The organism is Helcococcus sueciensis DSM 17243 (genome assembly GCF_000423145.1).
GTDB lineage: Bacteria > Bacillota > Clostridia > Tissierellales > Peptoniphilaceae > Helcococcus > Helcococcus sueciensis.
The window spans coordinates 1-57,671 of sequence record NZ_AUHK01000010.1 but is presented as its reverse complement, the minus strand read 5'-3'; the positions used below and the strand labels follow the sequence as shown (position 1 = coordinate 57,671).

General features: G+C 28.8%; 53 protein-coding genes, 1 tRNA gene, 1 rRNA gene and 1 other RNA gene (1 of these 56 running past the window's edge). 48 read left to right on the top strand and 8 right to left on the bottom strand.

Features of this window, described 5'->3' with window-relative positions; translation table 11 throughout:
- From G534_RS0104195 to yihA, 7 genes are all read left to right on the top strand, one after another.
- Nucleotides 1-791 carry the 3' portion of a DegV family protein gene (locus tag G534_RS0104195; RefSeq protein ID WP_027348016.1) on the top strand. It extends 43 nt beyond the left edge of the window, so only the last 791 of its 834 coding nucleotides appear in the window; the start codon falls outside the window, past its left edge; it ends in the stop codon at nucleotides 789-791.
- A gap of 1 nt (nucleotide 792) precedes the next feature.
- Nucleotides 793-2,448, top strand: coding sequence for an ABC transporter substrate-binding protein (locus G534_RS0104190; RefSeq protein ID WP_027348015.1), 1,656 nt, complete (start codon nucleotides 793-795; stop codon nucleotides 2,446-2,448).
- A gap of 49 nt (nucleotides 2,449-2,497) precedes the next feature.
- Nucleotides 2,498-3,829: a trigger factor gene (gene tig, locus G534_RS0104185; RefSeq protein WP_027348014.1), complete on the top strand. Its 1,332-nt coding sequence runs from the start codon at nucleotides 2,498-2,500 to the stop codon at nucleotides 3,827-3,829.
- Nucleotides 3,830-3,962: 133 nt separating this feature from the next.
- Nucleotides 3,963-4,553 carry an ATP-dependent Clp endopeptidase proteolytic subunit ClpP gene (clpP, locus tag G534_RS0104180; protein ID WP_027348013.1) on the top strand — a complete coding sequence of 197 codons (591 nt, stop codon included), beginning with the start codon at nucleotides 3,963-3,965 and terminating at the stop codon, nucleotides 4,551-4,553.
- Nucleotides 4,553-5,770 (top strand): ATP-dependent Clp protease ATP-binding subunit ClpX, encoded by a 1,218-nt coding sequence (clpX, locus tag G534_RS0104175; protein ID WP_027348012.1) that lies wholly within the window; start codon nucleotides 4,553-4,555, stop codon nucleotides 5,768-5,770. The genes clpP and clpX overlap by 1 nt, the downstream gene beginning before the upstream one ends.
- A 30-nt stretch (nucleotides 5,771-5,800) precedes the next feature.
- The gene (gene lon, locus G534_RS0104170) at nucleotides 5,801-8,152 is read left to right on the top strand and encodes an endopeptidase La (RefSeq protein ID WP_027348011.1); all 2,352 of its coding nucleotides are present in this window, start codon (nucleotides 5,801-5,803) and stop codon (nucleotides 8,150-8,152) included.
- The gene (gene yihA / locus G534_RS0104165; protein ID WP_027348010.1) at nucleotides 8,142-8,741 is read left to right on the top strand and encodes a ribosome biogenesis GTP-binding protein YihA/YsxC; all 600 of its coding nucleotides are present in this window, start codon (nucleotides 8,142-8,144) and stop codon (nucleotides 8,739-8,741) included. The genes lon and yihA overlap by 11 nt, the downstream gene beginning before the upstream one ends.
- A 99-nt stretch (nucleotides 8,742-8,840) precedes the next feature.
- Here the strand turns inward: yihA and rd are convergent, their stop codons facing one another.
- Nucleotides 8,841-8,999, bottom strand: coding sequence for a rubredoxin (gene rd, locus G534_RS08525; protein ID WP_084510067.1), 159 nt, complete (start codon nucleotides 8,997-8,999; stop codon nucleotides 8,841-8,843).
- A 178-nt stretch (nucleotides 9,000-9,177) separates the two neighbouring features.
- Here rd and G534_RS0104155 point away from each other — a divergent pair, with 178 nt between their 5' ends.
- From G534_RS0104155 to G534_RS0104055, 21 genes are all read left to right on the top strand, one after another.
- The gene (locus G534_RS0104155) at nucleotides 9,178-9,564 is read left to right on the top strand and encodes an ATP-binding protein (protein ID WP_027348009.1); all 387 of its coding nucleotides are present in this window, start codon (nucleotides 9,178-9,180) and stop codon (nucleotides 9,562-9,564) included.
- A 76-nt stretch (nucleotides 9,565-9,640) separates the two neighbouring features.
- Nucleotides 9,641-11,452 carry a translational GTPase TypA gene (gene typA / locus G534_RS0104150; RefSeq protein WP_034595967.1) on the top strand — a complete coding sequence of 604 codons (1,812 nt, stop codon included), beginning with the start codon at nucleotides 9,641-9,643 and terminating at the stop codon, nucleotides 11,450-11,452.
- A gap of 163 nt (nucleotides 11,453-11,615) precedes the next feature.
- On the top strand, nucleotides 11,616-12,563 hold the full coding sequence (locus tag G534_RS0104145; protein WP_027348007.1) for a substrate-binding domain-containing protein: 948 nt from the start codon (nucleotides 11,616-11,618) through the stop codon (nucleotides 12,561-12,563).
- Nucleotides 12,564-12,615: 52 nt separating this feature from the next.
- The gene (gene pstC / locus G534_RS0104140; RefSeq protein ID WP_027348006.1) at nucleotides 12,616-13,506 is read left to right on the top strand and encodes a phosphate ABC transporter permease subunit PstC; all 891 of its coding nucleotides are present in this window, start codon (nucleotides 12,616-12,618) and stop codon (nucleotides 13,504-13,506) included.
- Nucleotides 13,499-14,329, top strand: coding sequence for a phosphate ABC transporter permease PstA (gene pstA, locus G534_RS0104135; RefSeq protein WP_034595966.1), 831 nt, complete (start codon nucleotides 13,499-13,501; stop codon nucleotides 14,327-14,329). Before pstC ends, pstA begins: the two co-directional genes overlap by 8 nt.
- Nucleotides 14,322-15,074, top strand: coding sequence for a phosphate ABC transporter ATP-binding protein PstB (gene pstB, locus G534_RS0104130; RefSeq protein WP_027348004.1), 753 nt, complete (start codon nucleotides 14,322-14,324; stop codon nucleotides 15,072-15,074). Before pstA ends, pstB begins: the two co-directional genes overlap by 8 nt.
- Before the next feature lie 10 nt (nucleotides 15,075-15,084).
- The gene (phoU, locus tag G534_RS0104125) at nucleotides 15,085-15,732 is read left to right on the top strand and encodes a phosphate signaling complex protein PhoU (protein WP_027348003.1); all 648 of its coding nucleotides are present in this window, start codon (nucleotides 15,085-15,087) and stop codon (nucleotides 15,730-15,732) included.
- A gap of 18 nt (nucleotides 15,733-15,750) precedes the next feature.
- Complete coding sequence (locus G534_RS0104120; protein ID WP_027348002.1) at nucleotides 15,751-16,428, top strand: response regulator transcription factor; 678 nt, start codon at nucleotides 15,751-15,753, stop codon at nucleotides 16,426-16,428.
- 1 nt (nucleotide 16,429) lies between these two features.
- Nucleotides 16,430-17,488 (top strand): sensor histidine kinase, encoded by a 1,059-nt coding sequence (locus G534_RS08405; protein ID WP_051177417.1) that lies wholly within the window; start codon nucleotides 16,430-16,432, stop codon nucleotides 17,486-17,488.
- A gap of 56 nt (nucleotides 17,489-17,544) precedes the next feature.
- A complete protein-coding gene (locus G534_RS0104110; protein WP_027348001.1) occupies nucleotides 17,545-18,177 on the top strand; it encodes a redox-sensing transcriptional repressor Rex in 633 nt (210 codons plus the stop codon).
- A 77-nt stretch (nucleotides 18,178-18,254) separates the two neighbouring features.
- Complete coding sequence (gene abc-f, locus G534_RS0104105; RefSeq protein ID WP_027348000.1) at nucleotides 18,255-20,183, top strand: ribosomal protection-like ABC-F family protein; 1,929 nt, start codon at nucleotides 18,255-18,257, stop codon at nucleotides 20,181-20,183.
- Nucleotides 20,183-21,196 (top strand): BMP family lipoprotein, encoded by a 1,014-nt coding sequence (locus tag G534_RS0104100; protein WP_027347999.1) that lies wholly within the window; start codon nucleotides 20,183-20,185, stop codon nucleotides 21,194-21,196. Before abc-f ends, G534_RS0104100 begins: the two co-directional genes overlap by 1 nt.
- A 168-nt stretch (nucleotides 21,197-21,364) precedes the next feature.
- Entirely contained in the window at nucleotides 21,365-22,501 is a 1,137-nt protein-coding gene (locus G534_RS0104095) for a BMP family ABC transporter substrate-binding protein (RefSeq protein WP_027347998.1), read from the top strand.
- A 57-nt stretch (nucleotides 22,502-22,558) separates the two neighbouring features.
- Nucleotides 22,559-24,088, top strand: coding sequence for an ABC transporter ATP-binding protein (locus G534_RS0104090; protein ID WP_027347997.1), 1,530 nt, complete (start codon nucleotides 22,559-22,561; stop codon nucleotides 24,086-24,088).
- On the top strand, nucleotides 24,078-25,214 hold the full coding sequence (locus G534_RS0104085; RefSeq protein ID WP_051177416.1) for an ABC transporter permease: 1,137 nt from the start codon (nucleotides 24,078-24,080) through the stop codon (nucleotides 25,212-25,214). Before G534_RS0104090 ends, G534_RS0104085 begins: the two co-directional genes overlap by 11 nt.
- Nucleotides 25,211-26,083: an ABC transporter permease gene (locus tag G534_RS0104080; RefSeq protein WP_156896572.1), complete on the top strand. Its 873-nt coding sequence runs from the start codon at nucleotides 25,211-25,213 to the stop codon at nucleotides 26,081-26,083. The genes G534_RS0104085 and G534_RS0104080 overlap by 4 nt, the downstream gene beginning before the upstream one ends.
- The gene (gene deoC / locus G534_RS0104075) at nucleotides 26,083-26,748 is read left to right on the top strand and encodes a deoxyribose-phosphate aldolase (RefSeq protein WP_027347994.1); all 666 of its coding nucleotides are present in this window, start codon (nucleotides 26,083-26,085) and stop codon (nucleotides 26,746-26,748) included. The genes G534_RS0104080 and deoC overlap by 1 nt, the downstream gene beginning before the upstream one ends.
- Entirely contained in the window at nucleotides 26,748-27,158 is a 411-nt protein-coding gene (gene cdd / locus G534_RS0104070) for a cytidine deaminase (protein WP_027347993.1), read from the top strand. Before deoC ends, cdd begins: the two co-directional genes overlap by 1 nt.
- Before the next feature lie 4 nt (nucleotides 27,159-27,162).
- Nucleotides 27,163-28,485 carry a pyrimidine-nucleoside phosphorylase gene (locus tag G534_RS0104065; protein ID WP_027347992.1) on the top strand — a complete coding sequence of 441 codons (1,323 nt, stop codon included), beginning with the start codon at nucleotides 27,163-27,165 and terminating at the stop codon, nucleotides 28,483-28,485.
- Between the two features lie 527 nt (nucleotides 28,486-29,012).
- The gene (locus tag G534_RS0104060; protein WP_027347991.1) at nucleotides 29,013-29,510 is read left to right on the top strand and encodes a DUF2975 domain-containing protein; all 498 of its coding nucleotides are present in this window, start codon (nucleotides 29,013-29,015) and stop codon (nucleotides 29,508-29,510) included.
- A complete protein-coding gene (locus G534_RS0104055) occupies nucleotides 29,507-29,716 on the top strand; it encodes a helix-turn-helix domain-containing protein (protein ID WP_027347990.1) in 210 nt (69 codons plus the stop codon). Before G534_RS0104060 ends, G534_RS0104055 begins: the two co-directional genes overlap by 4 nt.
- A gap of 139 nt (nucleotides 29,717-29,855) precedes the next feature.
- On the opposite strand, the gene G534_RS0104050 is transcribed toward G534_RS0104055, so the two are convergent.
- Both G534_RS0104050 and G534_RS0104045 read right to left on the bottom strand, forming a co-directional pair.
- Entirely contained in the window at nucleotides 29,856-30,956 is a 1,101-nt protein-coding gene (locus tag G534_RS0104050) for a glycerol dehydrogenase (RefSeq protein WP_027347989.1), read from the bottom strand.
- 93 nt (nucleotides 30,957-31,049) lie between these two features.
- Nucleotides 31,050-32,639, bottom strand: a complete 1,590-nt coding sequence (locus G534_RS0104045; protein WP_027347988.1) for a glucosyltransferase domain-containing protein — start codon at nucleotides 32,637-32,639, stop codon at nucleotides 31,050-31,052.
- Nucleotides 32,640-32,804: 165 nt separating this feature from the next.
- On the opposite strand from G534_RS0104045, the gene G534_RS0104040 reads away from it, so the two are divergent.
- The 6 genes from G534_RS0104040 (at nucleotide 32,805) to G534_RS0104015 (ending at nucleotide 42,309) form a co-directional block, all read left to right on the top strand.
- Nucleotides 32,805-33,695, top strand: a complete 891-nt coding sequence (locus tag G534_RS0104040; protein ID WP_027347987.1) for a J domain-containing protein — start codon at nucleotides 32,805-32,807, stop codon at nucleotides 33,693-33,695.
- Nucleotide 33,696: 1 nt separating this feature from the next.
- The gene (gene clpB / locus G534_RS0104035) at nucleotides 33,697-36,264 is read left to right on the top strand and encodes an ATP-dependent chaperone ClpB (protein ID WP_027347986.1); all 2,568 of its coding nucleotides are present in this window, start codon (nucleotides 33,697-33,699) and stop codon (nucleotides 36,262-36,264) included.
- Between the two features lie 469 nt (nucleotides 36,265-36,733).
- Nucleotides 36,734-38,263, top strand: coding sequence for an ATP-binding cassette domain-containing protein (locus G534_RS0104030; protein ID WP_027347985.1), 1,530 nt, complete (start codon nucleotides 36,734-36,736; stop codon nucleotides 38,261-38,263).
- A gap of 61 nt (nucleotides 38,264-38,324) precedes the next feature.
- Nucleotides 38,325-39,266, top strand: coding sequence for a DNA-methyltransferase (locus tag G534_RS0104025; protein WP_027347984.1), 942 nt, complete (start codon nucleotides 38,325-38,327; stop codon nucleotides 39,264-39,266).
- Nucleotides 39,267-39,399: 133 nt separating this feature from the next.
- Nucleotides 39,400-39,723 (top strand): hypothetical protein, encoded by a 324-nt coding sequence (locus G534_RS0104020; protein ID WP_027347983.1) that lies wholly within the window; start codon nucleotides 39,400-39,402, stop codon nucleotides 39,721-39,723.
- A gap of 69 nt (nucleotides 39,724-39,792) precedes the next feature.
- Nucleotides 39,793-42,309 carry an ABC transporter permease subunit gene (locus G534_RS0104015; RefSeq protein WP_027347982.1) on the top strand — a complete coding sequence of 839 codons (2,517 nt, stop codon included), beginning with the start codon at nucleotides 39,793-39,795 and terminating at the stop codon, nucleotides 42,307-42,309.
- 314 nt (nucleotides 42,310-42,623) lie between these two features.
- Here the strand turns inward: G534_RS0104015 and ffs are convergent.
- The 4 genes from ffs to tyrS all read right to left on the bottom strand — a co-directional run bounded on the left by ffs (nucleotide 42,624) and on the right by tyrS (nucleotide 45,756).
- Nucleotides 42,624-42,889: signal recognition particle sRNA large type (ffs, locus tag G534_RS08520), an RNA gene on the bottom strand.
- Nucleotides 42,888-42,980: transfer RNA gene (locus G534_RS0104010), tRNA-Ser, on the bottom strand. Before G534_RS0104010 ends, ffs begins: the two co-directional genes overlap by 2 nt.
- 228 nt (nucleotides 42,981-43,208) lie before the next feature.
- Nucleotides 43,209-44,501 (bottom strand): AI-2E family transporter, encoded by a 1,293-nt coding sequence (locus G534_RS0104005; RefSeq protein ID WP_027347981.1) that lies wholly within the window; start codon nucleotides 44,499-44,501, stop codon nucleotides 43,209-43,211.
- Between the two features lie 13 nt (nucleotides 44,502-44,514).
- Nucleotides 44,515-45,756 (bottom strand): tyrosine--tRNA ligase, encoded by a 1,242-nt coding sequence (gene tyrS, locus G534_RS0104000; protein ID WP_205617658.1) that lies wholly within the window; start codon nucleotides 45,754-45,756, stop codon nucleotides 44,515-44,517.
- Between the two features lie 175 nt (nucleotides 45,757-45,931).
- Between tyrS and G534_RS0103995 the strand changes: the two genes are divergently transcribed.
- From G534_RS0103995 to G534_RS0103970, 6 genes are all read left to right on the top strand, one after another.
- Nucleotides 45,932-46,615, top strand: a complete 684-nt coding sequence (locus G534_RS0103995) for an acyl-[acyl-carrier-protein] thioesterase (RefSeq protein ID WP_027347979.1) — start codon at nucleotides 45,932-45,934, stop codon at nucleotides 46,613-46,615.
- Between the two features lie 78 nt (nucleotides 46,616-46,693).
- On the top strand, nucleotides 46,694-48,637 hold the full coding sequence (metG, locus tag G534_RS0103990; RefSeq protein ID WP_027347978.1) for a methionine--tRNA ligase: 1,944 nt from the start codon (nucleotides 46,694-46,696) through the stop codon (nucleotides 48,635-48,637).
- Nucleotides 48,637-49,440: a TatD family hydrolase gene (locus G534_RS0103985; RefSeq protein ID WP_084510059.1), complete on the top strand. Its 804-nt coding sequence runs from the start codon at nucleotides 48,637-48,639 to the stop codon at nucleotides 49,438-49,440. The genes metG and G534_RS0103985 overlap by 1 nt, the downstream gene beginning before the upstream one ends.
- Nucleotides 49,427-49,975 carry a ribonuclease M5 gene (gene rnmV, locus G534_RS0103980; RefSeq protein WP_027347976.1) on the top strand — a complete coding sequence of 183 codons (549 nt, stop codon included), beginning with the start codon at nucleotides 49,427-49,429 and terminating at the stop codon, nucleotides 49,973-49,975. The genes G534_RS0103985 and rnmV overlap by 14 nt, the downstream gene beginning before the upstream one ends.
- Nucleotides 49,976-50,836, top strand: coding sequence for a 16S rRNA (adenine(1518)-N(6)/adenine(1519)-N(6))-dimethyltransferase RsmA (gene rsmA / locus G534_RS0103975; RefSeq protein WP_027347975.1), 861 nt, complete (start codon nucleotides 49,976-49,978; stop codon nucleotides 50,834-50,836). It abuts the gene before it with no gap.
- A 99-nt stretch (nucleotides 50,837-50,935) separates the two neighbouring features.
- Nucleotides 50,936-51,166 (top strand): glutaredoxin family protein, encoded by a 231-nt coding sequence (locus tag G534_RS0103970; RefSeq protein WP_027347974.1) that lies wholly within the window; start codon nucleotides 50,936-50,938, stop codon nucleotides 51,164-51,166.
- Between the two features lie 134 nt (nucleotides 51,167-51,300).
- Here the strand turns inward: G534_RS0103970 and G534_RS0103965 are convergent, their stop codons facing one another.
- The gene (locus G534_RS0103965) at nucleotides 51,301-51,507 is read right to left on the bottom strand and encodes a DUF1858 domain-containing protein (RefSeq protein WP_027347973.1); all 207 of its coding nucleotides are present in this window, start codon (nucleotides 51,505-51,507) and stop codon (nucleotides 51,301-51,303) included.
- 209 nt (nucleotides 51,508-51,716) lie between these two features.
- On the opposite strand from G534_RS0103965, the gene G534_RS0103960 reads away from it, so the two are divergent.
- From G534_RS0103960 to G534_RS0103925, 8 genes are all read left to right on the top strand, one after another.
- A complete protein-coding gene (locus G534_RS0103960; RefSeq protein ID WP_027347972.1) occupies nucleotides 51,717-51,959 on the top strand; it encodes a Veg family protein in 243 nt (80 codons plus the stop codon).
- 49 nt (nucleotides 51,960-52,008) lie between these two features.
- Nucleotides 52,009-52,779, top strand: coding sequence for a glutamate racemase (gene murI / locus G534_RS0103955; RefSeq protein ID WP_027347971.1), 771 nt, complete (start codon nucleotides 52,009-52,011; stop codon nucleotides 52,777-52,779).
- A gap of 87 nt (nucleotides 52,780-52,866) precedes the next feature.
- On the top strand, nucleotides 52,867-53,805 hold the full coding sequence (locus tag G534_RS0103950; protein ID WP_027347970.1) for a M15 family metallopeptidase: 939 nt from the start codon (nucleotides 52,867-52,869) through the stop codon (nucleotides 53,803-53,805).
- 1 nt (nucleotide 53,806) lies between these two features.
- Nucleotides 53,807-54,715, top strand: a complete 909-nt coding sequence (gene murB / locus G534_RS0103945) for a UDP-N-acetylmuramate dehydrogenase (protein ID WP_027347969.1) — start codon at nucleotides 53,807-53,809, stop codon at nucleotides 54,713-54,715.
- 8 nt (nucleotides 54,716-54,723) lie between these two features.
- A complete protein-coding gene (gene rapZ, locus G534_RS0103940; RefSeq protein ID WP_027347968.1) occupies nucleotides 54,724-55,563 on the top strand; it encodes an RNase adapter RapZ in 840 nt (279 codons plus the stop codon).
- Nucleotides 55,564-55,632: 69 nt separating this feature from the next.
- Nucleotides 55,633-56,046 (top strand): NUDIX hydrolase, encoded by a 414-nt coding sequence (locus G534_RS0103935; RefSeq protein WP_027347967.1) that lies wholly within the window; start codon nucleotides 55,633-55,635, stop codon nucleotides 56,044-56,046.
- Nucleotides 56,046-56,978, top strand: a complete 933-nt coding sequence (gene whiA, locus G534_RS0103930; RefSeq protein WP_027347966.1) for a DNA-binding protein WhiA — start codon at nucleotides 56,046-56,048, stop codon at nucleotides 56,976-56,978. Before G534_RS0103935 ends, whiA begins: the two co-directional genes overlap by 1 nt.
- Before the next feature lie 234 nt (nucleotides 56,979-57,212).
- Nucleotides 57,213-57,671, top strand: a 16S ribosomal RNA gene (locus G534_RS0103925); the annotation flags it as partial.

Sequence of the window (57,671 nt, the reverse complement as noted above, 5' to 3'; positions counted from 1 at the left end):
AAGAAATGCTTCTTCAAAACAATACAAAGAGAGTCCCTTTTTTCATAGATGTAAATGGAAAGTATTTAATGGCTGATCCAGAAATGGATATTGATTCATTAATTAATGATCTTAAAGAGACAAAGGAAGTCACAAAATCTGCAGCACCGACACCAGATTCATTTTATGAAGCTGGAAAAGGATATGATGAAGTTTTTTATGTAACTATAAGCTCAAAATTATCTACAACATATAACAATGCATATATTGCTAAAACTATGTTAGAAGAAGATAACCCAAATGTTAAAGTGCATGTATTCGATTCTAAATCTGCGGCTTGTGGGGAAACTCTTTTAGTTGAAATGATTCAAAAAGGAATAAAAGAAAATGAAACATTTGAAAAAATAGTTTCAGATGTAGAAGTGAAAATTAGTGATATTCAGACGGTTTTTGTACTTGAAGATATAAGTACACTAGTAAAGAATGGAAGAGTTTCTAAAATTAAAGGCTTCTTAGCTTCAAAACTATCTATTTTCCCAATTTCTGTTGGAGTAGATGGAGAGATAGATGTAAGACATCAAGCAAGAGGGGTTAAAAATGCATTAATTAAAACTGTAGATACAATAAGCGAAGTTTCAAATTTATTTAGTGATAAAACTTTATATATAACACATGTTAAAAATGAAGACAGAGCAAAAATTTTGAAAGATATGGCTCTTGTAAAATATGATTTTAAAGATGTTAAAATTTTTGAAGCTACCGGTTTATCAACAATATATGCAAATAAAAATGGTTTAATAATGGCGTTTTAGGATGAAAAAGATAAAAAAAGTATATATTTTATTATTTTTAATAATAGTATTTGCCTTGGTAATGAATTTTGTTCCAAATAAAAAACAGCCATATAATAAAAATGAAAATTATATAGTTAATCCGCATAAAGTTACAGGAACAGACGTGCTGAGGATTGCTGTTCCAAAAGATAGTAATCCATTGAATCCTTTTTTCAGTGAATCAAGTAAAATTTCATCAGTTACTAGATTATTACACTCTTCATTACTATATAAGGATGAAAATAATAATATAAAAAATGATCTTGCTAAAGACTATTGGTATGAAGATGGTGGAAAAACTATAGCCGTAATAATTAGAGATGATATTAAATTTCCGAGTGGAAAAAGGCTAGATGCCTATGATGTAAAGAGAATATTTGAAATTTTAGCTGATCCTAGTTATGAAGGTAAGTATTCTTCATATGTTGATAATGTCGAGGGCTATTATCTTTATAAGTTAAATAAAACAAGTAATTTAGAAGGTATAGAGGTTTTAGGAAATAATTTTATAAAATTTAAGTTCAATGTAATAGACTTTTCAAATGTAAATTCACTTACATTTCCTATAGTAGAAGTTCCAGAAGATGTTTACAAATATAATGATATGGGTAATCTAAAGAAGTATGAATTTATTGATGGTCTTGGATTGTTTAATGTAACTTCAATAAAAGATAACAAGATAATTCTTGAACTTAAAACCGAAAATAATGATATAAAGGTGAAAAAATTTGAATTTGACTTTTTAGATGCTTCAAATGCTGTAAATCAGTACAAAAATGGGCAGGTAGATATTGTTTATGGATTTGCTAAGAATGAAAAAATCTTTTCAGGAATAGATGAAAGAACAATGCAATATTCATACACTATAAACTATCAGTCAGGTTATTACTATTTACTAGGATTTAATCAGAATAGTAAATTGTTTGGAAAAGCTAAGTATAGAAGATCACTTAGAGATAGCATTGATATTGAAAAGACTATTGAAGCAAATTATCCAAAAGGAATGTTTGATTTTTCAGATATACCAGTATTCAATCATTCTTGGTTTAATGAAGAAAAAATAGGATATAAAAAAGAAGAGAATCTCTTTGATTTAATAGCTCGTAATAGAGAAAGTTTAGACCATATATTTGATGGAGAAAAGATAAATCTTAAATTAATAGCTTTAGAAGAAGATGATTTTTTCAAGAATATCGCTCAAGAATTAAAAGAACAAATTGAGAATGAATTTATTAATTTAGAAATCATGTATCTATCAAGCAAGGATATGTACAAAGCATTAAATGGAGAGATGGAGTTTGATTTATTTGTATCGCAAAGATTTTTTGATGATCTACCAAATCAAGTTCTACAAGAAAGATATCCTGTTGAAAAAGAATATAATATCAACACTCAGGCAAAGAATAGCTTTTTCTATATATTAAAAATGATAAAAGAAAATAATAAAGATAAAGATATTCAAATTATGACAAGACAGTGGAAAGAAAATTTCTATATCACAGCACCATATATAGTGCTTGCTACAGAAAATACAAGTAATATAATTAATAATCGAGTTAAAAATATGTACATTAATGAATTCGTAGGAATTGATTATATTGGAAATCTTAAAAAAATAGAGTTAATAGATGAGTAATTATGTGCTATAATATATAAGCGCAAAAAATAGATAATTTGGAGGAGAAATGGCAAAATTAGTGTCACATGAAAATAATAAGGCAGTATTTACAGAAATAGTACCATATGCAGACTTTAAGGAAAGTTTAAAGACAGCATACAATCAAAATAAACATAGATTTAATATACATGGTTTTAGAAAAGGAAAAGCTCCTAGAGCAATTATTGAAGCAAACTATGGTAAAGATGTATTTTGGAATGATGCATTAGATTTATTATTACCTGATATGTATGAAAAAGCTATCGAAGAATTAAAACTAGAACCAGTTTCAAGACCAAAAGTAGATGTTGAAGAAATGATTGAAGAAGGAAAAGACATCGAAGTTAAATTTGAAGTTGAAACTTACCCAGATATTGGACTTGCAGATTATTCAAATATTGAAGTTGAAGAATTATCTAATGAAGTAGATGAAGAAATATTAGATGCAAGAATCCAAGAAGAAATCGAAAAAAATAAAGTAATAAAACCAGTTGAAAGAGAAATTCAAGTTGGAGATTTAGTAAATATTGATTTTGAAGGATTCAAAGATGAAGTTGCTTTCGAAGGCGGAAAAGCTGAGTCTTATGAATTAAAAATTGGATCAAAAACATTTATTCCAGGATTCGAAGAAGGTTTAATAGGAAAAACTAAAGGTGAAGAAGTAGATTTAGATATTACATTCCCAGAAGACTATCAAGCAGAAGATCTAAAAGGTCAAGATGTAGTATTTAAGGTGAAAATAAATGAAGTAACAGAAGAAATATTCCCAGAATTTGATGATGATTTTGTAATGGACGTATCTGAATTTGATACAGTTGATGAATATAAAAATTCATTAAGAGAAGAGTTACAAGAAAGATTAGAAGAAAATAATAAGATTAAATTAGAAAATGAAGTTTTGGATGAAGTTGTTAAGAGAACAGAATTTGATGTTCCTGAAGCTATGGTTGAGACTCAATTACATGATGAATTACATGAATATGAGCATCAATTAAGCCATATGGGACTAGATATGAAGACATATTTAGAAATTACAAATTCAACAGAAGAAGACTTAAAAGATCAATTAAGAGAAAGAGCATTAAATAAAGTTAAGATGCAAGTTATATTAGATAAACTTGTAGAAGAAAACGATTATGAAGTTTCTGAAGAAGAAATTGAAAAAGAATATGATGATGCTATGAAGCAATATGGTAGAGAAGGCGATGAAGAGTTCAAGAAATTATTGAAAGCTCAAGCTGATGAAGACCAAGTAAAACAAGTAATTCAAAGAAGAAAAGCAATTGACGCTTTAGTAGAAAATGCAGTATTTGTTGAAAAGAAAGAAGAAGTAGAAGAAGAATCTACTGATAAAGAATAAAATAATTAGGGTATAGATTATTTACCGTGAAAGAAGGATTGGGAAATTTATATAATTTCCCATTCTGTTTTATTCATATTTTCAACAAAAATATAATATATGATTAAACTAATATAAAATCAAGGAGGTAAATATGCCATTAGTACCAACAGTAATAGAGACTACAAATAGAGGCGAAAGAGCATTTGATATTTATTCAAGATTATTAAAAGAAAGAATTATATTTGTAACTGGTGAAATAAATGATCAAATGGCAGATATAATTGTTGCACAATTATTATTTTTAGAATTTGAGGATCCAGAAAAGGATATACAGTTGTATATAAACTCACCAGGGGGTTCTGTAACGGCTGGTCTTGCTATTTACGATACAATGAATTATATAAAACCAGATGTATCAACAATAGTTATAGGACAAGCAGCTTCAATGGGGGCTATTTTATTAACAGCTGGAGCAAAAGGTAAGAGATATTCATTACCAAATGCAAATATATTAATTCATCAACCACTTGGTGGAGCTCAAGGTCAAGCTACAGAAATTCATATAGTTGCAGAACAAATATTAAAGATAAGAGATAGATTAAATAAAATTTTAGTAGATACAACTGGACAAGATGTTGAAACTATAGTTCGTGACACAGAACGTGATAAATATATGACTGCACAAGAAGCTCTAAAATATGGATTAGTTGATAAAGTAATTGAAAACCATAAGGAGATTTAATGTCAGATATCATGGATATAGAAAAAACCTATTGTTCATTTTGTGGAAAATCTGGAGAAGATGTAAATAGAATTATTGCAGGACCAAACAATGTATTTATCTGTAATGAATGTATAGATTTATGTAAAGAAATATTGGACGAAGAAGAGGAGTTTATAAACGATATAAAATTAGATAAAGTTCCAATACCAAAAGAAATAAAATCTTTTTTAGATGAATATATTATTGAACAAGATAAGGCGAAAAAAACACTAGCTGTTGCGGTGTACAATCACTACAAAAGAATAAAACATCATAAAGAAACAGAGACAGAGATTCAAAAATCAAACATTCTTTTAATAGGACCAACAGGTTCAGGTAAGACTTTACTTGCTCAAACACTAGCAAAAACTTTAGATGTTCCATTTGCGATAGCTGATGCAACATCACTTACAGAAGCGGGTTATGTTGGTGAAGATGTTGAGAATGTAATATTGAAACTTGTTCAAGCTGCAAATTATGATATCGAAAAAGCACAAAAAGGTATAATTTATATTGATGAAATAGATAAAATCACAAGAAAAGCTGAAAATGTTTCTATTACTAGAGACGTAAGTGGAGAAGGTGTACAACAAGCGCTTTTAAAACTTATAGAAGGAACAGTTGCGAATATTCCGCCAAAAGGTGGAAGAAAACACCCAAGTCAAGAGTATATCCAGGTTGACACAACAAATATACTTTTTATAGTGGGTGGAGCTTTTGAAGGAATTGACGATGTAATTGAAGCTAGAACCGATGAAAAAACATTAGGTTTTGGAGCTAATATAGAAAAAAATAAATTGTCATTGTCAGAAAAATTATCTAAAATTTTACCGCAAGATTTGATGAAATACGGAATGATACCTGAATTTATAGGACGTATTCCAATAATTGTTACACTAGATGAATTGAATGAAAAAGCTTTAGTAAAAATTCTTACTGAGCCAAAGAATGCATTAATTAAACAATATAAAGAATTATTTAGTCTTGATAATGTTGAGTTAATATTTGAAGAAGGTTCAATTGAAGAAATAGCAAAGCTTGCTATTAAAAGAAAAACTGGAGCTAGAGGACTAAGAGCGATACTGGAAGATAGCTTACTAGATATTATGTATGATTTACCAGGAAATGATAAAATCAAGAAATGCATAGTAAGTGTTGAAACTATTAGAGATAAGAAATCTCCAGTATTAAAATAGGGCTTAGTCCCTTTTTATTAAGGAGATATTATGAGTGATTATAATATAGAAAAATTAAATAAAGTTCCAATAGTACCTTTAAGGGGAAAATGGCTATTTCCAGGAATGTCTTTAGATTTTGATGCGGGAAGAGATTTTACAATTGAAGCTATAAATCAGGCCAAACTTAAAGATGATTTTGTTCTATTAGTAGTTCAAAAAGATCAAAGTGAAGATCAGATAGATGTCAAAGATTTCTATAATATAGGTGTATATAGCAAAATTAGACAAAGCATTAAACTTCCAGATGGAAATTATAGGGTCATAGTTGATGGAATTGCAAGAGGTAAGGCTGAAAATATTCAGTTTGAAAATAATTATTTTTCTGCAGATGTAGCTAAATATGAAGAAAAATACACTAACAAAGATAGCAAACTTGAAGCTTTGAAGCGAATTTCTCTTGAAAAGTTCCAAAATTTAATTGAGAGAAGACCTGAAATTCCAGATGCTACTATATTCTTCCTTGAAACGATTACTGATGTATCTGAATTTGCAGATAGATTAATTGTTTATATTCAACCAACGTTTGAGCAAGTTCAACTATTGTTAGAGCAAATAGATGTAAAACTTAGACTTGAAATGATTAATACAATTATTGATACAGAGATAGAGATAATTGATATCAAAGATGAATTAAACAAAAAAGTAACTACTAAAATTAATCAAGGACAAAAGGAATATTATCTAAGAGAGCAATTGCAAGCGATAAAGCAAGAGCTTGAAGAAAGCGATGGTGGACAATCTTATAGTGAAGAATATAAAGAAAAGATTGAAAATCTACCAATTAAAGAAGAATACAAAGAACATCTTAGAAAAGAGCTATCTAGACTTGAATATGTTTCAGGTGCTTCACCAGAATCAAATGTAATAAGAACATATATCGATAATGTACTTGATATTCCATTTGGAATATATTCAGATGATAATATAGATATTAAAAAATCTAGAGAAATATTAAATAAAGATCATCATGGTCTTAAGGACGTAAAAGAAAGAATTTTAGAATTTTTAGCAGTTAGAAAATTGAAAGAAAACATGAAAGGTTCAATTCTTTGTCTAGTTGGACCCCCAGGTGTTGGGAAAACTTCTATAGTAAAATCTGTTGCTGAAAGTATGAATAGAGAATATATATCTATGAGATTGGGTGGTCTAGGAGATGAAAGTGAAATACGAGGACATAGAAAGACCTATATAGGAGCTATGCCAGGTAGAATAATCACATCTCTTCAAAGAGCAAAGACGTTAAATCCAGTATTATTACTTGATGAAATTGACAAGATTTCTTCTGACTATAGATCGGATCCAGCTTCAGCTCTTTTGGAAGTTTTAGATCCAAATCAAAATTCTGAATTTATGGATAGATATATTGAAATACCAGTAGATTTATCTAGAATTATGTTTGTGACTACAGCAAATACAACACAAACTATTCCAAGAGCTTTGATGGATAGAATGGAGATTATAGAGATTTCAGGATATACTGAATATGACAAAATAGCTATTGCTAAAAAGTATCTAGTTCCAAAACAAATAAGAGAACATGGCCTAACACCAAAGCAATTAAATATTTCAGATGCAGTACTTGAGATAATTATAAAAAACTATACAAGAGAGTCAGGTGTCAGAAACTTAGAAAGAGAAATTTCGAAAATTGTTAGAAAAGCTGCTATGAAAATAGTTGAAGGATCAGATAATATTAGAGTTTCAAAAAGAAATTATAGAGAGTTTTTAGGCAGAGAAAAAGTACTTGATGATGATATTGTAAAGACTCCTCAAGTAGGCATAGTTACTGGTCTTGCATGGACACAAGTAGGTGGTGAACTTCTTCAAATTGAAGTAAATGCTACAAAAGGTAAAGGAAAGGTTCAACTAACCGGATCTTTAGGGGATGTTATGAAAGAGTCTGCAATGGCATCACTTTCATATATAAAATCTATCCAGGAAGAGTTACAAATACCTGAAGATTATTTTGTAAAAACCGATTTTCATGTACATGTTCCTGAAGGTGCAACACCAAAGGATGGTCCATCAGCAGGTATAACTATAACAGTTGGTTTAGTTTCTGCAATAACCAAAAGAAAAGTTAGACAAGATATTGCCATGACGGGAGAGGTTACTTTAAGAGGGAGAGTTCTTCCTATCGGAGGACTTAAAGAAAAATCTCTTGCAGCTTTAAGATATGGAATTACAAATGTAATTATTCCTAAACAAAATGAAAGAGACTTAGAAGATTTTCCTAAAGAAGTATTGTCTAAGATGAAATTTTATCCAGTTTCAGACATGCATGAAGTATTGGAATTAGCTCTAGAAAAAGAAATGAAAGAGAAAAAAAATGAAAATTAAAAATTCAACACTTGAGAAAATAGCTGTTCTTAAAGAACAATATCCAGATAATAATTTACCTGAAATAGCATTTGCTGGGCGATCAAATGTTGGAAAATCATCCTTAATCAATTCACTTATTAATAGGAAAAATTTAGCTAGAACTTCTCAAAAACCAGGAAAAACAAGAACTATTAATTTTTATAATGTAAATGAAGTTTTTAGATTAGTAGATTTACCTGGTTATGGATATGCAGCAGTATCCAAATCACATAGAGATGATTGGGGAGAAATCATAGATCGTTATTTACATTCAAGAGAAAATTTAAAAGAAGTATTTCTATTAGTAGACATTAGACATGAACCAAATGAAAATGACTTAATGATGTATAATTGGATAATTGAAATGGGTTTTTCAGGATATGTAATTGCTACAAAGCTTGATAAAGTTGGAAAATCAAGACTCCAACAATATATTAAGGTAATAGCTAATAAGTTAGGGATAAGAGATAGGAAGAAAATAATTTACTATTCTTCAGAAACAAAAGAAAATAGAAAATACATTTATAATGTATTTAGTGAAATATTAGGAGTTGAAATAGAGGAGTAAAAGCTCCTCTTTTTAATTGATCAATATGTTTATGTAGAATTGGAATAGTTAAAATAAAAAATCAGAGGAAAATCCTCTGATTTTAATAGTTATGTACTATTACATTTCTTCAAATAAATCTTTGTCTACGCCACAAATTGGACATACCCAATCTTCTGGAAGATCTTCAAATGCTGTACCTGGTTCGATACCATTTTCTGGATCACCAACTTCTGGGTCATAAATATATCCACAAGCTGTACATTCCCATGTTGACATAATTTACCTCCTAATATATTTATATTATTATTATACATCAAGTAAAAATACTTATCAATTAAAACAAAATTTTGTTTAAAAAGGTAAAAAATCGGGTAATGTAAAAATAGAGTAAAATTAGCAGTTTATAGAACATTTATTATGAGATTGATTATATATTAGTAAGGAGTGGAGGAATATGCAATATACATATAAAAATAGAATATTTGGTGATATTGATGATATTACTAAAGCTGTAGGAGAAATATTGCGAAACATTTCCTCTGAGACTTCAGAAAATGTCTGTTTTGATATCAGATTGATATTGAATGAATTATTGATAAATTGCCATGAACACGGAAATAAGAGATCGAGAGAAAAAGCAATTGATTTATATTTTGATATAAATTCTAAAGAAGCAAAGATTATAGTAAAGGATGAAGGGGCTGGTATAGTAATTAAAGAACCTTGTAAAAACCATTTACTAAGATCTGATGGTCGTGGATTAAAAATAGTTAAAGCACTTACAGATGAGCTAGAAATAAATAAAAATAAAGTAAAGTGTGTTATATATCTTACTTCATAGATTATAGTAATTTATGAAGTTTTTTTATTTACGACAATGCTTATAATGTGATAGAATACAATATCGAGGAGTGATTATGAAAAATATAAGAAATATAGCAATTATAGCCCATGTAGATCATGGTAAAACCACTTTAGTTGATGCGATGTTAAAACAAAGTGGTATTTTTAGGAAAAACCAAGCTGTACAAGAAAGAGTTATGGATAATAATGATATTGAAAAAGAAAGAGGAATTACTATACTTTCAAAAAACACAGCTATAAAATATAAAGATATCAAGATAAATATAATTGATACTCCAGGGCATGCAGACTTTGGAGGTGAAGTTGAGCGTGTACTTAAGATGTCAGACGGAGTACTTTTACTAGTAGATGCATTTGAAGGTGTAATGCCACAGACAAAATTTGTAATTAAGAAGGCTATAGATTTAGGATTGCCAGCACTTGTTGTGTTAAATAAAATTGATAGAGATAAAGCTAGACCAGAAGAAGTTATAGATGAAATACTAGATTTATTTATAAAATTAGATGCTGATGAATCTTATCTTGATGCTCCAATAATATATGCTTCAGGTAAAGATGGATGGGCGAGTCTAGATTTAGGAGAAAAAAAGGAAGATTTAAAAGATTTATTAGACACAATTATTGAATATATTCCAGAACCAAAAGGGGACGAGAATAAGCCTCTTGAAGTTTTGATATCTACTACAGACTATAGTGAATATCTTGGTCGTATAGGGATTGGAAAAGTAGAACAAGGTGAAATAAAAGTTGGTCAAAAAGCATATATAAAAAATTATAATGATTTAGAAAAATTAATTCAGACTAAGATTACAACTATTTATGAATTTGAAGGGTTGGACAGAAAAGAAGTACAATCAGCTAAGGCAGGTTCAATAGTGGCAATTTCGGGAGTTGAAGGGATTCATATAGGAGATACTATTACAGAAAATGAGGAAACACCTTCAATTGAATTTGTAAAAATATCTGAACCAACTCTTTCCATGAGATTTTTAGTAAATGATTCTCCATTTGCTGGTAAAGAAGGTGAATACGTAACTTCAAGACATTTAAGATCAAGATTATTTAAGGAAAAGGAAACGGATGTATCTTTAAGAGTAGAAGATACAGAAAGTACAGATGCATTTAAAGTATCTGGAAGAGGCGAATTACACCTATCTGTTCTTATAGAAAATATGAGAAGAGAAGGATATGAATTTCAAGTTTCTAAACCAGAAGTACTTTTTAAAAGAATAGATGGTAAATTATATGAGCCTATGGAGATAGTTACTATAGATGTTGAAGAACAATATGTAGGTACAATTATAAATAAACTTGGTACAAGAAAAGCAGAAATGACAAGCATGGAAAATTTATCTGCAGATTACAACAGACTTATATTTAAAATGCCAGCTCGTGGATTAATTGGTTATAGACAAGAATTCATTTATGATACAAAAGGAACTGGAATTATTAATACGGAATTTGATTCTTTTGAAGAATATAAGGGCGATATACCTAGAAGACAATATGGATCAATTATAGCTTTTGAAACAGGAAAAGCAACGGGTTATGCTCTTGATTCAGCATGGAAGAGAGGGAATATATTTATTGAACCTGGTGATGAAGTCTATGAAGGTATGATAATAGGAGAAAATCCTAAGGGTCTCGATATTGAAGTAAATGTTGCAAAGAAAAAACAAAAGACAAATATAAGATCATCCGCTTCTGATGATGCTCCGAATTTACCACCATCTAAAAAGCTTTCTCTTGAAGAGATGCTAGAATTTATAGAAGAAGATGAACTTGTAGAAATTACTCCAAAGAATATAAGACTTAGAAAAAAAATATTAAATACTCAATTGAGATATAAATCTCATAAAAATTAAATATAATGGTAGAAATTATCAGAGATTAATTAGCTCTATGTAAAATCTTTTACACAGATTTTACATAGAGCTAATATTAAATTAATAAAGATTTAATATTATCTAGCTGTAACAGATTAGACTTAATTTTCTGTACATAATTAAAAAATAAGAGGAGTAAATTATGAAAAAAATTCTATCATTATTACTAGCTTTAGTTTTAGTATTTTCACTAGTTGCATGTAGCACAGATGGAAATGAAACACAAGGTGAAACAAGTACTGAAACACAAACAGAAGGAAATACAGAAACTGATAATGGATCAGAAGATGATTCATCAAATACAGGTAAAGCTGAAGGACCAATTGCAGTTGTATCAAGAGAAGATGGATCAGGTACAAGATCTGCATTTGTTGAAATCGTTGGTGTAGTTGATGACAACGACAACGACTTAACAACTCAAACAGCTATCATTCAAGATGGTACAGGTAAAGTTATTGAAACTGTATCAGGAGATAACTCATCTATTGGATATATTTCATTAGGTTCATTAGATGGATCAAATGTTAAAGGATTAAAGGTTGATGGAGTTGAAGTAACACCTGAAAATGTATTATCAGGAGAATATGCAATTCAAAGACCATTAAATATTGTTTATAAAGAAGGATCATTATCAGATTTAGCACAAGATTTTGTTAACTATATCATGTCAAAAGAAGGACAAGATATAGCAGTTGAAAAAGGATTTGTACAAGCTGATCCTAATGCAAAAGCTTATGAAGGAGCTGAAGGTTTATCTGGTGAAATAACTGTTTCAGGTTCAACATCAGTTGCTCCATTAATGGAAGCAGTAGCTGAAGCATATGAATCTTTACATCAAGGAGTAAAAGTAGTAATTAACGCAACAGGTTCATCAGCAGGAATAAAAGATGCTGAAGCTGGTGTAGTTAACATAGGAATGGCTTCTAGAGAATTAAAAGATGAAGAAAAAGCTCAAGTTGCATCTTTAGCAATTGCTAAAGACGGTATAGCAGTAGTTGTATCAAAAGATAACCCAACTGAAGAAATTAGTTTAGAATCAGTTAAGAAAATCTTTTTAGGAGAAATAACAGACTGGGCAGACGTTAAATAATTATAAATTATTTAATATCTAGATATATAGAAAAGGATTTACAGGAGGAAAGATGAATAGTAAGGCAAATGGTGCTTCATTTGGAGAAAAGTTTGCAAGGATAATATTCATCATGTCTACTGCCACATCTATAGTAGCGCTAGGGTTTATAATATATTTTCTTTTCTCAACAGCAATTCCAACAATTGCAGATATAGGTTTTACAAACTTTATATTTGGAAAAGAGTGGCGCCCTAGTTGGAACCCACCACAATATGGAATATTACCATTTATCGTCGGAAGTATCTATGCTACTTCCGGCGCTATTTTAATAGGGGTTCCTATAGGATTATTAGTAGCGGTATACATGGCATATTATGCACCAAAAAAAATATATGGATTTTTAAAAGCTGGAGTTAACCTTTTAGCTGGAATTCCTTCAGTTGTTTATGGTTTATTTACTTTGACGGTAATAGTTCCTTTAATTAGAAAAATTCCAGTTAGAGGAAATAATGGTTTGAGTTTATTTGCTGCAATTATAGTGCTTGCAGTTATGATACTTCCTACAATCATTTCACTTTCCGAATCAGCATTAAGAGCAGTTCCAAAGGTTTATTACGATGGTTCTATTGGGCTTGGTGCAAGTAAAGAAAGAACAATATTTACTGTAATGATTCCTGCTGCAAAATCAGGAATATTATCATCAATTATTTTAGGAATTGGTAGAGCAATAGGTGAAACTATGGCTGTTGCAATGGTTGCAGGTAATCAACCAATTATACCAAAAGGATTATTCCAAGGTGTAAGAACAATGACAATAAATATTGTACTAGAGATGAAATATGCATCTCAACAGCATGAAAATGCTCTTATAGCTACAGGTGCAGTACTCTTTGTATTTATATTGATGATAAATGTTGTGTTTAACTTAATTAAGAATAGAAAGGGAACAAAAAATGACTAAAAAACAAAAAGTGTTTTCAATTACTATAAAATCATTGATATATCTCTTTACTATTTTTGCTTTTGGAGTACTTGTATGGATTTTAGGAACAGTAGCATTTAGAGGTATTCCACAATTAAAACCAGAAATGTTTTCAATTAATAATACAACACAGAACCTTTCAATGCTTCCATCGATTATACATACAATAGTTATTATATTAATTTCACTAGCTATAGCTGTACCGGTTGGTGTATTTACTGCTATATATCTGGTTGAATATGCTCCTAAGGGAAGTAAATTTGTAAAAGTTGTACGTATGGCTACTGAAACATTACAAGGAATTCCATCAATTGTATTTGGATTATTTGGATATTTATTCTTTGTAAGAGCCTTAGGTTTTGGCTACTCACAAATTGCTGGTGCGCTAACTTTAACAATTATGATTCTGCCATTAATAATTAGATCAACAGAAGAAGCTTTAATTGCAGTACCAGTATCACTTAGAATGGGATCATTTGCACTTGGAGCACGTAAATTAAGAACTATATTTCAAGTAGTATTACCACCAGCTATGAATGGTATAATTTCGGGAATAATACTTGCAATAGGTCGTATATTTGGTGAAACTGCTGCTTTACAATTTACAGCTGGAACATTTGCGAAATTGGCATCACCTCTAAATCAAGGTAGTACTTTAGCAGTGTTTATGTATAATTTGACAGCTGAAGGTAGACATACTCAAGAAGCTTATGCATCAGCACTTGTATTGCTTATTATTGCTATAATAATCAATGCTATGTCAACAAAACTAGCCAATTTAATTGGAGGAAAGAATGAATAAAATTATTGAAATAAAAGACTTTGATATTTTTTATGGCAATTTTCAAGCTATAGATAAAGTTACGATGGATATCAATGAAAATGAAGTTACCGCATTTATTGGTCCTTCTGGAAGTGGTAAATCTACAATATTAAAATCAATAAATAGAATGAATGATTTAGTTGAGACTTATTCACATAAAGGACAAATACTAATTGAAGGTAAGGACATTTATAAAGATATTGATGAATATACATTGAGAAGAGAAGTTGGAATGGTGTTTCAACAACCAAATCCATTCCCTAAATCAATATATGACAATGTTGCTTATGGTCCAAGAACACATGGTATAACAAATAAGGCTGAATTAGATGAAATAGTAGAAACTTCTTTAAAAAAAGCAGCTATATGGGATGAAGTAAAAGATAAACTAAAAAAATCAGCAGTAGATGTATCTGGTGGTCAACAACAAAGAATATGTATTGCTAGAGCTATAGCTGTAAAACCTAAAATTATTTTATTAGATGAGCCAACATCAGCATTGGATCCAATTTCAACAAATAAAATTGAAGATTTGATTTTTGAATTAAAAAACGAATATACTATAGTTATAGTAACACACAATATGCAACAAGCTACAAGAGTATCAGATAAGACTGCATTTTTCTATTTAGGGAAATTGATTGAATTTAATGATACACAAGAACTGTTCTCAAATCCTAAAGAAGAAAGAACAGAGAATTATATTTCTGGTAGATTTGGTTAATGGAGGAAATATGAGAATAAATTTTGAACAACATTTAAATAAATTAAATGAAGAGATTATTGAAATGGGAGCTTTAGTTACTACTGCTATAGAAAATGCTATCAGATCTCTTGCTGAAAAAGATGTTGAGCTTGCAAGAGAAGTGTATGAAGGTGACCAAAAAATAAATGATAAAGAATCAGAAATTGAAGCGCAAGCATTAAATCTATTATTAAAAGAACAACCTGTAGCATCTGATTTTAGATTCATAACTACAGCATTAAAAATGGTTACGGATTTAGAAAGAATAGGTGATCAAGCTTCTGATATTTCATACTTAATTATGAAATTAAATAAGAGAACATATCATAGATCAGATTTGGGTTCAATCTATGAAATGGCTAAAATAACAATTGACATGGTGAAAAAATCACTTAAAGCATATGTAGATGCTGATTTATCATTAATAGATGAAGTAATGAAAAATGAAGAATTAGTAGATGAATATTTCGAAAAAGTAAGATATGAAGTTGTCCAAGATGTTAAGGAAGATAAATTCGATACTAAAAATAGTTTAGATATGTTATTGATTGCAAAATACCTAGAAAGAATAGGGGACCATTGCACAAATATCACAGAAAGAGTATATTATTCTATAACAGGGAAGTATAGAGAATAAAATTTAAAGTGAGGATTTATGCACAAAATAATTGTTGTCGAAGATGATGTTAATATTAGAGACTTGCTCGTTTATGCATTAAACAATCATGGATATAAAGCTTATGGATTTCCAGGAGCAAAAGAGTTTTTTAATTATTTTGAAGAAATTAATCCTTCATTAGTTATTTTAGATTTAATGTTAGATGGAGAAGACGGATATAGTATTCTTTCGAAAATAAGAAAAGGAAGTAAAAATAGTGACGTACCTGTAATTTTGTTGACTGCTAAAGATAGCGAATATGACAAAGTTAAGGGATTAGATATGGGAGCTGATGACTATATTACCAAACCATTTGGTGTGTTAGAGACTGTGTCTAGAATTAAAGCTATATTAAGAAGATCTCCTAAAAATCAAAGTGAAGACTCTATTTTAGAGTTTAAGGATATTTATTTAGACTATAGAAAAAGAGAAATATATGTAGGGGAAGAGTTAATTAACTTAACATATAAAGAGTTTGAACTATTGTATTTCTTTTTAATAAATGAAGAAATAGTTTTAAGTCGTGAAAAACTAATGTATGAAGTTTGGGGATTCGATTATACAGGAGAATCAAGAACGGTAGACGTTCATATAAGAACTCTTAGACAAAAATTAAAAGACTCAGGAAAATATATAAAAACAATTAGAAATATTGGTTATAAAATAGGGGAATAATATGAAAAAAAGACTGTATTGTATATTATTAATGTCATTTACAGGCTTTTTTTTACTTTTATCATTAATATTTTATTTTGTATTGGATATTGATATAAATGTAATAAAAAGCAATTGGATAGTATTATCACTATCATCGATAATATTAATTTTAATTTTATCCTATATTGCAAGTATATATATTTACGGAAAGATATTTGGACCATTTAAATATTTTTTCAAACATATTTTAAACTTAATAAATCATGATCCTTCTACCGATACAATACTTCCTGAGGATACTGTAGATATACTAAATATCCTCAAGGATTATGGATATGATATAAAGGAAGTTGAGAAAGGTATTGAAAGTATAAATAATGCAGTAAATATAAGAAGAGAATTTTCAGCCAATGTTTCTCATGAATTAAAGAGTCCTTTGACGAGTATAAAAGGATATGCGGAATTAATATCTCAAGGAGTTGCAAAAGAAAATGAAATTATAGAATTTGCAAATAGAATCAATCTTGAAGGTGATAGACTGCTAAACATGATTGATGAAACAATTAAATTATCAAAAATAGATAACAACAAGATAAGAAGAGAAAATTTTGTTAATCTTGATTTAGGGAAGATAATAATTGAAAATATAGAAAGTTTTGATGTTTTAATAAAAGAAAAGAACATGGAAGTTAATTTTGATTATGAAGAAATACCTTTTTATGGAAATGATAAATTGATGTTTGATTTATTTAGAAACTTAATATCTAATGCTATTAAATATAGTTCAAAAGAAAATCCAAGACTTGATATTAAATATCATGATAAAGGAAATGAAATAGAGATAAAGTTTATCGACAATGGTATAGGAATTTCAAAAGAAAATCAAGAAAGAATATTTGAAAGATTTTATGTGGTTGATAAATCAAGAGGAAATAAGACAGGAACAGGACTTGGGCTATCTCTCGTTAAAAATATTGTAAATATCCACTCTGGTAGCATAGAACTTAGAAGTAGTTTAGGATATGGATCGACATTTATTGTAAATTTACCTAAAAATCAAGGATTATCGAAAAGATAATTGTTGACAGTTTAACAAAATTTTATATATAATGAATATATAAAATAGGAGGGCGTATGTACAAAAATAGAATTTCGCCAGCTGTTATAAGAAGATTACCAAAATATTATTATTATTTACAAGAATTAGAAAATGATAATATAGAAAAAATTTCATCAAAAGAACTTAGTGAAATAACAGGATTTACAGCCTCTCAAATTAGACAAGACTTAAATCATTTTGGTGGGTTCGGACAGCAGGGCTATGGATATCGAGTTGGTGACCTTAAAGAATCAATTAGAGAAATCATTGGTTTGAATAAAGGATACAATGTAATTATAGTAGGATATGGTCATATAGGTAAGGCAATTTATAATTATAAAGGATTTGAAACTAAAAAATTTAATGTTTTATCAGTATTTGATAAGGAAGCTAAAACTGATGAAAAAAGTGGTTTAGAAGTTAAATCAATAGAAGAGCTAGGAGCTTTCCTAGACAATAATGATGTAGATATATTAGTTTTAACAGTTCCAAAAGAGTCTGCAAACGATATAGTCGAAATAGTAAAAGATAAAAACATTAAAGGTATTTGGAACTTTGCTCCAACAGCATTAAGTTCAGATATTAATATACCGATTGAAAATATATTATTAAGTGAATCACTTTATGCGCTTATATATTATATGGGCAATCCAGATCAATACGAATAAAATGAATTCAATCTTAGCTGTTACATAGTTTGTAACAGCTTTTTATATGCTATAATATATTCATATATGAGGTAAAAATGGCAGAAATAACAGTTTCAAAACTTTCAAAATCTTTTGGAATAAAGCAAATATTTCAAGATATAAGTTTTAATTTAAATGAAAATGATAAGGTGGGAATAGTTGGGCCGAATGGAGCAGGAAAAACCACTCTTTTTAACATTTTAACGGATAAAATTGATGAATATGAAGGTAATGTTTACAAAAGAGGAAATTTAAAAATAGGATATATGCTCCAAAATATTTCTCTAAATAGCGATAAAACTATTTATGAAGAAATGTTAGAAGAGTTCAATTATATTCATGAAATAGAAGAAAAAATTAAACTGCTTGAAAAAAGCTTGAATCAACATGAAGATTTGGAAAAATTAGAAAGAGATACAATTGAATATAATAATTTGCTTGAAAGATATTATGAATTAGGTGGAGAATATTTTGAAAACAAGATTGATTCTATACTTATAGGGATGGGTTTTCCAAGGGAAAGATTTAATGATAGTGTATCAAATTTAAGTGGGGGAGAAAAATCAAGGCTGGAACTTGCAAAACTTTTAATCTCTAATGCAGATGTTTTATTACTTGATGAACCAACAAACCATTTAGATTTAGATACGATAGGATTTGTTGAAAACTTAATAAGAGATTCAAAAAAGCTTGTAGTATTTATTTCGCATGATAGATATTTCTTAGAAAAAGTAGCAAATAGAATTTTTTTATTGGAAAATGGAAAACTTAAAACATATAATACTTCTTATTCAAAATTTATTGAAAGACGAAAAAAAGAAATAGAAGTTGAAAAAAGATTATATGAAAATCAACAAAAAGAAATTGAAAGACAAGAAGAAATAATAGAGAGATTTGCTTCTTTAGGAGGTTCCTTACGAAAAAGAGGAATCGCTCAATCAAGATCTAGACAGAAACTTCTTGATAAAATGAAAATACTTGAAAAACCAGAAATATTTGATGAAAAAATGGCATTAAAATTCACACCAAAGAGAGAAAGTGGTCAAGATGTTTTGAGTGTTGAAAATCTTACAAAAACATTTGGACAAAACACATTGTATGAGGATATTTCATTTAATATTTATAAAGGTCAGAAAGTTGGACTAATTGGTGGTAATGGAACAGGAAAAACAACTTTATTTAAGATGATATTAAATAAACTTAAACCCGATAGTGGAAAGATTGAAATAGGTGTATCGGTTTATCCTGTTTATTTTGATCAAGAGCAAAAAGATCTGGATTTAGATAAAACAATAATTGATGAGGTATGGGATAAATATCCATATCTTACTCATTATGATATTAGATCTTATTTAGCTAAATTTATGTTTATTGGTGATGATATATTTAATATTGTAGGAGATTTATCTGGAGGTGAAAGATCAAGAATTACGCTTTTAGAACTAATGCTTTCTGATTCAAACTTTTTACTAATGGATGAGCCGACAAACCATTTAGATATAGATTCTAAGGAAACCTTGGAAGATGCACTTAATGATTATGAAGCGACTGCATTTATGATAAGTCATGATAGATATTTCTTAAATAAAGTATGTGATGTAATCATTGAAATCAAAGATAAAAATATTAAAATTTATAATGGAAATTATGATTATTATTTAAGTAAACAAGAAAATGAACAGAAAACCGTAACTTCTTCAAATCACAATAAAACGCAGAGAAAGAAAGATTTAAAAAAACAAAAAAAAGAACAAAGATTAATAAAAAGAATTAAAACTCAGATATCAAAATCAGAAAAAAGAATCGAAGAGATAGATTTAGAAATCGAGAAATTAAATAATAAACTTACCTTAAAAGAAGTTTATGAAGACTTTGAAAAGTCTAATAGTATAGGATTATCTATAGAGAATTTACAAGAAGAAAAACAAATTTTAAGCGATAAATGGTTTGAATTACATGAAGAGTTAGAAGCGATGGAGGAATAGTGAAGAAAGTATTATTAATAATTTTTTTAACTTTTTCAATCATATTACAAGCTTGTTCAAAAAAAAGCGAAATAGATAAATTTAATGTTGCTATAGTAACTGATACTGAAGATTTTGGAAATGATACAAAATCAAAAATGATAGAATCAGGTCTTTTAAAGATTGGAGAAAGAATAAATGTTTCAAAAAATGGTAGCTCAAATGAAGACAAATTTATTAAACAAATAAATTCTTATATTAATAGTGATTATGATCTAATAATCGGCACTAATTTTCAAATGAATGAATCTATCAGAGCTTTGGCTAATCAGAATAAAGAAACTAAATTTTTAATATTTAATTCTATAATGGATCCAGGATTAGAAAATGTAAACACTTTATTATTTAGTACAAATGAATCTTCATTTTTGGCAGGATATCTTGCAGGATTAGTTACAAAAACTAATAATATTGGATACATTGGTGCAAATCCAGGTGTATTAAGTGATTTTTATGAATATGGATTTAAAGCAGGTCTACTATATGCAGCAAAAGAATTAAAAATTGAAATTTCGGTGAAATCGCAATACATTGAAGATTTATCTGATTATGAAAAAGGTAAAGAAATAGCAGATAAAATGTATGAAAACGGAGTAGATTTAATTTATCAAACAGCAGGATATGCGGGGGTTGGAGCCATAGAAAGTGCGAAAATTAATAACAAATATATTATAGGATACGATGAGGATCAATCATATTTAGCTCCAAAAAATGTACTTACATCGACTATAAAAAATTATGACATTATAAGTGAAGATTTAGGATTGAACTATCTTACAAATTCTATAGAATCAGGTCAGAATTTAAGATATGGGATAAAAGAAGATGCGGTTTCAATTACAAAATTTAATGAAATCAGTATATATTCAATCGATATTTATAATAAAGTAATGTCTTTGTATGAAAAAATAAAAAAAGGAGAAATTGTAATACCTTTTGATGAGGATAGTTTCAAAGCAATCATGGATAATTAATAAAAAAAGTTAACACAAAGAATATTAGAAGATATATAATTACAGGTAATTGTATATAAAATAGCGATAAATATGTATTAAAGCGATGCTAAAAACTTGAAAAAATTACAGATATAGATTATATTTAGAGTGTAATATAATACAAAAAAAAGTATTTTAGGAGGAACAATGTCAAAGAGAATTTTGTCATTATTACTTGCTCTTGTACTAGTGTTTTCATTAGTGGCTTGTAGCACAAAACCAAATGAAACAAAAGAAGAAAATAATACTGAAACATTAGTAGAGTCTAACAAAGAAACTCAAGGTGAATCAGAAGAAACAACTAAAGAACCGGAAGAATCAGCTGATCTAACAGGTAAAACAGTTGGTATGGTAACAGATACTGGTGGGATAAATGACGAATCATTTAACCAAACATCTTGGGCAGGATTAAATGAATTAGAAGCTAAAACAGGTGCTAAAGCTTCATATGTACAATCTGAACAAGAAGCAGATTACAATGCTAACTTAAATCAATTAGTAGATGCTAACACAGATTTAGTATGGGGTATTGGATACTTATTAGCAGGGTCAGTAGAAACAGTTTCAAAACAAGCTCCAGATACAAACTTTGCTGTAATAGATAATGCTTATGAAAATCCAGAATCATTACCAAATGTTACAGGTGTAGTATTTAAAGCTGAACAACCTTCATTCTTAGTAGGTTATATTGCTGGACACACAACAAAAACAAATAAAGTTGGTTTTGTTGGTGGTATGAAAGGTGTGGTAATCGACCAATTTGAATATGGTTATAGAGCTGGTGTATTGGAAGCAGCTAAAGAATTAGGAAAAGAAATAACTGTTGATATTCAATATGCTGACAGTTTTAATGATGAAGCAAAAGGTAAATCAATTGCTACAAGAATGTTCAACGATGGATCAGATATAGTATTCCACGCAGCAGGTGGTGTTGGTAAAGGTGTTATAGAAGCAGCTAAAGAATTAAACAAATTTGCAATAGGTGTAGATGCTGACCAATCAGGATTAGCACCAAAGAATGTTTTAACTTCTGCTTTGAAGAAGGTAGACGTTGCAATATATGACTTATCAAAGAGATTACTTTCAGGTGAAAAATTAGGTGGACAAACAGTTGTATATACAGCTAATGAAGAAGCAGTTGGAATTCCAGAATATAATGCAGAAACAGCTTTATATCCAGAAGAATTGCATAAAAAAGCTTTAGATAAATTAGAAGAAATTAAAGCTGATAAAATAGTACCACCATTCAACGAAGAAGAGTGGAATAAATATATTGCAGAATAATATAGCAATGTAAAGGGGGGTATTATCCCCCTTTTTTTATTACTTAAGGGAGGGAATATGGAAAGCAATACGTATGCTGTTCAGATGAACGATATTGTTAAAGTATTCGGAACTTTTACTGCTTTAGACAATGTAAAACTAGAAGTGAAAAAGGGCTCTATTCATGCAATATTGGGTGAAAATGGGGCAGGAAAATCAACGCTTATGAACATCTTGTACGGACTATATCAAGCTGATTCAGGCGTTATAAAAATTCACGAAAAAGAAATCGATATCAAAAATCCTAGCGTTGCAATTGAGCAAGGTATAGGTATGGTACATCAGCATTTTATGTTAGTTCATAACTTTACAGTAGTTGAAAACATTTTACTTGGAAATGAAATTACAAATGCTGCAGGATTTTTGAATTACAAAAAGAGCAGACAAAAAGTACAAGAATTAGTAGACAAATATGGTCTTCATGTAGATCTAGATGCGAAAATTGAAAACATTTCAGTAGGTATGCAACAAAGAGTAGAGATATTAAAAGCATTATATCGTAATGCAGATATTTTGATACTTGATGAACCTACAGCGGTTTTAACACCTCAAGAAATTGAAGAATTAATCTCAATTATGCATAATCTAACAAAAGATGGAAAAACAATAATTATAATTACACACAAACTTGCAGAGATAAAGCAATCTGCAGAAGAATGTACGATTATAAGAAGAGGAGAGTATGTAGATACTGTTAAAGTTGAAGACACTACAATAAATGAATTAGCAACAAAAATGGTAGGTCATGCGGTTAAATTAGTAGTTGATAAAGAAAAGGCTCAACCAAAAGATGTATTATTTGAGATAAATGATTTAGTAGTTGAAGATGCTAGAAAAATAGAAGTAGTACAAGGATTAAATTTATCAATAAGACGCGGTGAAATATATGGTATTGCAGGCATTGATGGAAATGGTCAAAAAGAATTAGTTGAATCAATCACTAATTTAGTTAAAACTAAATCAGGAACTATAAAAGTAAATGGCATTGAAATACAAAATAGAACTCCTAAAGTTACAATAGATAGCGGTGTTTCTACAATCCATGAAGATAGATTAAAAAGAGGTCTTGTTCCAGATTTTACAGTAGCTGAAAATACTATTTTAGAAAAATATTATTTAAGACCATTTTCCAATAAAGGAATTCTTAATAGTAAAAATATTCAAAAATATGCACAAGACATTATCGATGAATATGATGTTAGACCAGCAGATGGTGCAAATCTATTAGCTAGATCATTATCTGGAGGAAATCAACAAAAACTAATTATAGGAAGAGAAGTATCTACAAATCCTGATGTTTTAATAGCGGTACAACCTACTAGAGGTCTTGACGTTGGAGCTATTGAATATGTTCATAAATCATTGATTAGAGAAAGAGATAAAGGAAAAGCGATACTTTTAATATCATTTGAACTTGATGAAGTTATGAATGTTTCTGACAAAATAGGTGTAATATACAAAGGGAAGATTCAAGAAGAATTTCTTCAAGGAGAAAAAAATGAACATGAAATTGGTTTATTAATGGCAGGAGGCAAGCATGAAAGCTAAAAAGAATAATTTAAAAATATTATTTAATAATCAATTCTTTAGAACATTACTTGCCATTATATTAGGTTTTATAGTTGCAGGGATTATGTTGCTTACGATGGGACACAATCCTTTAGCTGTATATTCAACTATGTTTACAGGAGTCTTCAAAAATCCTAGAAATATTGCAGAAACAATAATAAAAGCAACACCATTAATTATAACTGGTTCTTCAATAGCATTTGCATTTAAAACTGGACTATTTAATATAGGATCTGAAGGACAATATACAATGGGATTTGTTTTTGCTGGTATGGTTGGGATACTGCTAGATTTACCATGGTTCTTACAAATTCCAATTGTGATATTAGCTGGAATGTTGGGAGGACTATTATTAGGTGGTCTTTCAGGAATATTAAAATCTAAGTTTGGTGTACATGAAGTTATATCGGGTATTATGTTAAACTGGATTTCACTATATTTTCTAAATTATATAGCACTTGGATCTCCATTTTTCGTTCAAGAAACATCAGGAACTGACTCTATAAATGTCTCTGGACAAATAAAATTATTTGCAGCAGAAAAAGCGGCAGGTGATTATTCAAGTATTACAGAAGTTCCAATTATTGGTAGAGTATTGGCTAGATCAGATTTAAACTATGGAATATTAATAGCTATATTTGTAGCGATATTACTTCATTTTATAATTAAAAAATCAACTTTAGGTTATCAATTAAAAGCTGTAGGATTCAACAAGGATGCTGCAGAGTTTGCAGGAATAGATGTAAATAAAAATATTATAAGATCATTGGCTATAGCAGGGATAATTTCAGGTTTAGCAGGAGCTGTAAATATCATGAGTTTATCACCTCATAAAATTACAAGTTTAGCCATGTTTGAAAATTATGGATTTGATGGACTTTCAGTAGCACTTATTGCAGGATCAAGCTTGATAGGAGTAATACCTTCAGCTCTATTATTTGCTGTATTTAAAATAGGTGGCTCGGTAATTCAACAACAATACCAAATTTCATCAGAAATCATATCTATTTTGATAGGTGTAATTATATTCTTTATAGCACTTTCATCAATATTACCAATAATAGCAGATTATATAGCTAGTAAAAAAACTAAGGAGAAATTATGAATCAATTAATGACTATATTAACAATTACACTCATGTACTCAACTCCATTAGTTTTTGGTGCAATGGGTGGTGTTATTTCAGAAAAATCAGGAGTTGTTAACATTGGTATTGAAGGAATGATGGCTGTCGGAGCATTTACAGCTGCATCAGTTTCTTATTACACTGGAAGCCCTTGGATAGGATTCTTTTCAGGTGGTATTGCAGGAGCTTTAGTTGGACTTTTACATGCAATTGCATCTGTTAGCTTTAGAGCGGATCAAACAGTATCTGGTATTGCTATCAATATGATAGGGTCAGGGCTGACATTATTTATGGCGAATCTTTTATTTGGTGGTGCGAATTCACCAGTTTTACAAAAGAAAATGCCTAAAATATTTGGTATAGATTCACCAGCAATAATTGCATTAATATGTGTAGTTTTATTATGGGTTTTCTTATACAGAACAAAATGGGGATTAAGGGTTCTAGCTGTTGGGGAACATCCTGCAGCAGCAGACACACTTGGAGTTAATGTATATAAAGTTAGATACTTATCTGTAATTGCATCTGGATTCTTTTCTGGACTTGGTGGAGCAGCAGTAACAGTATCATTGATTTCAAACTTTACACCTACATCAATTACAGGACAAGGATTTATAGCTTTAGCAGCAGTAATATTTGGTAAATGGACTCCTCATGGAGCATATGGTGCTGCATTAATGTTTGGTTTTGCACAAGCTTTAGCAATATATTTAGGAGCTGGATCATCAATTCCAAGTCAATTTTATGCAATGTTACCATTTGTATTAACACTTGTAGTATTGATATTAGTAGGTAAATCAGAAGCACCAAGAGCAGATGGTCAACCATATGTAAAAGGAGTAAGATAATGAATATTAAAGAAATTTTAGCTAAAGCAGATCATACCCAACTTGCTCAAACAGCAACTTGGGAAGATATAAAAAATTTAATAGATGAAGCCATTGAATATAAAACCGCATCAGTTTGTATTCCAGCATCATATGTAAAAAGAGCTGTAGAATATGCAGGTGATAAAATGGTTATATGTACAGTTATAGGATTTCCTAATGGATACTCTTCAAAGGATACAAAAGTATTCGAAACAAAAGAAGCTATTGAAAATGGAGCAAAAGAAATTGATATGGTAATCAATATCAATGAATTAAAAAATAAAAATTATGATTATGTACTAGATGAAATTAAGCAAATTAAAAAAGCTTGTGGAGATTTGATTTTAAAAGTAATTATCGAAACATCATTACTTACAGAAGAAGAAAAAATCAAAATGTGTGAAATTGTTTCAGAATCCGGTGCAGACTATATCAAGACTTCTACTGGATTTGCAAAAGGTGGAGCAACATTTGAAGATATTAAACTTTTCAAAGAACATGTAGAACCAGAAGTTAAAATTAAAGCGGCAGGCGGGATTGCAAGCATAGATGATGCGATTAAGTTTATAGAGCTTGGTGCATCAAGGCTAGGTACAAGTAGACTTGTAAAACTAGCTAAAAATGAAGAAGCAGAAGGATATTAATGATAAAAGAAGATATTAGATTAGCACTTGATAACATTAAGTTTTCAAGTGCTCCTTATTCAAATTTTAATGTATCCGCGGTACTTACCGCAAAAAATGGTGAAAAATTTACAGGTGTGAATATAGAATCTGCATCATTTACACCGACCATCTGTGCTGAAAGAGTAGCTATTTTTAAAGCTGTTTCAGAAGGTATAAAGGAATTTTCAAGAATTGTTGTGGTAGGCGGTTTAGAAGGAGTAGTTAAAGAACTAACTACACCTTGCGGAGTATGTAGACAAGTAATGATGGACTATTGTGACCCTAAAACATTTGAAATAGTTATAGCAGTTGATGAAGATAATTATGAAGTATATACATTGGAAGAATTACTTCCAAAAGGTTTTGGGCCCAAAGATTTAGAAGGATAATATTATGAGAATGATAGATATTATAGAGCATAAAAAGCATGGAATGGAACTAACAAAAGAAGAAATCAACTTTTTCATAGAAGGATATGTAAAAGGAACGATACCAGATTATCAAGCTTCCGCGCTTTTAATGGCTATATATTTTAATGGAATGTCAGAAAAAGAAACTCTTGAATTTACTCTTTCGGTTAGAGATAGTGGAGATGTAATTGACTTATCAGCGATTAAAGGAATAAAAGTTGATAAACATTCAACTGGTGGCGTAGGAGATAAAACTACACTTGTAATAGCTGCTCTAGTTGCTTCATTTGGAGTAAAAATGGCTAAAATGTCTGGTAGAGGATTAGGCCATACGGGTGGAACTATAGATAAAATGGAGTCAGTACCAGGCCTTAAGACTTCTATAGAAAATAAAGAATTTATAGACCAGGTAAATGAAATTGGAGTTTCAGTAATTGGGCAAACAGGAAATTTAGCACCAGCAGACAAAATGTTGTATGCATTAAGAGATGTTACGTCAACTGTTGACAGCATACCTTTAATTGCTTGTTCAATTATGTCTAAAAAACTAGCAGCTGGATCTGATGCAATTCTATTGGATGTAAAAACTGGTTCTGGAGCTTTTATGAAGACTCTTGATGATGCAATAAATCTTGCAGAAGAAATGGTTGCAATAGGAGAAAATGCTGGTAAATCTACAGTTGCATTAATTACAGAAATGGATATTCCACTAGGACACAATATAGGAAATTCTCTAGAAGTTATAGAAGCTGTAGAAACTCTTAAAGGACATGGACCAAAAGATTTAACAGATGTTTGCGTTGAATTAGGAGCAAATCTGTTATTTATGGCTGGACTTGATACATTAGAAAATACTAGAGTAATGGCTAGAAAATCTCTTGAAGATGGTAGTGCATTCAACAAGATGGTAGAATTTGTTAAAGCTCAAGGTGGAGATTATTCATATATTGAAGATACTTCAAAATTTGAAAAAGCAAAATTTGAACATGAAATAAAATCTAATGAAGCAGGATTCGTATATGAAATGAATACAGAAAAAATAGGAATATCTTCTGTATTACTTGGAGCAGGAAGACAAACTAAAGAAGATGTAATTGATTTTTCAGCGGGAATCAGACTTGAAAAGAAAACTGGAGATAAGGTAGAGAAGGGTGATACATTAGCAATTCTATATACAAATGATGAAGCCGCAATTGAAGATGCACAATCATTAATATATGAAGCTTACAAAATAAGAAATGAAAAACCAAAACTTCATCCACTAGTACTTGCAAGAGTTGGAAAAGATGGAGTTGAAAAATATTAAAATAAAAGGATTATGAAATATCTGTTGAGGAGATTTATCTTTAACAGATATTTTTTTATTCTTTCAAACTCTCCATAGATATGAAGTGTGAGACTATTTCTGATTTTTCGATAATTTTTTTATTTTTACAGAAGGAAAATGGTTGTTTTTCTGAGATTTGGAGAGGATTATTTGAAAAACGGAAAAAATGACTACAAATGTTAAGTATATGTAACAAACTAGATCATCAGTTGCAAAATAGGCAGTTGAGAGAAGTAACTTTTCTGTATATTTAAAATTATTTATCAAAAAACCGAAAAATGAGTGATTTCTTTCTGAGTATTGAAAATTAAATTTTGAAAAACGGAAATAGTATTCTTTTAACGATATTATTGTCATATTTCTTAATTTCATATTAAAAATATCTATAAAATACGATACAGAGAAAATCATTTATAATTAAAAAAACAGAGAATTTATTACAAATCAAAAAATATTTGCCTTAAAACAATAAACGATGTATAATGACTTTAAATTAGGAGGGGAATATGTCAAGTAATCTTTTAGACAAAAAAATGAAAAAAAGTATTTATAGTTTAAAATATTTAGCGATTATATTTATTGTATTAGTAGCTATAGCTTGTATATTTGTAACATATCAGGCGGTTAAAGATTTAAGTTATTTTCCAGAATTGAAAAGATATGTATATCCATGGTTGGCTATTGGTTATACTGTATCATTTATGATAGTTTGGGGAATATTAGATGTACTAAAACTTATGAACAATTTATTAGCGGGAAAAATATTTACTTTTGATAATGCTAATTTAATTAAAGTTATAGATAAAAAATTAGTAGTAACTTTAATATTTACAATCATAGCGAATATTGTCATGCTTTTATTGGATATTACACATCCATCACTTATGATATTATGGTTTGGATTTATATTATTTATACTTGCAGCACATATTATAGTGAAACCTTTGAGCCTACTCGTTGAGAAAAGTGCTGAGCTTCAAATCGAAATGGAATTAACTATATGATAGTTGTAAATTTAGATGTAATGTTAGCGAAAAGAAAGATGTCTGTGACAGAGCTATCAGAAAGAGTAGGGATAACTTTGTCAAATATATCGATATTAAAAAACAATAGAGCAAAAGCTATAAGACTTGATACATTAAATTCCATCTGTGAGGCATTGGAGTGTCAACCTGGAGATATTATTGAATATATTCCAGATGAGGAGTAATATGAAATTTTATATAATAAGTATAGATAAATGATATATATCAATTTTTAAAATTATGATTATTTTAAGAAATTTGTTTTTAGTCTAGTTATATTTAAAAATAGAGAAGTCTAGGATAAAATTCCTAGACTTCTTTATTTTATTTATTAAAATTATTTCTAACATAGCTATCTATAGCTTTTATTGCATAAACTACATCTTCTGCTGTAGGTTTTTCTATCATTGCATGTATAGTTTCACCTTCTGCTGTAGCTTGTTTACCTATAGCTAATAAATCTTCATCGCTATATTTGTCTAAGTTTAATTCGGCCATAGTAGTAGGCATACCAATACTTTGATAGAATCTTATATATTGATCTAATTCTTCTTTATCCACATCTTCCAACATAAGTTGTACAAGTACACCATAAGCAACTTTTTCACCATGAGTTTTATCATGAATTGCACCATGAACAGCTGTAAAACCGTTATGAATTGCATGAGCACCGGATAGACCAGCTGATTCAAAGCCTAAACCTGAAAGAAGAGTATTAGCTTCGATTATTTTTTCAACTGCTGGAGTAACTAAATTTTCTTTTACAGCTGCTAGAGCTTTAGCTGAATATGCGAATAGAGTATCACGACAAACCTCCGCTATTGCTTGAGCTGCTATTGTTTGTTTTCCACCAGCCATAGTTGTAGATTCTGATCTAGTATTAGATCTTGCTTCAACGAGAGTTGCACTTGCATCTGCTATACCATCTGCCAAGAAACTTGCAGGTGCATTAGCAATTACTTGAGAATCCATTAAAATTAAATCTGGATTCTTTTTATAGAAACGATAGCTTTCAAAATTACCATTATCTGAATAGATAACAGATAGTGCAGATGTAGGAGCATCTGTTGAAGCGATAGTTGGAGCAATTACTGTTGCAGCTCCAAGGTCTTCAGCAATTGCCTTTGCGGAGTCTATAGCTTTTCCTCCTCCTAACCCTATAACTACATTGCTAGATTTTTCTTTACCTATTTTTACAACACGTTTAATTTCATTTTCAGAAGCTTCACCATTAAAAGCTTCACGATATACGGAAAGCCCTTGTTCTTCAAGGTGACTTGCGTATTTTTCACCTACAATTTCCCATACTGTGTCATCTGCTAGTAGTAAAATCTTATCTCCTAATTGTTTAACTAGATCAACCTTGTCAAACAAAACATTTTTACCTTGCACATAGCGAGATGGGCTTGAAAATATTCTAACCATAAATCCTCCTTATATCTTCATTATATGTTAATTATATCACGAATATAAGAAGAAATAAACATTTAAAATTTAGAAAAATAAAATTTTATTATTTTATTTTATATCTTTAAATTTAATATAAATAGTATCATCTATTTTTCTAATTGAACCTTCTGCAGGATATAGCGGCATGGATTCGATAATATCTCTTAAGGGTTCAAGCTCTTCTGTTATTTCGTCTTCATCATTAATTATATTTGGTAGTCCCAGAAATTTATTTGGATAATATTTAAATGAATATAATCTGGTTAAATGATTTGCGATTATAAATGGTTCAATATCCCTAGTATCAATTAATTTTGTAAAGGAAGTTCTAGAGTCAGGATTACCAAGCATCATAATCTTTGTATTTGTTTCATATCCATCGACAGCTTCGATTCTCATAGCTATTCTATTGGCATATGCATTTGATGATTCATTTGTCATTCCAACTTTGAAATATACCTTATTTGTAACATAAATATTGTTGTATACATTTAGCATTAAAATAATAGTTAATATCCATGATGAATAATAAACTAAGTTCTTTTTAGAGTTTTTAATATCTTCTGATATCAATCCGTTTGGTGTTTTTGTGAACATTTCTTTATGAGTTTCATAAATATAATCTAGTAATATCAATGGAAACATAAACATTACAGTATATCCGTAAGCCATTCTTAGCATCACTCCAGCTTCGAAACTCATTACATAAATTATATTTATAGCCAGTGGAAATAGTAAAACTATTATTGCAACAAGTGCTTTATTCTTAGTTTCTATTTTTGATTTATTAGTTAGATATACTATTAGATAAACGGTTAGTAGTACAATTAAAGCTAGGAATGGAGGCATCCATATCCAATGATAATTGAATTCTTGTCCTATAAAGAATAAGAAAAATGCTTTATATGCGCTAAAAATAACCTCTGGTAATCTATTTAATGGTAATGAACCCATGGTGTCAAGGCCTTTGTAATCAACTAAATATTTTCCAAATATTCCTCTTGAAATCAATATGTATAAAGCTATTGCTAAAATAAATGAACAAGCCATTTTTATACATAGTATTAAAATTTCTTTAAAATCTTTTTTATTTTCGAAAAGATCAATTAATATATAAATTAAAATTAATCCAGCTGATAGTCCTAAATAAGTTTGGTATATTCCTAAAGATAATGTCAGCAAAATTATTGTATATATATAACCATTTTCTTTTTTGACTAATAAATAGGCTCCTATAGTTGCAAGCAACGCACCAAATTGATAGGCATCTTGTGTATTCATAAATGGCATAAGGGATCCTAAAGTCGGGAATGTTACAAGTATTCCAGAGATTAATACAGTATTAATCTTTGATTTAATATCAAACATCTGAATTATAATTGAAGATATAAATGCTGTATATATGATAGTAAGAAGTCCGTTTAGCCATGGAAGAGAAAATTCACTTCCGATAGCAGCTGGAAACATTAGAAACCATCTTCCCGAAGTTGTTCTATTCATAGTATCAACAATCTGTACTATATCATCTAAATTTACCCATTTATTTGTCATCATATAAATATGACAAACTAAACCGATGATTATTGTTGAAATAAAAGCTAATTTTACATTTTTATTTAATTTTAAATACCAATTTTTTAGTTTATTATCTAGATTCATAATTACTCCTTTCGTTTATTATATAAAAATTAGATATTTTTATCCAGATATAAATATTAAAATATTGTAATAAACACTTGAAATGTTTAAGTAAAGAATGTATAATAAAATAAAAGTCAAAGATAGTCAAAGATTATAAATAAAAGTCAAAGAGTTGGAGGAAATATGAAATATAAAGATTATTATGAAATTTTAGGAGTAGATAAAAGTTCTACACCAGAAGAAATAAAAAAAGCATATAGAAAGTTAGCGAAAAAATACCATCCAGATTTAAATAAAGGCTCAGAAGAAGCTGCAGAAAAATTAAAAGAAGTAAATGAAGCATATGAAGTTTTATCAGATGAAGAAAAGAAAGCAAAATATGATCAATTTGGCTCAGCTTATCAAGATGGTATGAACTTCGATCCTTCACAATATGGTTACACATACACAGGATCTGGAGCAAGTGGATTTTCAGATTTCTTTGAAACCATATTTGGTGGAGGAGGATTCGGAGGGTTTACATCTGGAGAAAGTTCAAAAGGAAGAGGATTCCAAGATTTATTTGGAAATTTTACAACTAATAGAAAACAAAGACCTCGTTATGATATAGAACAAAATCTTACAATTGAAGAAGCCTATAAAGGTGGGGAAAGATCAGTATCTGTAAACTTTGCTGGAGAAAATAAAGATATAAAAATTAAATGGCCACAAGGAATTACAGATAAAAAGAAAATTAAAATAAAAGGAGATAATTTCGGTATTCAAGGAGATATTTATGTGAAAATAAATATTGTAGATAAAGATAAATTAGATGGTCTAGATATTATTAAAAATATTGAAATTACTCCATGGGAAGCATACTTTGGAACTAAAAAAGTTGTTAATACATTTGAGGGGAAAATAAAAGTAAATATTCCTGAAAATATTCAAACAGATAAAAAAATAAAATTGAGATCAAAAGGATTTAAAGATAGACATGGAAAAATTGGAGATATGTATCTTCAAATCAAGATAGTAAATCCAAAATTATCCAAAGAACAAGAAGAAATATATAAAAAACTAATGGAGGCATAATATGGATATGAATAGATTTTCTAGTAAAGCACTAGAATACATTGAAAAAGCCCAAAATATTGCGATAAAAAATTCAAATCCAGAAATTAATGAAAAACATTTAGCTTATGCAATGTTTTCAGATTCCGATGGTTTAATTTTTAGATTAGTAAATTTAATGGGTAAAAACTCACAACAAATTAGAGATGAATTAAAAAATATAGTAGAAAGATTACCACAACAATCTGGTGGTGACACACGTATAAGTACAACTTATCAAAGAATATTATTAAAATCTGAAGACGAAGCTAAAAAACTTAATGATTCATATATAGGTATTGAACATATATTTTTAGCTCTATTAGATGAAAAAAATAATGATATTGTAAAACTTTTTAATGATAAACAAATAAATTACAAAACTTTTAGTGAAAAGCTCAATGAATTCAAGAAAGATAGTCAAAACCAAAATTCTCAAAGAGAAGATTCAAGTCTATCAAAATATACAACAGATTTAACTTTAATGGCTCAAGAAGGTAAAATCGATCCTATAATTGGTAGAGATGAAGAAATTAGATCTGCAATTAGAATACTTTCAAGAAGAACTAAGAACAATCCAGTCTTAATAGGTGAACCTGGTGTTGGTAAAACAGCAATAGTTGAAGGTATAGCTCAAAGAATTATAAATAATGATGTACCTGAAAAACTTAAAAATGTAAAATTACTAACTTTAGATCTCGCTGCACTTATAGCTGGAGCTAAATATAGAGGTGAATTTGAAGAAAGATTAAAAGAAGTAATTAAAGAAGTCGAAGAATCAGATGGAGAAATTATACTATTTGTAGATGAAATGCATATGATAGTAGGTGCAGGTAAAACAGATGGCGCAATGGATGCTGGGAATATCATGAAACCTGCTCTATCACGTGGTTTAATAAAAGTAATAGGTGCAACTACAATAAATGAATACCGTAAATATATTGAAAAAGATGGAGCTTTAGAAAGAAGATTCCAAAAAGTTGTAGTAGATCAACCAAGTGTTGAAGACACAATTTCAATATTGAGAGGTATTAAGGAAAAATATGAAATACATCATGGTATAAGAATAGCCGACTCAGCAATTATAGCTGCAGTTGTATTATCAAATAGATATATTACGGATAGATTCTTACCGGATAAGGCAATAGATTTAATGGATGAAGCATCTTCAATGGTTCGTACTGAAATTGATTCAATGCCTAGTGATATAGATGATTTAAGAAGAGAAATATTACAATTACAAATTGAAATTACGGCTCTTAAAAAAGAAACTGATGAATATTCTAAAGAAAGACTTGAATTACTTGAAAAAGAAATAAAAGAAAAAGATGACATATATAATGAAAAATTTGCTAAATGGCAAGATTCTAAGAAAGTATTAGATAAAGAAAATGAAATCAAAGAAAGAATTGATAGATTAAAAATAGAAATAGAAGATGCCGAAAGACGTTATGATTTTGATACATTATCAAGATTAAAATATGGAGAACTTCCAAAATTAACTGAAGAATTAAAAGAAACACAAGAAAAAGCAAGAGAAGAATCCGGATTAAAAGAAGAAGTAACAGAAGAAGAAATAGCGGAAGTGATTTCAAAATGGACAGGAGTTCCTGTTTCAAAATTACAAGAAACTGAAAAAGAAAAAATATTAACTCTTGGTGAAAGATTAAAAGAAAGAGTAATAGGACAAGATGAAGCTGTTGAAGCTGTTTCAGAAGCTATTTTAAGAGCTAGATCAGGATTAAAAGATGAAAATAGACCTATAGGCTCATTCATATTCTTAGGACCTACAGGTGTAGGTAAAACAGAGCTAGCAAAAGCATTGACACAATTAATGTTTGATGATGAAAGAAATATTATACGTATTGATATGTCTGAATATATGGAAAAATATTCAGTTTCAAGATTAATAGGTGCTGCTCCAGGTTATGTGGGGTATGAAGAAGGCGGACAACTTACAGAAGCTGTACGTAGAAAACCATATTCAGTAGTTTTATTTGACGAAATTGAAAAAGCTCATCCTGATGTATTCAATATATTATTACAAGTGCTTGATGATGGTAGACTTACAGACAATCAAGGTAGAACTGTAGATTTCAAAAATACTATTATCATCATGACTTCTAATATTGGTTCTCAATACTTACTAGATGGATTAGATGATAAGGGTCAAATAAGCGAAGAAGCTAGAGATAAAGTTGATGGAGAATTAAAGATTAGATTTAGACCAGAATTCTTAAACAGAATTGATGAAATAGTTATGTTCAAACCTTTAGGAAAAGCTCAAATAAGTCATATAATAGACTTAGAATTAGCTAAGATTTCTGAAAAACTAGAAGATAGAAAGATTAGTTTATCTATAGATGAAAAAGCTAAAGATTATATTATAGAAAATGCTTATTCACCAACATTTGGTGCAAGACCAATTAAGAGATTCCTACAAAAGAATTTAGAAACTAGTCTAGCTAGAAAATTGCTTGCAGGAGAAATAAAAGAAAAAGATGATGTTCAAATAAGTGCTGATGAAAATGGTTTAGTTTTTAAGCATTAGAATAAATGAAAAAACTTCAAAGATTTTAAAATCTTTGAAGTTTTTTACATATAACTAAACGATTAAGTAATCTATCACCAATCAAGTAGGATAAAATCCTTAATAACTTGATAAGTCTACACTTATTGTAGACTAAATTACTTAAAAAATCAAAGATTAAAGATTTATTTAAAGTGAAGGAAAGTAAAATTATAATTGAATATTATCTAAATAAAGTATAAAATATAATTATCATAATAAAGGAGAGTGGGGATGGTAATTTTATAAAATGGATTAATGAATTTAATACTTATATAGTTAGCAGGAATAATATTCCTGAACTGTTTAGTATGCCATTTTATATGATATCATTTAGCACGGACCTATCTGTTTATCTATATAAACAGATTTTTTTATATATAAAATCTAATTCTATAATTTTTAATATCCATATATTATGGCATACATTCTCAAATTTAAAGGAGGATTTATGCTACAAATTAATAATCTAAACATATACTTATTAGAAGACTTACGCCCATTGATAGAAGATTTTACTTTTTCATTAAATAAAACTGACAAGGTTGCTCTTATAGGTGAAGAGGGAAATGGTAAATCAATCTTAATGAAGGCTATATATGATAAAAACCTGGTAGAAGATATATGTTCTATTTCTGGAGAAATTTTTATAAACAAGGAAAATATAGCTTATTTCCCACAATCAATAGATGAAGAAATACTAAAAAAGACAACTGAAGAATATTTACAAGAAAATATTTCCTATGAATTTTTTGACTATAATCTTTATTATAAATTAATTGGGGAACTAAACTTTGATGAAGAATTAATTTCTAATACTAAATATATCTCGACCTTATCTGGTGGTGAAAGAATAAAATATATTTTATTAGTAGAACTGATGAAATCACCTACTATAATTTTAATGGATGAACCAAGTAATGATCTTGACTTAGAATCAGTTAAATGGCTTGAAAATTTTATGAAAAATTTAGATATACCACTTATATTTATTTCACATGATATTAAACTTCTATCAAATGTTGCAAATAGAATAATTCATCTTGAACAAATATTAAGACGTTCAAAAACAAAGCATACTATTAGCTCTTTGACCTACCAAGAATATGTAGATCAAAGGTCAGTAAATATAATAAATCAGATAAAACGAGCTAACAAAGATAAAGAAGAGTTTGATAAGAAAGTTTCTAGATATAGAAGAATTCATGATTCTGTACAAGATTCATTAAGAGATACAAAACCTAACAATCCGGAAGTTGGTAAAAATCTGAAAGATAAGATGCATACAGTTAAAGCCATGGGGAAAATTTTAGAGAAAGAAAAAGAAAACCTTACAGAAGCTCCCGATTATGAAGATGAAATATCTATAAATTTTGATGAAGATATAAATATCCCTAATGGAAAAGTTATTTTAGATATGTATTTAGAAAAGCTTGAAATTGCGGAGAAGATTTTGTCTAAAAATATAAATTTAAAAGTTATTGGACCTGAAAAAATCTGTATTATAGGGACAAATGGTGTTGGTAAATCAACTCTATTAAAGATAATAATAAAAGAGTTGAAAGATTTAAATCTCAATGTTGGATATATGCCTCAAACATATTTTGAACTTGAAGAATATGAGATGAATTCTATCGAATATTTATCTAAAGATTTTACCAAGGATGAACATTCTAAAATCTCAACTTATTTAGGATCTTTGAATTTTAAGAGGGAAGAGATGTATAGAAATATAAAATCTTTATCAGGTGGACAAAAAGCTAAATTATTTTTTGCTAAAATGAATTTAGATAAATGTGAAGTTTTAGTATTAGATGAACCTACGAGAAATCTATCACCTCTTTCTCAACCGGAAATTATAAATGCTCTAAAATTATTTAAGGGTTCGATTATTTCGGTTTCACACGATAGAAACTTTATAAATGAAGTATGTGATAAATGTTATGAACTCACTAAGGATGGTCTAATATTATTAAACTAATCTACTTGTTATTAAATTTCATATACTTTAAAATATAAATATAATAATTAAAGGAAATGAGATGAAAAAGTCAAAAAGAAATAAAACAATAGATTTCTCAATAGAAGAAGGAAGAGATTTTTTAAAAAAATCTATATATTTCAATGAGAATATAAAATTTAATGATTTGATTAATAAAAATATTATTGGAGATACATTTGAAGTTTTAGACTATATAAAAGACAATTCTATTGATCTTATCATAGTTGATCCGCCTTATAATTTAAGGAAGAATTATCATGGAAATGTTTTTTCGGAAGTATCAAAAAAAGAATACGAGGAATATACTAAATCTTGGATATTGAAATTAAAAGATAAATTGAAGGAAAATGGTTCAATGTATATTTGTTGTGATTGGAAATCTTCAATAGTCATAGCAAATGTAATTTCAAGTCATTTCATTGTTAGAAATAGAATCACTTGGCAAAGAGAAAAGGGGAGAGGATCAAAAGATAATTGGAAAAACTCCATGGAAGATATATGGTATGTAACCAAATCTACTGAGTTTACTTTTAATGTGGAAGATGTCAAAAAAAGACGTAGAGTAATTGCTCCATATAAGCAAGATGGTAAGGCTAAAGATTGGAAAGAAGATTCAAATTTAAAATATAGAGATACTTATCCATCAAATTTTTGGGATGATATCACAATTCCTTTTTGGTCAATGAAAGAAAATACAGCTCATCCAACACAAAAACCTGAAAAATTAATAGCGAAATTAATACTAGCATCTTCAAATGAAAATGATTTAGTATTGGATCCTTTTGCTGGTTCAGGAACAACGGCTGTTACCGCAAAAAAATTAAATAGAAGATATATTTCTATTGAACAAAATGAACTTTATGTTGCTTGGGCAGAAAAAAGACTACTTGATGCTGATGAGGACAAGATTATTCAAGGATATGAAGATAAAATATTTTATGATAGAAATTATAGAAATAGGCGAGAAGCGGGTAATAAGTAAATAAAATAGGATTTATTTATTTTTATAAATTATAAATTGAAAAGATACAAATATTGTAGTATAATAATATCATGAAATCGATTTCTTAGTTTTGTCTCTAATATGTATTGTATAGACTTTAGGAGGGGAATTAATGAGAAAAAAATATGTTATGCTTATTTTTATTATATTTTTGATACCAATTATTTTATTTAATAGTACAGCTATTGCTAAGACTGATATAAATGATAGACAAAGCACCAATATTGAATATAATCCACAATATGTTGTTCCACAATTTATAAAATATGGAGAATATGATGGTATGCAACCAAAAGACAAACCATATTTTTATAAAACGGTAAAACATAATGGACATTATTATTCTGGATATTTATATAATAAGGGAAACTACTACTTTGAAGGATATTTATATTTAAGAGAAAATCCATACTTAAGAGTAAATTCATGTGAATAAAATTAATGAGAGAAGTGGATAATTAATTTGCATTCTATTCACTTCTCTTTAATTATAAAAGGATAAAGAATGCTAAAATTTGAAATTAAGAAATTAATAAAATCTAATATATTTATAATTACTATAATTTTTTCTTTTGTCATGGCTTTATACACTAATTATATATCAAATAATTCAACACCAATCGATTTGAATTATCCCTCCTATGAGGAAGGGGGGCCGACTTTGATATTTTTTAGAATCATAGATAATCAAGTTTATAGTTTTGATAATAGAGAAGAGTTTTTTGAAGAGTATAATCAAGCATTTCTTAAATATGCAAGAGAAAGCCATAGTAAATTAAAACATTTTTTAGTGAATTATAGAAAGTACTCTTTCAAGGAAATGTATGAACAAGGAAAATTTATACAAAAGCTTGATTATGATTTTTTCCAAAATCTCAAAAAGTATATGGATAAATATCCCTTTGTAATAAAAGATGAAGCTACTAAAAAGACATTTGATTATGGAATATTTGAATCTGAATATTATCATGATAATGATATTTTATTTACTAAGAGTAGTGAAGAGATATTATCTACCAATTATGCAAGACGTATAGTATACAATAGTAAAATAATATTTGGAATTCCATATCTTGCATTTATGATACTTTGCTTTTATGGGATTTTAAGTAAAGAACAAGAAAAAGGGACAATTACTCTTTTACGTACTCAACCTAAATCAATTCGAAGACTTATATATTCTAAAATTATACCAATAGTTTTAAATTCTATAATATATGTATTTAGCTTTTTTATATTCTTTTATATAATATGCGCAGTTCAAGGAATTAGATTGTGGGAGTTTAGAGATATATTTAGAATCTATAATATAGGAGATGAAATTAAATACATTAAAGCATATCAACTTATTCCTTTAATATTGCTTTCGTTTATTATTTTAAACATACTATTTGCTTCAATTATTCTTTTTGTAAATGTAATTACAAGAAGTGATAGTAAATCCATATCTATTTTAATTGTATTTTCTGGATTAATGTACACCCTTACGGAAAATATAAGTGTTTTACAGAACAGATATAATCCAATATTTGCAATGGATCATGTAAGATCTCTAATAGGTACAACGAAAGAAATTGTGAAAGTTGATGGAACAAGTTTATATGAATACATTTATCAAAGTAGTTCAATTTATTTATTGGTTTTTTTAATAGTCTCATTTGTAATCGTTGAGGTTTCAATTAGAATATTTAATCATGATTTAAGAACTAGTTTAGAAAGCAAAAAAGAACAAAGGTACAGTAATAATATTCTTAGATTTGAAATAAATAAATTAATAAAAAATGAAGGTTTTGTTATTTATTTGCTTGGAGCCATGGTAATTATTTTTTCTATATATAGTTTTAATATAAAAGAAGTTAATGATAAATTAAAATTTGAAGTTGGAGATAATGGAGCTATTAAATATTTTAGAGATAGAATCAAACAACTTGAAGAAGATATAGAATATTTAGGTGAAGAAAATGCAGAATTGCTAATAATGGATTTAGAAGATAAAAAACAAAAATATGATTTAATGTATAATATAAATAAATATTATAAAGCTAACGATTCAAGAAAGTTTTATGAATATCTTAATGATAGAGATGATACGTATTTTAATTACAATGCTACATCTTATTATGCATATAAGTCTGGACAAGCTTATATTATTTCAAAATTCGAAACAAATATGTTAAATTCAAAAGCTATTGAAGAAAATATAAAACCCATTTATAGAAAAACATTCCTAAATTCGGAGTATGATGAATTTACTACACGTCCTCTAGAACACTACTTTAGGAAAGAAAATACATATTTAACTAATTCAAGCATTTATAGCAATTTCAAGATGCTAAAATATCAAGATTTAGATATAATATTTATGGTTTTAGTTCTATTTATGGTAATAAGTGGCTATGTTAGTGAAAAAGACTATGGAAAGAATTTAGATTTTATCTACACTCAACCGATAGATAAGAGAAAATATCATATTACAAAAATTATTTCACAAGCAATAGTTATAGTTGGAGTATATATCTTTTTATCATTATTTATATTTTTAATAGGAATAGTAGTTGAGGGAATTGGAGAATATAGACAACCAATAATTGAGTATCTGAAATTAACTTCAAAACCTAATTCTATCACAAGTGATGAAGCTATAGATTTAATAAGAACAATACCAATATACATATATTTATTAAGAGTATTGTTAGTTATAGGTGTACAAGCTCTCTTACTATCATCAATTGCAACACTTATTTCAATATTTATTAAGGACAGAATTCTACTTACAATTTTAGTGGGTATAATATATGTGATTGGATTTTTATCAAACTCAGTTATAAATATAAATGCATTTAAACTATTCAATCCATTTACATATACATTTGCAAGCCAAATAACAGACAATACGGTTATGGTAAAATACAAGATTTTAAATGCAAGTTTTATAAATAGTATATTTATAATATTAGCTTGGAGTATCGTAATAACATTTGTTGGAGCTATTATTGCAAGAAATAAATATCAGAAATATTAGAAAAATCTGTTGGAAACTTTTAACCCCAAAAATTTGGACTTTATACCAGAGACATTTAAAATTATTTGTTTCTGGTTTTTTGTATTCCTAATACTTTCCTTGGGGAAATCGAATCTAAGCTGCATTTAATTATTTATTATCACTTAATGATTTAATGATGAAATGTTTTTTTTGAAGAGTGAAAGTCAAGAAAATCGGCGGAAATAAAAGTCCAATTATTAATAGTTCGCCTCAAACCCTCAACCACCAAATATTTAAACGAAAAAAAGATAGTATCTAAAAAAGGGAGATGATACTATCTTTTTATTTTATGTAGGCGCACCCAGAATCGGCTATTATCTACCTGCTGCAACTTAATAGTTAGCTCAGAAAAGGCACCCTCACGGCACATAGAAGTGGCTACTTAATGCTGCTTCCTTCCGGACCTGACATGGTTCATAGGTTTCTATTGCGTGAGACCATTTCGTCAACACCACTTGTCAAGCGCTTGACAAGTAAAAAAAAGTCTCAAACTGGGAATTAAATCCAACTATAGCGGATTGATGGTTACAGGGCACCGCTACCACCCCATCTAGCGCTGGCGGAGAGTGAGGGATTTGAACCCTCGGTACGACAATTAATCGTACACATGATTTCCAATCATGCACCTTCAACCGCTCGGACAACTCTCCATATGGTTACCAAACAATTATATAAAAATGTTGCGAATAAGTCAAATTACATCATTCAATAAGTCTTTATTTATAGTGGATAAAGTACTAAAATTTTAAATAAAAAATAACTCATATAAATGACCTGAACCCCAAAATCTGGAATACAGATGGAGAGGTTCAGGTCAAAAATGTAGTATATTTTTTTGTTTTATAATTAAAAACTTATATTACTAAATATATTATCATTTAATTCATATTTCTTCTTTGTTTTCTTTTTTCTTTAGCTTTCTTTTGTCTTTCTTTAGCGTCTTTTTTCATTTGTATCATAATCTGTTTTTCTTTATCTTTTGTGAACTCTGGTTTTACACCACGGACTTTAAGAGAAACAAATTCAATTATTATTTTGAATACTAGAACAATAGGAACTGAAAGTATCATTCCCCAAACTCCAAGTATTCCACCACCAATAATTATAGATAGAAAGACTACTATTTCATGAAGTCCACTTGCACCACTAAATAGTTTTGTTCCAATAATATTTTGTTCAATCATTTGGATTACCCATGATAGAATGGCTACCCATATAAATAGTATTGGGGATTTAATGAATGCAAATATTAAAGCTGGAACTGTTGCAACTACTGGCCCAATATATGGAACTATATCGAATATCATAGCAAGGAATCCGATAGCCCACGCAAAAGGAAGTCTAAACAAGCTTAACATAAGTCCGTAAGCAACACCTACAAAAAGGGACATTATTGCTCTATTTCTAACAAAATCATTCATTGCAAAATTTATTTCTTTATAAAGATAAGATGCATCATGTTTAATATTTTTAGGAATGATATTGTATATACCACCGATTATTCTGTCTTTATCAACTATTAAATAGTAGGTTAGTATAGGAACTAGTACTATTGATATTAAAGAAGATAAGCTTCCTTGTACTGCAGTTATGAAAGCACCTGTCCATTCAGGAATATTATTTGCAAGTTCTAATAAGTATTTATTTATATCAGTTCTTAAATTACTCAATATCTTTAAGTCTATATTATAATTAATTAAGAGTTTTTCTATTTGTCTATAAGTATAGTTTATTGATGATGGTAAGTTTGAAACTAGAGATGAAATTTGAGATACAAGATCTGGTATTATTGATACGAATAGAAATACTATAATTAAAATTATAGAAATATACGTAATAATAGTACCGATACCTCTTTTTATTCCTTTACTTTCCATATAATTAACAATTGGATTAAGTAAAAATGCTAATAATACGGAAATAAATAAAGCGAAAGTTGTTGTCTGCAAGATTTCAAACTTTTTATATAATGCAACAATTCCTACTATAGCTAATACAAATATTAAAGCTTTAATAAAAGTATTCCAATTAATCTTTATTTGTAGTTCTTTTTTTACACCTCTATTACCTATATGTATTAGATAATAGGATATAAGACCTGCAATTAATAGGATTAAGAAAAATAGAACATATTGAAAGAATGGAGCAATTACACTATTTTGTAAAAACATTTGTCCTCCTTATTTATTTCAATACAACTCTATGAAATACTTTCTTTCCTTTTTGAATTATTAGACCATTTTCAAAATCTGAATCTTTAAGTTGTAAAGTAGGTTCGTTTATCTTTGTTTCATTTAGACTTATTCCACCTTGTTGAACTAATCTTCTTGCTTCCGCATTAGATTTTGTAAGACCTAGATAAGTAAGCATATTCAAAAGACCTCTGTGCTCATCTAAAGTATTTAAATCAATTTCTGTTGTAGGCATGTTTTCATCTATTACACCTTTTCCAAAAAGTGATTGTGAAGTTTCAAGAGCTTCTTTAGCTTTTTCTTCGCCATGAACTAATTTTACAATTTCATAAGCTAAAACTTCTTTAGCTTTGTTTATTCTTTCATCGTTATACTTTGTAAGTTCAACAATTTCTTCTGTAGGAACAAATGTCAATAATTTTAAGAATTTTTCAACATCTCTATCATCACAATTTCTCATATATTGGAAAAGTTCGTAAGGAGAAGTTTTCTCTTCATCTAACCATATTGCGCCATTCATGGATTTACCCATTTTTTCGCCATCGGCTTTTGTTAGAAGTTTAAATGTCATAGCATAAGCTTGTTCATTTTTATGTTTTTTAATTAGTTCTGCACCACCTAGAATATTAGCCCATTGATCAGAACCACCAAGTTGTAATTTACATCCATATTTTTCATTTAATAAAAGAAAGTCATATGATTGTAAAAGCATATATGAGAATTCGAAGAAGGAAAGTCCTCTTTCTAATCTGTTCTTATATGCATCTTTTTTAATCATTTCACCAACGTTAAAATGAACACCAACATTTCTCATAAAATCTAAGAAATTAATGTCCAATAACCAATCGGCATTATTAGCTATAATTGCTTTACCGTCTGAAAAATCTAAAAATCTTTGGAATTGTTCATAGAATCTATTTGCGTTGTAATCTATTTTTTCTTTAGTCATAACCATTCTCATATCTGTTCTTCCTGATGGGTCACCAATCATTGTAGTACCACCACCAAGTAATGCTATAGGAATATGACCATGTGCTTGCATACGCATCATAACCATGATTTGTATAAAATGTCCAATAGTTAGAGAATCAGCTGTAGCATCAAAACCTATATAAAATTTAACTTTTTCATTTTTTAATAATTCTTTTAATTCATCTTCATGAGTAACTTGATCTAAATAACCTCTTTCAATTAATTCATCAAATACATTATCATGTTCAATTTTGTATTTCATAATTCCTCCAAATGTTATATATATGTTAATTATAGAGTATTGTTGAGATAGAGTCAATTTGAGAAAATAAAAGATTTGTAATAATAAACTGTCTTTTTTTTATATATAAATATGGTATGAGAAAATTATAGTGGTATAATTATTTAGTAAATTAAAACTGCAAATGGAGGAGATTATGAAAACTGTAGTCAAGTATAAAATACCATTTTATTTATGCGATTTAAATGGAATATTACGTCTAGATGGATTAGTCAAGCTATTTGTAGAGACATCTATACAAAATTCTTTTGATGTTGAAGGTCATTTTGATAGTTTATGGATACTTTATAGATGGTATATAGAAGTATTTGATGATATTAATTGGACAGATGAAATAGAAATACATACATATTTGAATAGAATTGAAGGCTATTTAGCATATAGAAACTTCGAAATTTACAAAGATGGAAAATTAATATCAAGAGCTCAAACTAAATGGCTATTATTAAATCATAAAACAAAACGAGTTATTAAAATACCTAGAAATTTTGCTGAAATATATGGTGAATATGGTGGGTTCAACTCTCCAAAAGAAGAAATAAAAGCATTAGAGATCTACACATATAAAAAGAAAATTATGGTTAGAAAGTCAGACTTAGACAAGAATGCTCATGTAAATAATGCGGCATATCTTCAATACTTATATGAAGGTGTTGATTTAGAAAATAAAAAGGTAAAAACCATAGAAATAATTTATAAAAAAGAGATAAAATACGGGGATGATATTGAATTAGAATATATAAACAAGGAAGATGAGTATCAATTCGTATTAAAAAAAGGAGATGTAATTACTGCTATAGGAAGACTTACCTTTAGATAAATTAGCTATTTATACAAAATAAAGTATTTTTGATATAATTAAAGTAATTGAGAATAATAAATTCAAAACGGGGGAATTATGGATAAAAATAAAAAATCATATTATATTACCACTCCAATATACTATCCAAGTGGTAATTTACATTTAGGGCATACTTATACAACAATTGCAGCAGATGCTCTAAAAAGATATAAAAATATTCAAGGATATGATGCGTATTTAGTTACAGGAACCGATGAACATGGTCAAAAAATTCAAGATGAAGCCGACAAAAAAGGTGTTACTCCATTAGAATTCACAACAGAAATTGTAAAGTCAGTTAAGCAATTATGGAATACTTTAGAAATAGATTATGACACATTTGTAAGAACAACAGATAAGAATCATGAAAAAAACATTCAAAATATTTTTCAAAAACTTTATGATAAAGGAGAAATATATAAAGGAGTATATGAAGGTTTTTATTGTAAACATGATGAAGCTTTTTGGACTGAAACACAATTAGATGAAAATGGTAATTGTCCAGAATGTCATAGACCGGTATCAAAACAAAGTGAAGAATCATATTTCTTTAGATTATCAAATTATACAGATAAAATTAAGAAACTTTATGAAGAACGTCCTGATTTTATATTGCCTGAAAGAAGCAAAAAAGAAATGTTAAATAATTTCTTAGATAAAGGGCTAGAAGATTTATCTGTTTCTAGAAAGAAAGAGTCTCTTAGTTGGGGTGTTGAAGTACCATTTGATACAGAACATGTAATATATGTATGGATTGACGCTCTTTCTTCTTATTTAACAGGTGTTGGATATGGTGAAGATGAAGAAAAATTCAATCATTATTGGCCAGCAGGGGTTCATTTAATGAGTAAGGAAATAGTTAGATTCCATACAATTATTTGGCCAGCTATTTTGATGGCATTAGATATACCTGTTCCTCAAAGAGTTTTCTCACATGGATGGATATTATTTGATGATATTAAGATGTCAAAATCTATCGGAAATGTGGTTTATGCTGAGCCATATATTGAGAGATATGGAATAGATGCACTAAAATATTTTGTTCTTCGTGAGTTTACATTTGGACAAGATGGTTCATTTAATAATGAAAAATTCTTGACTAGAATAAATTCAGATCTTGCAAATGATTTAGGAAATTTAGTTTCAAGAACTATTGCTATGGTTGAAAAATACAATGTTGGAATTGTAGTTAATCCAAGTAAAACTGAAGATATAGACGAAGAATTATCAACTTTTGCGACTTCTATAATTTCTAAAGTTGAAGATCATATGGACGAATTTGCATTTTCATATGTGCTTGAAGATATATGGACTCTTGTTAGACGTACAAATAAATATATTGACGAAACTCAGCCATGGATTTTAATCAAAGAAGATAAAGAAAGATTAGACACTGTTTTATACAATCTGATTGAATCAATCAGAATTATTGGACAATTAATAGAACCGTTCTTGCCTCATACATCAAAAGAAATATTTAGTCAATTAAATGTAGAAAATATGGGATGGGAATCCGCTAAAGAATTTGGTAAATATCCAATCGGAAATAAAGTTAAAAAAGGAGAAAATCTATTCCCAAGACTAGATGTAAAAAAAGAAATGGAAATAATCCAAAAAGCAAATGATGAATTATTCCAAAAAAGGGTTGGGGTAAAAGAAGAAAAAGAAGAATTCAAAGAAGATATTGAGTTTGAAGACTTCGAAAAGATGGATTTAAGATTAGGTTTGGTTGAAGAATGCTCACTTCATCCAAATGCAGATAAATTATTAGTATTTAAAGTTAAAATAGGGAATGATAGAAGAACGATAGTTTCAGGTATAAAAAAATGGTATAAACCTGAAGATTTAGTAGGGAAGAAAGTTGTAGTACTTGCTAATTTGAAACCTAGAAAAATAAGAGGTATTGAGTCTAAAGGTATGATACTTTCAGCAGAAAAGGAAGAAGAACTATCAGTATTAACTGTTTTAAATGATATAAAAGATGGGGCGGATATAGCATAATGTCAAAATATATAATAGATTCTCATGCTCATTTAGACAGTGAAAGGTTTAACGAAGATAGAGAAGATATAATAAATAGATTTGAAGAAGATAAAGTACTTTTTGTAATTAACCCTGCTGTTGATGAAAAGTCAAGTTATAAATCGGTAGAAATGGCTTGTAAACATGAAAAAATATTTGCTATGGTAGGAACTCATCCTCATGATGCTAAGGATTATACTCAAGAATTAAGAGGAAAATACAAAAAGTTAGCTATTGAAAATGAAAAGGTGGTGGCTGTAGGAGAGATTGGACTAGATTATCATTATGATTTTTCTCCGGTAGACATACAAAAAGAAGTATTTATTGAACAGATAAAACTTGCTAAAGAACTGGATCTTCCAATTGTAATTCATTCAAGAGAAGCTTTCGAAGACACGTATAAAATTCTTAAGGAATATGCTCAAGGCATGAAAGTTTTACTGCATTCATTTAATGAAACTTGGGAAGACTGTCAAAAATATTTAGAATTAGGTTTTTATATTTCTCTTGGCGGAATGATTACATTTAAAAATGCAAAAAACTTAGTAAAAGTAGTTGAAAATGTACCTTTAGATAGAGTTTTACTTGAGACGGATGCACCATATCTAACTCCCGTTCCAAATCGTGGTAAAAGAAATGAACCGAAATACACACATGATACTGCGAAAAGATTTTCTGAAATGAGGGTTGAAGATTTAGATTATATTAGAGAAATAACTAATCAAAACACAATTAGATTTTTTGGGATAAAAGGAATTGATACTAAAAATGAAGAAGATTAGAGAAGTTATCGTAGTTGAGGGTAAGAGTGATATAATTGCTGTAAAACGAGCGTTTGAAGGGAATATAGATGTAATTGCAACTCATGGTCTTGGTCTTAAATCTGAATTGCTTGAAGAGTTGGTAGAGATAAATGAAAGAAAAGGAATTATTGTTCTTACAGATCCAGACTATGCTGGAAAAAGAATTTCGAATATAATTCGAGAATATGTTCCAAATGCTAAATTTGCAAGCATTTCTAAACTGAAGGCTACAAAAAGTTCAAATGTAGGAGTAGAGAATGCATCAGATGAAGCGATTATTGATGCGATTGAGAAAGCTAGACCTGTTTTAGAAGAAAATATTGACGAATTCGAATTAAATGACATAGTAGATAATGGACTTACAGGTCTTCAAAATTCAAAAGAAAAGCGTATTGCACTTTGTAATGAACTGAATATCACATATTGTAATTCAAAACAATTACTTATGAGACTTAATATGTATGGTATTACAAGAGAAGAGTTTAATAGAGCGCTTAATAATATTGAGGTGTAAATGAATAGAGATAGACTATATTCACCTAAAGTGATTAAAGAATTAGTTAAATTTTTTGGTTTTAATTTTTCAAAAGGACTAGGACAAAATTTCCTTATTGATGGAAATGTAGTACGAGCAATTTCTAAAGGTGCAGATATCACAAAAGAAGATAATGTATTAGAAATAGGACCAGGGTTTGGGACTTTAACAGAAGAATTACTTCTAAATGCTAAGAAAGTTGTATCAGTAGAAATCGATGAAAGATTGAATTCTGTTTTAAGTCAAACATTAGCAAGTTTTGACAATTTTGTATTAGTAAATGCTGACATTTTAAAAGTGGATTTAAATAAATTAGTAAAAGATCAATTTGGTGATGAGTCATTTAAGGTGGTAGCGAATTTACCGTATTATATCACTACTCCAATAATAGAGTTGTTTTTAGAATCTGGACTAAACATTAAATCGCTTACATTTATGATGCAAAAAGAAGTGGGCGAGAGAATTCTAGCAAGTCCAGGTAATAAAACATATGGGTCGATAACGGTATTTACAAACTTTTATTCAGAGGCTTTTAAAATTGTCGAAGCGCCAAAATCGGTATTTATGCCTCAACCAAAAGTTGATAGTGTAGTAATTAATTTAAAACTCAAAGATAAATTACCAGATGTAGATAAGGAAATATTTTTTAAATTAGTTAGAGGAGGATTCACAAAAAGAAGAAAAAACTTGCTAAACGCTCTAACTACAGACGTATCTCTTAATTTATCAAAAAATAAATTAAAAGAAGTTTTGGACGAATTAGAGATACCATCAAACTATAGACCAGAAGATTTATCGATTAATGATTATTTAAATATAACAAAGTGTTTAGAAAAATAGATGCTGGGTAATATTATTTTACAACATGTACGCGTAATTATTTTTACGTGCAATATTTTATATGTTTAATACAATAAAAAAATAAGGAGAAAAAAAGAAATGGAAAAAGTAGTAGTATATACATCAGAAACATGCCCATATTGTGTAGCTGCAAAGAGCTTTTTAACTGAAAACAATGTGGAATTTGAAGAAAAAAATGTTACAACAAGTGAAGAAGCAAGAAATGAATTAATCTCAAAAGGCTATAGAGGGGTTCCTGTTATAGTAGTGGGAGAAGAAGAAGTTGTAGGATTTGACAAAAATAGATTATCAAGTTTATTAAATTTATAAAATAAATGGCTAGACATTTTGGTGTCTAGCTTTTTTTATCGAAAAAATAAAAAACAAAAACTGCTATTAATATATTAATAGCAGTTTTGAGTTATTCTTTATTAATTATAAAATGTTTTTGTCATAGGTGAAGATTAAGCATTTAATGCATCAAGCAAGAAATCAACTTCTAAACCGTGCACCATCGCAGCTTCTTCAACGGTTTCCATTTGACTTACAGGACAACCTATACATCCTAATCCAAACGACATAAGTATTCCTAAAGTTCTAGGTTTTAATCTTATAACATCAGCAAGTATCATATCTCCAGTTATAACTAATTCTTCGTTTTGTTCTGACATAAACTGCTCCTCTATGGTAATTTTAAATATATGTTCAAGATTAATTATACACTAATTAATTGTAATTTTAAATACCCGACTTATATAGTCAAGATTTAAAATAGTTGACATATATATTATTATTGTTTATAATATTTAAATTTTTGACTTTTAATACTATATATGGTATGATAACATTGTCGAAATAAATATGAAAGTGGTGATGTATTATGAAAAGGTCAGAAGCATTAGCGTCTATTAGAAACGAAGTAGAAGAAATAGTTGGAAAAAAAGTTCAACTAAAAGCTGATAAGGGCAGAAAGAGAATCGTTACTAGAGTAGGATATATAGAAAATGCATTTCCAAATCTGTTTACGGTAAGAGTAAAGAATGATTTTGACGAAAGTTTAACTCTTTCATATACTTATTCAGACGTTTTAACATCAACTGTCGAAATAAAGGTAGTAAGTTAGTTAATTTGAGCATCACGATGATGCTTTTTTACTTTTAAATAGAGGATTTATGGAGAATAAAGAAAGACCAATAGGAGTTTTTGATTCAGGTATTGGTGGGTTGACTGTATTAGAAAAATTAATAAAATATTTACCGAATGAACACTATCTATACATTGGAGATTTAAAAAATAGTCCGTATGGAGAAAAAACAAAAGAACAAATAATTGAATTTACTAAAAATATTATGGATTATTTTGTTTCAAAAGGTGTAAAAATGGTAGTAGTTGCTTGTAATACTGCATCATCATTTATAGAAGAAATACAAAATGATTATGACATTCCAATAGTGACAGTGATGGATGCAGCTATAAAAAGTGTAGATAAACAAAAAAATATTCTTTTAGCGGCTACAAAAAGTGCGATAAATGCGGGAGTATATGTAGAAAAAATAAAAAAAGCTAACAATGAGGCAAATGTAATTGGTGTTGCATGTAGAGACATAGTTCCAGCTATAGAAAACGAATACCTTAAAGAAAATGAAAAGCAAATCTTAGTAGATAAGTACATAAAAAATTTTAGAAATAAAGATATTGATTTATTAATTCTAGGATGTACGCATTATCCTATTTTAAGAGATGAGTTTCAAAAAGCAATTGGCGAAGACGTTAATGTGTTTGATCCGTCAGAAAATGTAGCTAAAATAGTTTATGAATATTTAAAAGAAAATGTTCTATTAAGAGATTATATAGGGGAAGTAGATTTAATAGTTACTAAAGACAAGGAAAAGTTTGAGAAGAATATGAAGAAGCTATTTCCTAAAATAAAAGAAATCGTCTAAAAAAATGATAAATTACTAAAATCTGTCTTTTAATATATATCTATATGTTGTATAATTAAAACAAATGTAAATTTGAAAGGCCTCCAGATGAAAAAAAACAATCAAACACATAACAATAAATTACAAAGACTAATAAATAGAGAAAAAAGAAGAAAACAAGCTAAGTTTAAAATGGTTGCGATTGGCTTAATTGCGACTATATCGGTAGCTTCAGTGTATACATTTATATCCAGACAGCATAATGCTCAAGCAGATTCAGCAAAATTAATTACAAATATACAAGAAACTATAAATGAAGATACTACATATAGCGTAAAGGGAGAACAAAAATATTCTGATAAATTACTCTCATACAAAAAAGTTTCTATAGATGCTGATGTCTATGAAGAAGTAATTAATAACCCAAAAGTTAATTTCAAAGTTAGTAATGGAGAATATATAAAATATTATGGACAAGAAAACGGATGGGCTAAAATAAAGAAAAATGGAGATTTTGGATATATTCAAGCGATAAAATTACAAGATGTTAAAGAGAATGAACTAGTTGTTAAAGATGGTGTTCTTTTAGATTCTATAAAAAACACTTTTCCTCAAGATTTTGACACTGTTTTCTCTGTAGATGTTGAAAATTCAGCTCTTGTAATGTTTGAAGCTATGAAAAGAGCGGGGATGAATATAGGGGTTTCAAGAACAACAATCGATGACCAAAAGATAAATAAAGCTAAAAATCAAAAATATGCTGTTCCTGACTATACGAATCATACTTTAAGAACAGGTGAATCTATTGAGTTAGAAATTCCTAACACATCAGATAATATAGATTTTAAGAAAACTATTCAAGGTGAATGGTTAACAGAACACGCTTATGAATATGGTTTTATTTTGAGATATCCAGAAGGAAAAGAAGATATAACAGGATTTTTTGCTAATGATAGGATATATAGATATGTTGGAGTTGAAATAGCTAAAGAAATGCATGATAAGAATCTATCTTTTGAAGAATATTTTAATATAACTGAGGAATAATATGTATTTAGATATATTAAATAAATTAAAAGAAAATGGAATAGTTAAAATAAAAGAAAATGTTTTGATGAGAGATTATACTACCATGAAAATTGGTGGTCCAGCTGATGTTTTAATTGAGCCTAATTCTATTGATCAGATTCAAAAAATTATAAATATAGCTAAAGAAACTAATACTCCTCTTACGATAATAGGAAATGGTTCAAATTTATTAGTTAGAGATAAAGGTATAAGAGGAATAGTTGTTGTATTAAAAGATGAATTCTCTCAAATAACGGTAAAAGAAAACATGTTGACTGCGCAATCAGGAGCTACACTTAGAGCTGCAGCAATAGAGTCTTTTGAAAAAAAACTTACCGGAATGGAAGCGGTTAGTGGAATTCCTGGAACTGTAGGAGGAGCCATTATAATGAATGCTGGAGCCTACGGAACAGAGATGAAAGATATAGTAAAAAATGTAGTATGTATAGACAGGGATGGAAATATTCAAAACTTTAATAATGAAGAAATGGATTTTTCTTATAGACATTCAACAGCTTCGGAAAAAGATTTGATAGTATTAGAAGTAAGTTTCGAGCTAAAACCTGGAAAATATGAAAAGATAATTGAAGATTTTAAAGAATATGATAATAAGAGATCATCAAGACAACCTTTAGATAAAAACTCAGCAGGCTCAACTTTTAAGAGACCGGAAGGATATTTTGCATCGAAATTAATAGATGATGCAGGACTCAGAGGTTATAGAGTTGGAAATGCAATGGTTTCAGAAAAACACGCTGGCTTCTTAATTAATATAGAAGATTCAACATGTGAGAACATGCTACATCTTATAGAAGATGTGCAAAAAAGAGTTTATGACAAATACAAGGTTAAACTTGAAAGAGAAGTAAAATTAATAGGGGAAGAATAAGAGGAATTATGAAGATTGTTATAATTACAGGTATGAGTGGAGCTGGAAAAACTACTGCATTAAACTTTTGCCAAGACAATAACTATCATATAATTGATAATCTGCCACCTACTTTGCTTGAAGAATATATAGAGACTATTAATAAACAAAATATAACAGAAAAAGTAGCTGTCGGAGTAGATATTAGAGCTGGAAGTCTTTTAAAAGAATTAAACAGAGAAGTATCTAAATTATTGAAGTCGAATCATGATGTAAAAATCATATATTTAGACGCTGAAACTTCAGAGCTTATAAGACGATTTCAAGAAAATAGAAGACCTCATCCATATAAAGATTTAACCTTAGAAAAAGCTATAGAAAAAGAACGATATGATTTGTTAGAGGTTAGAGAATTTGCAAATGAATATCTAGACACTACATATATGAAAGTTTCTCAATTAAAAAATAATATAATACAACTTTTAGATGAAAAATGTGAAGCGAAAATTCAAGTCGTAAGTTTTGGATACAAATATGGAATATTGAAAGAGGCGGATTATTTATTTGATGTTAGATTTATAGACAATCCTTTCTATATAAAAGAACTTAAACATAAAACAGGAAAAGATAAAGAGGTCGCTGATTATGTAATGTCTTTTCCTATAACTAATGAATTTATTGATATGGTAGTAAATTTGATAGAAAAATTAATACCAGAATTTATTAATCAAGGTAAAAGACAACTTGTTATAGGTGTTGGATGTACAGGTGGGCAACATAGGTCCGTATCCATATCTGAGGAAATAAATAAAAAACTAAAAGAAAAATATAATTCTCAAATTTATCATAGGGAAGAAAACAATTGGTAATATAATCATTAATTCAAACTGCTTAAAAGGTAAAATTGATTATATTAAAGTAAGAAAGAAGGTGGTCCGATGAAAGAACATAGCGCTGGTGGTGTTGTAATACATGAAAATAAAATATTGCTTTTAAAAAAATATTATGGCGACTGGGTTCTTCCAAAAGGGAAAATAGAAACTTCTGAAACCACCGCAAAAACAGCTATAAGAGAAGTTAATGAAGAGACTGGCATAGATGCAAAAATTATAAAAAAAGTTGGTTATGCTAGGTATTATTACTTTAATCAAAATGGAGATAAAATATCAAAAAGAGTAGACTATTATTTAATGAGTCTAGAAGGTGGGAAATTAATTCCTCAAAAAGAAGAAGGTTTTTCAATAGCGGATTTTGTAGAATACAATCAAGCTGTACATTTATTAAAACATGATTCTGAAAAGAATATGGTAAGAAATGCTATGAAGTTTTATAGGAATTTAAAGGAAAAATAATGTCGTTCTCAAACAATGTAAAAAAAGAATTGTCAGAGTTAAAGCTAAACTCTAAGATTGAAGCTTTACTCGAATTATCATCAATATTAAAAACTAACGCAAGCATTTCTATTAGAAATGCTTTTATTAATCTTAACTTTTTTACTGAAAGTGAATATGTAGCCAAAAGAGTATATCTTTTAATAGACTATCTTTATGATTATGAGTCTTCTATTTCAAAAGTAGAAAACAACAATATCATGAAAGATGGTCTTTTTGGGATTATTGTAGAAGATGAAAATATTGTGAATAAAATTATTGCTGATAGTGGTTTTGATTTATATGGGAATTATAATACCGAACTAAGGACTTTATATTCAAGGATAAATAGTTCTAAAGAAGGAGTATCAGCATACTTAAGAGGAGTATATCTAGGATCTGGAAGTATGGTTGATCCGCAAAAAAATTATCATTTAGAGTTAATATTTTCGAACATAGAAGATGTTGACTTGCTCACAGTAGTTCTAGAAAAAGAAGAAATAGAAGCTTTATATAATAAAAGAAAACAAAAATATATAGTATATTTTAAAAATTCTGAAACCATAAGTACGTTCTTATATATAATAGGTGCACAAAATGCTATGCTAGAACTTGAGAATATAAAAGTAGAAAAAGATATTAAAAATAATATAAATAGAAGAATGAATTTTGAATCTGCAAATGAAAATAAAAGAATACAAACAGCAGTCGAACATATACACTATATAAATATATTAGAAGAACATAATGCTGTTCCAGAAAATTTAAAGGAAATTGCAGAACTTAGAAAAAATAATATCGATTTAAGTTTAAAAGAGCTTGGTCAACTTATGAAAAAGCCAATAGGTAAATCTTCAGTTGCTTATCAATTGAAGAAAATTAAGGATTTAGCATTAGAAATAAAAAAAACTTGACAAAAGCATTTCCAGTTGGTATTATATAAAAAGTTACCCGCTATTATTCTAGTTATTTACTAAATAATTAAAATAATTAAAAAAAAGCTTGACAAAGTTTTTTATCGGTGGTAATATATATAAGTCGTCACAAAAAGGAAACTTAAAAAGGCGACACAATAAAGAACCTAAACAACAAAATATGTCAAAACTTTTGAGTTGAATAATTTCAAAAAAATAAGCTAGATTAAACTTTTATTTGAGAGTTTGATCCTGGCTCAGGACGAACGCTGGCGGCGTGCTTAACACATGCAAGTTGAACGTGATTTTATAGACAGATTTCTTCGGAATGACGATTATAAATGAAAGTAGCGAACGGGTGAGTAACACGTGAGAAACCTGCCTTTCACAAAGGGATAGCCTCGGGAAACCGGGATTAATACCTTATGATACATAGAAATCGCATGATAGCTATGTTAAAGATTTTATCGGTGAAAGATGGTCTCGCGTCTGATTAGCTAGTTGGTGGGGTAAAGGCCTACCAAGGCGATGATCAGTAGCCGGATTGAGAGGTTGAACGGCCACACTGGAACTGAGACACGGTCCAGACTCCTACGGGAGGCAGCAGTGGGGAATTTTGCACAATGGGGGAAACCCTGATGCAGCGACGCCGCGTGTACGATGAAGATCTTCGGATTGTAAAGTACTGTCCTT

What these genes read in the sequence shown, in the direction of transcription:
- G534_RS08405 (WP_051177417.1), top strand. Translation starts at nt 16,430, where the DNA reads ATGAAAAAAAGACTGTATTGTATATTATTAATGTCATTTACAGGCTTT.
- G534_RS0104015 (WP_027347982.1), top strand. Translation starts at nt 39,793, where the DNA reads ATGCTAAAATTTGAAATTAAGAAATTAATAAAATCTAATATATTTATA.
- G534_RS0104065 (WP_027347992.1), top strand. Translation starts at nt 27,163, where the DNA reads ATGAGAATGATAGATATTATAGAGCATAAAAAGCATGGAATGGAACTA.
- G534_RS0104155 (WP_027348009.1), top strand. Translation starts at nt 9,178, where the DNA reads ATGCAATATACATATAAAAATAGAATATTTGGTGATATTGATGATATT.
- pstB (WP_027348004.1), top strand. Translation starts at nt 14,322, where the DNA reads ATGAATAAAATTATTGAAATAAAAGACTTTGATATTTTTTATGGCAAT.
- G534_RS0104025 (WP_027347984.1), top strand. Translation starts at nt 38,325, where the DNA reads ATGAAAAAGTCAAAAAGAAATAAAACAATAGATTTCTCAATAGAAGAA.
- G534_RS0104050 (WP_027347989.1), bottom strand. Translation starts at nt 30,956, where the DNA reads ATGGTTAGAATATTTTCAAGCCCATCTCGCTATGTGCAAGGTAAAAAT.
- G534_RS0104120 (WP_027348002.1), top strand. Translation starts at nt 15,751, where the DNA reads ATGCACAAAATAATTGTTGTCGAAGATGATGTTAATATTAGAGACTTG.
- phoU (WP_027348003.1), top strand. Translation starts at nt 15,085, where the DNA reads ATGAGAATAAATTTTGAACAACATTTAAATAAATTAAATGAAGAGATT.
- pstA (WP_034595966.1), top strand. Translation starts at nt 13,499, where the DNA reads ATGACTAAAAAACAAAAAGTGTTTTCAATTACTATAAAATCATTGATA.
- rapZ (WP_027347968.1), top strand. Translation starts at nt 54,724, where the DNA reads ATGAAGATTGTTATAATTACAGGTATGAGTGGAGCTGGAAAAACTACT.
- G534_RS0104085 (WP_051177416.1), top strand. Translation starts at nt 24,078, where the DNA reads ATGAAAGCTAAAAAGAATAATTTAAAAATATTATTTAATAATCAATTC.
- G534_RS0104090 (WP_027347997.1), top strand. Translation starts at nt 22,559, where the DNA reads ATGGAAAGCAATACGTATGCTGTTCAGATGAACGATATTGTTAAAGTA.
- G534_RS0103970 (WP_027347974.1), top strand. Translation starts at nt 50,936, where the DNA reads ATGGAAAAAGTAGTAGTATATACATCAGAAACATGCCCATATTGTGTA.
- murB (WP_027347969.1), top strand. Translation starts at nt 53,807, where the DNA reads ATGTATTTAGATATATTAAATAAATTAAAAGAAAATGGAATAGTTAAA.
- G534_RS0104030 (WP_027347985.1), top strand. Translation starts at nt 36,734, where the DNA reads ATGCTACAAATTAATAATCTAAACATATACTTATTAGAAGACTTACGC.
- G534_RS0103935 (WP_027347967.1), top strand. Translation starts at nt 55,633, where the DNA reads ATGAAAGAACATAGCGCTGGTGGTGTTGTAATACATGAAAATAAAATA.
- G534_RS0104045 (WP_027347988.1), bottom strand. Translation starts at nt 32,639, where the DNA reads ATGAATCTAGATAATAAACTAAAAAATTGGTATTTAAAATTAAATAAA.
- abc-f (WP_027348000.1), top strand. Translation starts at nt 18,255, where the DNA reads ATGGCAGAAATAACAGTTTCAAAACTTTCAAAATCTTTTGGAATAAAG.
- G534_RS0103995 (WP_027347979.1), top strand. Translation starts at nt 45,932, where the DNA reads ATGAAAACTGTAGTCAAGTATAAAATACCATTTTATTTATGCGATTTA.
- pstC (WP_027348006.1), top strand. Translation starts at nt 12,616, where the DNA reads ATGAATAGTAAGGCAAATGGTGCTTCATTTGGAGAAAAGTTTGCAAGG.
- murI (WP_027347971.1), top strand. Translation starts at nt 52,009, where the DNA reads ATGGAGAATAAAGAAAGACCAATAGGAGTTTTTGATTCAGGTATTGGT.
- G534_RS0103960 (WP_027347972.1), top strand. Translation starts at nt 51,717, where the DNA reads ATGAAAAGGTCAGAAGCATTAGCGTCTATTAGAAACGAAGTAGAAGAA.
- G534_RS0103985 (WP_084510059.1), top strand. Translation starts at nt 48,637, where the DNA reads ATGTCAAAATATATAATAGATTCTCATGCTCATTTAGACAGTGAAAGG.
- G534_RS0104040 (WP_027347987.1), top strand. Translation starts at nt 32,805, where the DNA reads ATGAAATATAAAGATTATTATGAAATTTTAGGAGTAGATAAAAGTTCT.
- G534_RS0104145 (WP_027348007.1), top strand. Translation starts at nt 11,616, where the DNA reads ATGAAAAAAATTCTATCATTATTACTAGCTTTAGTTTTAGTATTTTCA.
- G534_RS0104190 (WP_027348015.1), top strand. Translation starts at nt 793, where the DNA reads ATGAAAAAGATAAAAAAAGTATATATTTTATTATTTTTAATAATAGTA.
- lon (WP_027348011.1), top strand. Translation starts at nt 5,801, where the DNA reads ATGAGTGATTATAATATAGAAAAATTAAATAAAGTTCCAATAGTACCT.
- G534_RS0104020 (WP_027347983.1), top strand. Translation starts at nt 39,400, where the DNA reads ATGAGAAAAAAATATGTTATGCTTATTTTTATTATATTTTTGATACCA.
- cdd (WP_027347993.1), top strand. Translation starts at nt 26,748, where the DNA reads ATGATAAAAGAAGATATTAGATTAGCACTTGATAACATTAAGTTTTCA.
- G534_RS0104080 (WP_156896572.1), top strand. Translation starts at nt 25,211, where the DNA reads ATGAATCAATTAATGACTATATTAACAATTACACTCATGTACTCAACT.
- G534_RS0104060 (WP_027347991.1), top strand. Translation starts at nt 29,013, where the DNA reads ATGTCAAGTAATCTTTTAGACAAAAAAATGAAAAAAAGTATTTATAGT.
- yihA (WP_027348010.1), top strand. Translation starts at nt 8,142, where the DNA reads ATGAAAATTAAAAATTCAACACTTGAGAAAATAGCTGTTCTTAAAGAA.
- tyrS (WP_205617658.1), bottom strand. Translation starts at nt 45,756, where the DNA reads ATGAAATACAAAATTGAACATGATAATGTATTTGATGAATTAATTGAA.
- G534_RS0104005 (WP_027347981.1), bottom strand. Translation starts at nt 44,501, where the DNA reads ATGTTTTTACAAAATAGTGTAATTGCTCCATTCTTTCAATATGTTCTA.
- clpP (WP_027348013.1), top strand. Translation starts at nt 3,963, where the DNA reads ATGCCATTAGTACCAACAGTAATAGAGACTACAAATAGAGGCGAAAGA.
- rd (WP_084510067.1), bottom strand. Translation starts at nt 8,999, where the DNA reads ATGTCAACATGGGAATGTACAGCTTGTGGATATATTTATGACCCAGAA.
- typA (WP_034595967.1), top strand. Translation starts at nt 9,641, where the DNA reads ATGAAAAATATAAGAAATATAGCAATTATAGCCCATGTAGATCATGGT.
- G534_RS0104055 (WP_027347990.1), top strand. Translation starts at nt 29,507, where the DNA reads ATGATAGTTGTAAATTTAGATGTAATGTTAGCGAAAAGAAAGATGTCT.
- G534_RS0103950 (WP_027347970.1), top strand. Translation starts at nt 52,867, where the DNA reads ATGAAAAAAAACAATCAAACACATAACAATAAATTACAAAGACTAATA.
- tig (WP_027348014.1), top strand. Translation starts at nt 2,498, where the DNA reads ATGGCAAAATTAGTGTCACATGAAAATAATAAGGCAGTATTTACAGAA.
- G534_RS0104110 (WP_027348001.1), top strand. Translation starts at nt 17,545, where the DNA reads ATGTACAAAAATAGAATTTCGCCAGCTGTTATAAGAAGATTACCAAAA.
- deoC (WP_027347994.1), top strand. Translation starts at nt 26,083, where the DNA reads ATGAATATTAAAGAAATTTTAGCTAAAGCAGATCATACCCAACTTGCT.
- G534_RS0104095 (WP_027347998.1), top strand. Translation starts at nt 21,365, where the DNA reads ATGTCAAAGAGAATTTTGTCATTATTACTTGCTCTTGTACTAGTGTTT.
- rnmV (WP_027347976.1), top strand. Translation starts at nt 49,427, where the DNA reads ATGAAGAAGATTAGAGAAGTTATCGTAGTTGAGGGTAAGAGTGATATA.
- G534_RS0103965 (WP_027347973.1), bottom strand. Translation starts at nt 51,507, where the DNA reads ATGTCAGAACAAAACGAAGAATTAGTTATAACTGGAGATATGATACTT.
- metG (WP_027347978.1), top strand. Translation starts at nt 46,694, where the DNA reads ATGGATAAAAATAAAAAATCATATTATATTACCACTCCAATATACTAT.
- rsmA (WP_027347975.1), top strand. Translation starts at nt 49,976, where the DNA reads ATGAATAGAGATAGACTATATTCACCTAAAGTGATTAAAGAATTAGTT.
- clpX (WP_027348012.1), top strand. Translation starts at nt 4,553, where the DNA reads ATGTCAGATATCATGGATATAGAAAAAACCTATTGTTCATTTTGTGGA.
- clpB (WP_027347986.1), top strand. Translation starts at nt 33,697, where the DNA reads ATGGATATGAATAGATTTTCTAGTAAAGCACTAGAATACATTGAAAAA.
- whiA (WP_027347966.1), top strand. Translation starts at nt 56,046, where the DNA reads ATGTCGTTCTCAAACAATGTAAAAAAAGAATTGTCAGAGTTAAAGCTA.